The sequence below is a fragment of the Streptomyces sp. NPDC058001 genome, assembly GCF_042886315.1.
In the GTDB taxonomy this organism is placed as follows: Bacteria; Actinomycetota; Actinomycetes; order Streptomycetales; family Streptomycetaceae; genus Streptomyces.
The window spans coordinates 113,124-170,623 of record NZ_JBHVQT010000013.1; the positions used below are offsets into that span (position 1 = coordinate 113,124).

The 57,500-nt window shown below is 71.8% G+C and carries 47 protein-coding genes (1 of these 47 only partly in view); 18 read left to right on the top strand and 29 right to left on the bottom strand.

What is annotated here, in order from left to right; translation table 11 throughout:
- Positions 1-150: 150 nt before the first annotated feature.
- The 4 genes from ACFVT5_RS30590 to ACFVT5_RS30605 all read left to right on the top strand — a co-directional run bounded on the left by ACFVT5_RS30590 (position 151) and on the right by ACFVT5_RS30605 (position 3,703).
- Complete coding sequence (locus tag ACFVT5_RS30590; RefSeq protein ID WP_389894659.1) at positions 151-768, top strand: molybdopterin-dependent oxidoreductase; 618 nt, start codon at positions 151-153, stop codon at positions 766-768.
- 292 nt (positions 769-1,060) lie between these two features.
- Complete coding sequence (locus ACFVT5_RS30595) at positions 1,061-2,248, top strand: cytochrome P450 (protein WP_389894661.1); 1,188 nt, start codon at positions 1,061-1,063, stop codon at positions 2,246-2,248.
- Between the two features lie 24 nt (positions 2,249-2,272).
- A complete protein-coding gene (locus tag ACFVT5_RS30600; RefSeq protein WP_389894663.1) occupies positions 2,273-2,467 on the top strand; it encodes a ferredoxin in 195 nt (64 codons plus the stop codon).
- A gap of 54 nt (positions 2,468-2,521) precedes the next feature.
- The gene (locus tag ACFVT5_RS30605) at positions 2,522-3,703 is read left to right on the top strand and encodes an epoxide hydrolase family protein (protein WP_389894665.1); all 1,182 of its coding nucleotides are present in this window, start codon (positions 2,522-2,524) and stop codon (positions 3,701-3,703) included.
- Between the two features lie 12 nt (positions 3,704-3,715).
- Here the strand turns inward: ACFVT5_RS30605 and ACFVT5_RS30610 are convergent, their stop codons facing one another.
- A complete protein-coding gene (locus ACFVT5_RS30610; protein WP_389894667.1) occupies positions 3,716-4,531 on the bottom strand; it encodes an NAD(P)H-binding protein in 816 nt (271 codons plus the stop codon).
- 125 nt (positions 4,532-4,656) lie between these two features.
- Between ACFVT5_RS30610 and ACFVT5_RS30615 the strand changes: the two genes are divergently transcribed.
- The gene (locus ACFVT5_RS30615) at positions 4,657-5,493 is read left to right on the top strand and encodes an AraC family transcriptional regulator (protein ID WP_389895036.1); all 837 of its coding nucleotides are present in this window, start codon (positions 4,657-4,659) and stop codon (positions 5,491-5,493) included.
- A 39-nt stretch (positions 5,494-5,532) separates the two neighbouring features.
- On the opposite strand, the gene ACFVT5_RS30620 is transcribed toward ACFVT5_RS30615, so the two are convergent.
- The 13 genes from ACFVT5_RS30620 to ACFVT5_RS30680 all read right to left on the bottom strand — a co-directional run bounded on the left by ACFVT5_RS30620 (position 5,533) and on the right by ACFVT5_RS30680 (position 23,029).
- Entirely contained in the window at positions 5,533-6,351 is an 819-nt protein-coding gene (locus ACFVT5_RS30620) for a phosphate ABC transporter ATP-binding protein (RefSeq protein ID WP_389895037.1), read from the bottom strand.
- A 90-nt stretch (positions 6,352-6,441) separates the two neighbouring features.
- Positions 6,442-7,359, bottom strand: coding sequence for a sortase (locus tag ACFVT5_RS30625; protein WP_389894669.1), 918 nt, complete (start codon positions 7,357-7,359; stop codon positions 6,442-6,444).
- A gap of 2 nt (positions 7,360-7,361) precedes the next feature.
- Entirely contained in the window at positions 7,362-8,696 is a 1,335-nt protein-coding gene (locus tag ACFVT5_RS30630; protein WP_389894671.1) for an Ig-like domain repeat protein, read from the bottom strand.
- Positions 8,693-10,633 carry a WxL protein peptidoglycan domain-containing protein gene (locus tag ACFVT5_RS30635; protein WP_389894673.1) on the bottom strand — a complete coding sequence of 647 codons (1,941 nt, stop codon included), beginning with the start codon at positions 10,631-10,633 and terminating at the stop codon, positions 8,693-8,695. The genes ACFVT5_RS30630 and ACFVT5_RS30635 overlap by 4 nt, the downstream gene beginning before the upstream one ends.
- A gap of 91 nt (positions 10,634-10,724) precedes the next feature.
- Positions 10,725-12,296, bottom strand: a complete 1,572-nt coding sequence (locus tag ACFVT5_RS30640; protein ID WP_389894675.1) for an Ig-like domain repeat protein — start codon at positions 12,294-12,296, stop codon at positions 10,725-10,727.
- Between the two features lie 42 nt (positions 12,297-12,338).
- The gene (locus tag ACFVT5_RS30645; RefSeq protein WP_389894677.1) at positions 12,339-13,322 is read right to left on the bottom strand and encodes a hypothetical protein; all 984 of its coding nucleotides are present in this window, start codon (positions 13,320-13,322) and stop codon (positions 12,339-12,341) included.
- Positions 13,323-13,458: 136 nt separating this feature from the next.
- Positions 13,459-15,999, bottom strand: coding sequence for a hypothetical protein (locus ACFVT5_RS30650; RefSeq protein WP_389894679.1), 2,541 nt, complete (start codon positions 15,997-15,999; stop codon positions 13,459-13,461).
- Positions 15,996-17,777 (bottom strand): phosphate ABC transporter substrate-binding protein PstS, encoded by a 1,782-nt coding sequence (locus ACFVT5_RS30655; protein ID WP_389894681.1) that lies wholly within the window; start codon positions 17,775-17,777, stop codon positions 15,996-15,998. Before ACFVT5_RS30655 ends, ACFVT5_RS30650 begins: the two co-directional genes overlap by 4 nt.
- Before the next feature lie 51 nt (positions 17,778-17,828).
- Positions 17,829-19,223 (bottom strand): phosphate ABC transporter permease PstA, encoded by a 1,395-nt coding sequence (gene pstA, locus ACFVT5_RS30660; RefSeq protein WP_389894683.1) that lies wholly within the window; start codon positions 19,221-19,223, stop codon positions 17,829-17,831.
- A gap of 1 nt (position 19,224) precedes the next feature.
- A complete protein-coding gene (gene pstC, locus ACFVT5_RS30665) occupies positions 19,225-20,247 on the bottom strand; it encodes a phosphate ABC transporter permease subunit PstC (RefSeq protein WP_389894685.1) in 1,023 nt (340 codons plus the stop codon).
- Complete coding sequence (locus ACFVT5_RS30670; protein ID WP_389894687.1) at positions 20,244-20,768, bottom strand: hypothetical protein; 525 nt, start codon at positions 20,766-20,768, stop codon at positions 20,244-20,246. The genes pstC and ACFVT5_RS30670 overlap by 4 nt, the downstream gene beginning before the upstream one ends.
- 368 nt (positions 20,769-21,136) lie before the next feature.
- Entirely contained in the window at positions 21,137-21,571 is a 435-nt protein-coding gene (locus ACFVT5_RS30675) for a hypothetical protein (protein ID WP_389894689.1), read from the bottom strand.
- A 165-nt stretch (positions 21,572-21,736) separates the two neighbouring features.
- On the bottom strand, positions 21,737-23,029 hold the full coding sequence (locus ACFVT5_RS30680; RefSeq protein ID WP_389894691.1) for an amidohydrolase: 1,293 nt from the start codon (positions 23,027-23,029) through the stop codon (positions 21,737-21,739).
- A gap of 205 nt (positions 23,030-23,234) precedes the next feature.
- Here ACFVT5_RS30680 and ACFVT5_RS30685 point away from each other — a divergent pair, with 205 nt between their 5' ends.
- Entirely contained in the window at positions 23,235-23,411 is a 177-nt protein-coding gene (locus ACFVT5_RS30685) for a thiazolylpeptide-type bacteriocin (RefSeq protein WP_365816541.1), read from the top strand.
- A 72-nt stretch (positions 23,412-23,483) separates the two neighbouring features.
- Here the strand turns inward: ACFVT5_RS30685 and ACFVT5_RS30690 are convergent, their stop codons facing one another.
- From ACFVT5_RS30690 to ACFVT5_RS30745, 12 genes are all read right to left on the bottom strand, one after another.
- The gene (locus tag ACFVT5_RS30690; protein ID WP_389894693.1) at positions 23,484-25,487 is read right to left on the bottom strand and encodes a TOMM precursor leader peptide-binding protein; all 2,004 of its coding nucleotides are present in this window, start codon (positions 25,485-25,487) and stop codon (positions 23,484-23,486) included.
- Positions 25,484-26,239, bottom strand: a complete 756-nt coding sequence (locus tag ACFVT5_RS30695) for an ABC transporter permease (RefSeq protein WP_389894695.1) — start codon at positions 26,237-26,239, stop codon at positions 25,484-25,486. Before ACFVT5_RS30695 ends, ACFVT5_RS30690 begins: the two co-directional genes overlap by 4 nt.
- Entirely contained in the window at positions 26,236-27,222 is a 987-nt protein-coding gene (locus tag ACFVT5_RS30700; RefSeq protein ID WP_389894697.1) for an ABC transporter ATP-binding protein, read from the bottom strand. Before ACFVT5_RS30700 ends, ACFVT5_RS30695 begins: the two co-directional genes overlap by 4 nt.
- Before the next feature lie 70 nt (positions 27,223-27,292).
- Complete coding sequence (locus ACFVT5_RS30705; protein WP_389894699.1) at positions 27,293-28,462, bottom strand: peptidase M50; 1,170 nt, start codon at positions 28,460-28,462, stop codon at positions 27,293-27,295.
- Positions 28,459-29,535 (bottom strand): lantibiotic dehydratase C-terminal domain-containing protein, encoded by a 1,077-nt coding sequence (locus tag ACFVT5_RS30710; protein WP_389894701.1) that lies wholly within the window; start codon positions 29,533-29,535, stop codon positions 28,459-28,461. Before ACFVT5_RS30710 ends, ACFVT5_RS30705 begins: the two co-directional genes overlap by 4 nt.
- Complete coding sequence (locus ACFVT5_RS30715; protein ID WP_389894703.1) at positions 29,523-32,360, bottom strand: lantibiotic dehydratase; 2,838 nt, start codon at positions 32,358-32,360, stop codon at positions 29,523-29,525. The genes ACFVT5_RS30710 and ACFVT5_RS30715 overlap by 13 nt, the downstream gene beginning before the upstream one ends.
- Before the next feature lie 20 nt (positions 32,361-32,380).
- A complete protein-coding gene (locus tag ACFVT5_RS30720) occupies positions 32,381-34,081 on the bottom strand; it encodes a nitroreductase family protein (RefSeq protein ID WP_389894705.1) in 1,701 nt (566 codons plus the stop codon).
- Between the two features lie 43 nt (positions 34,082-34,124).
- Entirely contained in the window at positions 34,125-36,089 is a 1,965-nt protein-coding gene (locus ACFVT5_RS30725; protein WP_389894707.1) for a TOMM precursor leader peptide-binding protein, read from the bottom strand.
- Positions 36,079-38,424, bottom strand: coding sequence for a TOMM precursor leader peptide-binding protein (locus tag ACFVT5_RS30730; protein ID WP_389894709.1), 2,346 nt, complete (start codon positions 38,422-38,424; stop codon positions 36,079-36,081). The genes ACFVT5_RS30725 and ACFVT5_RS30730 overlap by 11 nt, the downstream gene beginning before the upstream one ends.
- 123 nt (positions 38,425-38,547) lie before the next feature.
- Positions 38,548-40,350 carry a BTAD domain-containing putative transcriptional regulator gene (locus ACFVT5_RS30735; protein ID WP_389894710.1) on the bottom strand — a complete coding sequence of 601 codons (1,803 nt, stop codon included), beginning with the start codon at positions 40,348-40,350 and terminating at the stop codon, positions 38,548-38,550.
- Positions 40,351-40,934: 584 nt separating this feature from the next.
- Complete coding sequence (locus ACFVT5_RS30740; RefSeq protein WP_389894712.1) at positions 40,935-41,717, bottom strand: cache domain-containing protein; 783 nt, start codon at positions 41,715-41,717, stop codon at positions 40,935-40,937.
- Between the two features lie 107 nt (positions 41,718-41,824).
- A complete protein-coding gene (locus ACFVT5_RS30745; RefSeq protein ID WP_389894714.1) occupies positions 41,825-42,556 on the bottom strand; it encodes a FadR/GntR family transcriptional regulator in 732 nt (243 codons plus the stop codon).
- Between the two features lie 113 nt (positions 42,557-42,669).
- On the opposite strand from ACFVT5_RS30745, the gene ACFVT5_RS30750 reads away from it, so the two are divergent.
- The 4 genes from ACFVT5_RS30750 to ACFVT5_RS30765 all read left to right on the top strand — a co-directional run bounded on the left by ACFVT5_RS30750 (position 42,670) and on the right by ACFVT5_RS30765 (position 46,825).
- Positions 42,670-43,734: an ABC transporter ATP-binding protein gene (locus tag ACFVT5_RS30750; RefSeq protein ID WP_389894716.1), complete on the top strand. Its 1,065-nt coding sequence runs from the start codon at positions 42,670-42,672 to the stop codon at positions 43,732-43,734.
- Between the two features lie 84 nt (positions 43,735-43,818).
- Positions 43,819-45,021 (top strand): ABC transporter substrate-binding protein, encoded by a 1,203-nt coding sequence (locus tag ACFVT5_RS30755; RefSeq protein ID WP_389894718.1) that lies wholly within the window; start codon positions 43,819-43,821, stop codon positions 45,019-45,021.
- Between the two features lie 7 nt (positions 45,022-45,028).
- Positions 45,029-45,973 carry an ABC transporter permease gene (locus ACFVT5_RS30760; RefSeq protein ID WP_389894720.1) on the top strand — a complete coding sequence of 315 codons (945 nt, stop codon included), beginning with the start codon at positions 45,029-45,031 and terminating at the stop codon, positions 45,971-45,973.
- Between the two features lie 36 nt (positions 45,974-46,009).
- Complete coding sequence (locus ACFVT5_RS30765; RefSeq protein ID WP_389894722.1) at positions 46,010-46,825, top strand: ABC transporter permease; 816 nt, start codon at positions 46,010-46,012, stop codon at positions 46,823-46,825.
- 38 nt (positions 46,826-46,863) lie between these two features.
- Here ACFVT5_RS30765 and ACFVT5_RS30770 read toward each other — a convergent pair whose 3' ends face one another.
- Positions 46,864-48,054 carry a hypothetical protein gene (locus ACFVT5_RS30770; protein ID WP_389894724.1) on the bottom strand — a complete coding sequence of 397 codons (1,191 nt, stop codon included), beginning with the start codon at positions 48,052-48,054 and terminating at the stop codon, positions 46,864-46,866.
- A gap of 82 nt (positions 48,055-48,136) precedes the next feature.
- On the opposite strand from ACFVT5_RS30770, the gene ACFVT5_RS30775 reads away from it, so the two are divergent.
- Positions 48,137-49,381 carry a damage-control phosphatase ARMT1 family protein gene (locus tag ACFVT5_RS30775; RefSeq protein ID WP_389894726.1) on the top strand — a complete coding sequence of 415 codons (1,245 nt, stop codon included), beginning with the start codon at positions 48,137-48,139 and terminating at the stop codon, positions 49,379-49,381.
- Positions 49,382-49,443: 62 nt separating this feature from the next.
- Here ACFVT5_RS30775 and ACFVT5_RS30780 read toward each other — a convergent pair whose 3' ends face one another.
- A complete protein-coding gene (locus tag ACFVT5_RS30780) occupies positions 49,444-50,433 on the bottom strand; it encodes a Ku protein (protein WP_389894728.1) in 990 nt (329 codons plus the stop codon).
- Between the two features lie 82 nt (positions 50,434-50,515).
- On the opposite strand from ACFVT5_RS30780, the gene ligD reads away from it, so the two are divergent.
- From ligD to ACFVT5_RS30795, 3 genes are read left to right on the top strand one after another with little or no spacing between them, the layout of a single operon-like run.
- Positions 50,516-51,397, top strand: a complete 882-nt coding sequence (ligD, locus tag ACFVT5_RS30785; protein WP_389894730.1) for a non-homologous end-joining DNA ligase — start codon at positions 50,516-50,518, stop codon at positions 51,395-51,397.
- A 59-nt stretch (positions 51,398-51,456) separates the two neighbouring features.
- A complete protein-coding gene (locus ACFVT5_RS30790; protein ID WP_389894732.1) occupies positions 51,457-51,777 on the top strand; it encodes a hypothetical protein in 321 nt (106 codons plus the stop codon).
- The gene (locus tag ACFVT5_RS30795) at positions 51,777-52,442 is read left to right on the top strand and encodes a nucleotidyl transferase AbiEii/AbiGii toxin family protein (protein WP_389894734.1); all 666 of its coding nucleotides are present in this window, start codon (positions 51,777-51,779) and stop codon (positions 52,440-52,442) included. Before ACFVT5_RS30790 ends, ACFVT5_RS30795 begins: the two co-directional genes overlap by 1 nt.
- A gap of 75 nt (positions 52,443-52,517) precedes the next feature.
- Here the strand turns inward: ACFVT5_RS30795 and ACFVT5_RS30800 are convergent, their stop codons facing one another.
- Positions 52,518-53,327 (bottom strand): NERD domain-containing protein, encoded by an 810-nt coding sequence (locus tag ACFVT5_RS30800; RefSeq protein WP_389894735.1) that lies wholly within the window; start codon positions 53,325-53,327, stop codon positions 52,518-52,520.
- 228 nt (positions 53,328-53,555) lie between these two features.
- Between ACFVT5_RS30800 and ACFVT5_RS30805 the strand changes: the two genes are divergently transcribed.
- From ACFVT5_RS30805 to ACFVT5_RS30820, 4 genes are all read left to right on the top strand, one after another.
- Entirely contained in the window at positions 53,556-54,332 is a 777-nt protein-coding gene (locus tag ACFVT5_RS30805) for a hypothetical protein (protein ID WP_389894737.1), read from the top strand.
- Entirely contained in the window at positions 54,329-55,603 is a 1,275-nt protein-coding gene (locus tag ACFVT5_RS30810) for an ATP-binding protein (RefSeq protein WP_389894739.1), read from the top strand. The genes ACFVT5_RS30805 and ACFVT5_RS30810 overlap by 4 nt, the downstream gene beginning before the upstream one ends.
- Positions 55,604-55,766: 163 nt before the next feature.
- Entirely contained in the window at positions 55,767-56,186 is a 420-nt protein-coding gene (locus tag ACFVT5_RS30815) for an SH3 domain-containing protein (protein WP_389894741.1), read from the top strand.
- Positions 56,187-56,286: 100 nt separating this feature from the next.
- On the top strand, positions 56,287-57,500 hold the 5' portion of the coding sequence (locus ACFVT5_RS30820) for an FtsW/RodA/SpoVE family cell cycle protein (RefSeq protein ID WP_389894743.1). 142 nt of this gene lie beyond the right edge of the window; only the first 1,214 of its 1,356 coding nucleotides appear in the window; the start codon lies at positions 56,287-56,289; the stop codon falls past the right edge of the window.

Sequence of the window (57,500 nt, forward strand, 5' to 3'; positions counted from 1 at the left end):
TCGCACGTCACACCAGAGTAAAAGGTGGGCGGGAGCTGTGTGCTGGTACAGCCACACCGGTACGGGCCTCCCGGGGCCCCGGCCTCGGCGTCACGCGCGTCGAACACCTACGCTGCCCGGGAAAAGGTCCGACCGGAGGAAGGAGCCCGCGTGGAAGGCGACCGCCTCCTTCCCCCAGGCCAGCGCCATGTGCACGGCTGGCCCGTCTCGCACTACGGGCCGGTCCCCCGGTTCCGCCCCGAGCGCTGGAACCTGCGTGTCCACGGCGCCACCGGCACCGGCGACGAGCACACCTGGACGTTCGAGGAGCTGACCGCGCTCCCCCGCGTCACGGTCGTCGCCGATCTGCACTGCGCCACCGGTCCGACCTCGACGGACCACGAGTGGTACGGGATCCCCGCCACGGCCGTCCTGGACCTGGTGCCTCCCGCATCGGACGTCACCCATGTCATGGCCTGGGCGGAGTACGGCTACGCGGCCAACCTCCGCATCGCGGACTTCATCGCGCCCGAAGTCGTCCTGGCCACCCACCACGACGGCGAGCCCCTCACCGCCGAACACGGCTTCCCGCTGCGCCTGGTCGTGCCCCACCTCTACGGCTACAAGAGCCCGAAATGGCTGCGCGCCATCGAGTACCTGACCGAGGACCGCCGCGGCTTCTGGGAGGAACGCGGCTACCACAACATCGGCGACCCCTGGCAGGAGCAGCGCTACTCCCACCAGGAAAAACCGGGCGAGGGACCACCTCCGCACGCTCCGGCGGGGTGAGCGCCCGCGGCGGCTGAAGTGCCGGTGGGGCGATCATGGCGAGTGCCGGGGACGTCGGGTGGTCGCGCCCCGGCGCGTGCACCCGGTCGGCGAGTGGCTCCGCCGAGATCGGCTGACCGGCACCGGAGTGGAGTCCGGTGGGTGGAGGCACTATGGGGGTAGAGGGATAGCAGTGGTGCATATCGGTTGAATGTTTCGTTCGGTCGGTGTGGCCGGGTTTGGCGTGAGCCTTTGGGTGCCTTAGGCATCTAAAGGGCGCGGTGAGCCCATGTCCTCATCTGCGAGGTGCTCGATGACAGAACCCGTGACCTTCCCCCAGGACCGTACGTGTCCCTACCAGCCGCCCCCCGGCTATCAGCCGTTGCGCGCGACCCGGCCCCTGACCAGGGTCTCCCTCTATGACGGCCGGGAAGTATGGGTCGTCACCGGGCTCGCCGCCGCGCGTGAGCTGCTGGCCGACCCCCGGCTGTCCAGCGACCGCGAGCGCGAGGGCTTCCCGATGCCGAACCCGCGTTTCGCCGTCCTGCGCAACCGCCGCCCCGCTCTCCTCGGCGTGGACGACCCCGTACACAACGCACAGCGGCGCATGCTCATCCCGAGCTTCACCGTCAAACGGACCGAGGCGCTGCGCCCGCGTATCCAGGAGATCGTCGACCGGCGGCTCGACGCCATGGAGGCGCAGGGACCTCCGGCCGACCTGGTGAGCGCCTTCGCGCTGCCCGTACCGTCCATGGTGATCTGCGCGCTGCTCGGCGTCCCGTACGCCGACCACGACTTCTTCGAGGAGCAGGCACGGCGGCTGCTACGGGGACCCGGACCGGCCGACACGGAGGAGGCCCGGCGCCGACTGGACGCCTATCTGGGCGAGTTGATCGACCGTAAGCAGACGGAGCCGGGCGACGGGCTGCTGGACGAGCTGATCCAGCGGCGACTCGCGGAGGGCGCCCTCGACAGCGAGGAACTGATCGCGCTCTCCACGATCCTGCTGATCGCCGGGCACGAGACCACCTCGAACATGATCTCGCTCGGCACCTTCACGCTGCTGCGCCACCCGGAGCAACTGGCCGAACTCCGCTCCGAGGACTCCCTGATGTCCGCCGCCGTCGAGGAACTGCTGCGGTATCTGTCGATCGCCGAAGGGCTGCTGCGACTGGCCACCGAGGACATCGAGGTGGCCGGGGTCACGATCCGCAAGGGTGAGGGCGTCGTCTTCTCGACCTCCGTCATCAACCGCGACACCGACGCCTTCCCGGAACCGGACACCCTGGACTGGCACCGCGGGAACCGTCACCACGTCGCCTTCGGCTTCGGCGTCCACCAGTGCCTGGGCCAGAACCTGGCCCGCGCCGAGATGGACATCGCGCTGCGCACGCTCTTCACACGGCTGCCGGGGCTGCGCCTCGCGGCACCCGCCGACGAGATCCCCTTCAAGCCGGGCGACACCATCCAGGGCATGCTCGAACTGCCGGTGACCTGGTAGGACCTCACGACGAAAGGCGGAACCGTGCACATCGAGATCGACAAGGGAAAGTGCATCGGCGCGGGACAGTGCGCCCTGACGGCGCCGGACGTCTTCACCCAGGACGACGACGGATTCAGCGAGTTGCTGCCCGGCAAGGAGGACGGCGGGGGCAATCCGCTGGTGCGGGAGGCGGAGCGGGTCTGTCCGGTGCAGGCCATCACGGTGACGTCCGACTGAGCCTCCGACTGAAACAGCGCGCCTCCCGTCCCGCGGCCCGTTAGCATGCCCGGCATGTCCGATGCCCCGCCCCGGCCCGAGTCGTTCGCCCCGCAGACCGCTCCGACTGAGTTGGAGGATCTTCTCAGGCGGTTGCGGGCGACGCGGTGGCCGGACTCGCCCGAGGACGCCGGGTGGGCGATGGGGACCGATCTCGGCTATCTGCGTGAGCTGGTCGCCTACTGGGCGGACGAGTTCGACTGGCCCGCGCGGGAGGCCGCGCTCGGGCGGCTGTCCCGGTTCCGGGTGCCGATCGGCGGGCTCGGGATTCACTTCGTCCATGTACGGGCCGTCGCACCGACCGGTCCCGTCCTGCCGCTCGTGCTCAGTCACGGGTGGCCGGACTCCTTCTGGCGATACACGAAGGTCGTCCCGCTGCTCACCGACCCCGGCGCGCACGGCGCCGACCCCGCCGACGCGTTCGACGTGGTCGTGCCCGACATGCCCGGCTACGGGTACTCCGACCCGCCCACAGGGCCGCCCCTCGACTCCATCGCCGTCGCCGGGCTGTGGGCCCGGCTCATGAGCGTCCTCGGGTACGAGCGGTTCGGCGCCGCGGGCGGGGACATCGGCAGTCATGTCAGCCGCTACCTCGGGCTCGACCACCCCGACCGGGTCGTGGCCGTGCACCGTATGGACGCCGGTGTGCCCGTCTTCTCCGGCGACCCGGCCGACCTCGCGCCCGAGGAGCGGGCCTGGCTGGCGGACGCGGCGGCCTGGGGCGGGACCGAGGGCGCGTACGCCGCGATGCACCGCACCAAGCCGCAGACCGCCGCCGTCGGGCTGACCGACTCACCGGCCGGGCTCGCCGCGTGGATCGTCGAGAAGCTCCGGGCGTGGAGCGACTGCGACGGCGACATCGAGCGGTCCTTCACGAAGGACGAGATCCTCACGAACCTCACGCTCTACTGGCTCACCGGGACGATCGGCTCCTCGATGCGGATGTACCGCGCGAACGCCGCGATCCCGCCCGCCCAGCTCGCCCGCCGGGTCGAGGTGCCGTCCGGTTTCTCGCTCTTCCCCGGCGACATCGTCCGCCCGCCCCGGGCCTGGCTCGACCGCACGGCGAACGTCGTCCGCGTCACCGAACCCGCGCGCGGCGGCCACTTCGCACCGTTCGAGGAGCCGGAGCTGTACGCGGAGGAACTGCGCGCGCTCTTCCGCCCTTTCCGGACCGCCGCAGCCACAGCCGTGTAGAACCGGTCCCCCTCACCCCCACACCCGTGCCGCGTACACCTCGAAATCCGTCGCCTCGCGCCCGAGTACGCGCCGGACACCGTCCGCCGGTTCGGCGGTGAGTCCGGCCCTGTGCAGGGCGAACATGCCGGCCAGCCCGGCCACCGCCTCGTCCGGCAGGCCCTGCGCGCGCAGTTCGCTCCGGTACGCCGCGTCCGAGATGTCCTCGTACGCGATCTCGCGTCCCGCCGCCCGCGCGATGGTCCCGATCGCGTCGGCCCAGGTCAGCGAGCGGGGCCCGGACAGGTCGTAGACCCGGCCGCCGTGTCCGTCCTCGGTCAGCAGGGCGGCGACCACCTCGGCCACGTCCTCGACATCGACGAAGGGCTCGGGCACCCCGGCGGTCGGCAGGGCGATCCGGCCGGCCAACAGGGGCGCCCGCCAGATGTCCTCGTCGAAGTTCTGGTCGAAGTTGTTGGGCCGGACGACGGACCAGTCCGCGCCGGATTCACGTACCGCGCGCTCGGCGGTGACCATGCCCTGCCCGAACTCGCTGCCGGGGCCGTACTCGCCGGCGCCCCGTCCGGACAGCACCACGAAGCGGCCGGCACCCGCGCCGACGGCCTGCCGTACGAAGCGGTCCACCGGTGCCGGATCGTCGGGGGCGACCAGGTACACGGCCCCGGCCCCGGTCACCGCCGCGTCCCACGACTCCGGCTCGTTCCAGTCGAACCGCACCTCCGAGGAGCGCGAGGCCGCCCGCACGCTCCGCCCGGCCTCCCTCAGCCGCCGTACCACCCGCCGGCCGGTCTTGCCGGTCGCACCCAGAATCAAGATGTCGTCTGCCATGTCCGCCAGCCTCGCCGAGAAACGGCCTCGGTCCCATGCGCGACCGTCCGCGAAGGATGTCCGACCGTACGCGGGCAACCCGTACGCCGACGGACCGTGGGCCGGACTTCCGTACGCTGGCCGGTATGGACCCCTTCGACGATCTCCTGCTCGGTGTACGCGCCGAGGGCGCCCTGTTCGACCGCTCCGTGACGGCGGTGCCGGACGCGCCGCTGCGGTTCGCGGAGGGGGCGGCGCTCACACTGTGTGTGCCGCTGCACGGCGGCGGCACCCTCAGGGGAGGCTCGGAGGAACGGCCGCTGCGGGTCGCCGAGACGGCGATCGTGCGCGGCCCTGACGCGTTCACGTTCAGCGGGAACGCGGTCCTGCTGGTCGGCACGTACCACATCCGGCGCGAGGTGCCGCGCCGGCTGCTACGGGTCCTGCCGCCGCTGCTCGTCGTGCCGGACGGCGACGCGTGCGACGCGATGCGTGTCTACCTGGAGGCTCAGCTCGCCGAGGCGCGCAGGCCGGGCCGGCAGATCGTCCTGGACCGGCTGCTCGACTGGCTCCTGGTCTGCACGCTGCGGGACTGGTTCGACCAGCCGGAGGCGGCGCCGCCCGCGTGGTACCGCGCCCTGGCCGACGAGGTGGCGGGCCCGGCGCTACGCGCCATCCATGCGTCCCCCGACCGGCCGTGGACGCTCGTGTCGCTGGCCCGCGAGGCCGGGGTGTCCCGTACGACGCTGGCCAAGCGCTTCGCCGAGGTGGTCGGCGAGTCGCCGCTCGCCTACCTCACCCAGTGGCGTATGACGCTCGCCGCCGACCTGCTGGCGGACGCGCCGTCCACGACGGTGGCGACGGTGGCCCGCCGGGTCGGTTACGCCGACGCGTTCGGCTTCAGCGCGGCGTTCAAGCGGGTGCGGGGGGTGAGCCCGAGCGAGCACCGCAGGGCGGACGCCGAGCGGGTCGACCAGCCCTGACGGGCACCCCCTTCTCCGAGCCGCCCTGTCCGAACCGCCTTATCCGAAGCGCCCGTTGACATAGTCCGCCGTGCGCTGGTCCTTCGGGTCGTGGAACATCGCGTGCGTGTCGCCGTGTTCCACGATGCCGCCGGGGGTGCCCTGTTCCGCGAGGAAGAAGGCGCAGCGGTCCGAGACGCGCGCCGCCTGTTGCATGTTGTGCGTGACGATGACGACGGTGACCTCGCCGGCCAGTTCGCCGATCGTCTCCTCCACGCGCCGCGTGGACGTCGGGTCCAGGGCCGAGCAGGGTTCGTCCATCAGCAGGACCCGCGGCCGGACCGCCAACGAGCGGGCGATGCACAGCCGTTGCTGCTGGCCACCGGAGAGCGCGCCGCCGGGCTGGCGCAGCCGGTCCCGTACCTCGTTCCACAGGCCCGCCTTGGTCAGGCAGTACCGGACGAGTTCGTCCCTGTCGTCCCGGCCCATCCGGACGCCGGTGAGCTTCAGGCCCGCGGTGACGTTGTCGTAGACGGACATCGCCGGGAACGGGTTCGGCTTCTGGAAGACCATGCCGATCTGCTTACGGGCGTCGGTCAGGCGGCGTTCGGGCGCGTAGACGTCGTCGCCGGCCAGCAGCACCTCCCCGGCGAGCGCGGCCGAGGGGATCAGCTCGTGCATCCGGTTGAGGATCCGCAGGAACGTCGACTTGCCGCAGCCGGACGGGCCGATCAGCGCCGTGACCCGGCCGGCCGGCATCGTCAGCGACACCCGGTCGAGGACCTTGTGGTCGCCGAACCAGGCCGAGACCCGGCGGGCCTCCAGTTCGGCGGCGACGCCCTCGGCGGCCGGCGCGGAAGGGGGCGCCGCGGCGGGCAGCGGGACGGTGTCGGAGGGGGACGCGGTCACGTGATGTCCTTCGTGGGAAGTCGCGGGGTACGCGGGCTCGGGGTCACAACTGGCAGGGATTCACAGCAGGTTCGGGAGGAGTTGCGCCGCCTGGTCCGCCGTGACGAAGGCGAGCGCGCCCAGGACCGGGACACCGACCACCCATGCCTCGCGGCGGCCCGACCTGGCCCGGATCCACGTGAGCGCGGCGGCGGCGAGCGCGAGTGCCTGGCCCCACAGGACAAGACCCAGCCAGGCCCCGTTCTGGACGGCCATCGGCTTCTCGTCCTCGGGCAGCGACGCGGGACCGTAGAGGGGTGCCGCGCCCGGCTGTGCGGCGGAGACCAGGTCGGCGTCCACGCGGAGCAGCCCGGCGGGCAGGAACGCGGTGCCGTCGCCGGTGATCAGCGTGAGCCGGCCCTTCCCGGCCGCCGGGAGCGGCGGTTGGGGGTCCCCGGCGCGGCGGACCGCGAGCACCCGGTAGGTGTGCCGGCCCTGCCCGGTGGTGACGGTGAAGGTCTCGCCCGCGCGGAGCTGGTCGATGTGGGCGAACGGGCCGCCGTACGCGGCCTGTCGGCCCATCACGACGCTGACGCCCGGCTGGCCGGGCAGCACGGTGTCGCGGCGGTGCCCGGGTGCGGCGGCGAGCACCTCGGACGTGGTGCCCTCCTCGACGACCTGCCGCAGCCCGAGCTGCCGGATCTCCAGGAGCGCCACGGGGGTGCCGATCGGCAGCGGGCGGCCCTGCGGGTCGCGCGGTCCGACGGGCGCGGTGGCGTTGGCCAGTTGGCCGCGCAGCTCGGAGTGCGCCACCTTCTGGTCGCGGCCGTGGCGCAGATCGCCGAGCGGCCCCAGGTTGGCGATGAAGAGCAGGAGCAGTACGGCCAGGATGCTCAGCGCGGTGCCGGTGGCGCGCAGGGCCTGGCCGGCCGGGCGCACGTCGTGCGCCCGGCCGGCCGGTGGGGCGCCGACCGCGCGCTCCAGGGTGTCCTGGGTCACCGTCACCTCACCCGCACGGACTTGGTCGTGGTGGTGCCGTTGGCGTGGCCCGCCCGCTTCGCGGTGACCGTGACGGTGAGGAGATGGCCCTTGTCGGCCCTGACCGTCTTGTACGTGGTCTTGGTCGCGCCGCTGATGGTCCGTCCGTCGCGCTTCCACACATAGCTGTACGAGGTGGCGGCCGGCGTCCAGGTGCCGGACTTGACGGTGAGCGTCTTGCCGACGGTCGGGGTGCCGGTGATGGTCGGGGCGGTGACCACCTTGAGCGCGACGCCGGTGGCCACGGTCACGGCCGGGCTGGTCACCGGGGTGCTGCCGCTGCTGTTCTTGCCGGTGGCCCGGCACGCGATCTTGTGCGTACGGTCGGTGGAGGTCAGGACCCGGGTCGAAGCGGTCGCGCCACTGATCGACGTACCGTCACGCAGCCACTGGTACGCGATGGAGGTGTCGCCGTCGAACGCCACCGCGCAGGTGACCTTGGAGCCGACCCGGGCGGTGCCGGTGACCTTCGGCGGCGAGGTGACCTTGGGCAGCGGCACCGTGACGGTGAGCGCGACCCCGGCGGAGAGGGAGCCCTTGTAGCCGGCCGGGTCGGCCGGGAGGAACTGCGCCCTCAGCATGTGCGTACTGACCTTCAGCGTGCTGGTGGTCAGGGACGCCGATCCGGCGGCGACGGTGACGGGTGCGCCGAGTGCGGCCGAGCCGTCGAGGAACTGCACGGTGCCGGGCGCCGTCGCGGGGGTGATCTTCGCGGTGAGCTTGACCGCCGTGCCGTGCGGAACGGAACCGCCGGGGGTCACGGTCAGCGCCGTCGAAGTCGCCTGCGCCGGGGCGGTGTTCTGGTACGTCGTGTCCGAGGTGAACCAGACGGACCCCTTGAAGTCGCCGTACGTGGCGGTGCCGAACGCCTTGCGGCAGGTCAGCGTGAACTCGTACCGGCCGTCCAGCGTGGTGAACCCGGCCAGGCTCGCGTAGTCCCGCATGGTCGAGGTCAGGGGCACCTCGTAGCCCGCGCCGGAGACCGGGTACAGCTCGACCGGTGAGGTGCCGATGACGTTCTGGCCTTCGGCGGGGAAGCCCTTGCCGGTGACCTTGACGATCACGTGGTCGGCCTCGGCGGGGCAGGCGCCGGACGTCGTGAGGGACATGGACGTGGTGTCGGTACCGGTGGCCGGGTTCGCGGTGAGCGTCCCCAGCGTGGCGGCCCGCGCCACCGGCGCGCCCGCGCCGAGCAGCACCACCGCGCCCACGGCGGCGGACAGCAGGGCGGCGAGGGTTCTGCGGGGCGCCGCCGGGATCGGTCCGCGGGGAGCCGTCAGGGTCGGGGCGAATCTCATCGGTTGCCTCCGTTCGGGAAGGTCAGCAGGCCGCGGCGGCGGGCCCAGCGGACGGCGAGCGCGCCGAGGCCGATCAGCGTCAGCGAGGCGAGGGAGAGCGCGGTCGCCTGGGCGCCGGTGTTGGCGAGGACGCCGCCGCCACCGCCCTTGACGTCGGTGGAGACATCGGTCGAACCGCCCGTTGAACCGTCGGAGCCGGCCGACGTGCCGCCGTCCGTGCCCGTACCGCCGTCGGTGGTCCCCGGGTCGGTGGTCTCGGTCGGGAGGGCCGTGTCGGTGGGCTCGCCGGTGTCACTCGGCTCGGGCGACGCCGACGGGGACTCGGACTCGGCGGGCGGCGTGGACTCGCCGGGCGACGAGGGGGTGGGGCTGCCGGAGTCGGAGGGGCCGGGTCCCGCGGGGTCGGTGTCGCGGTACTCGGTGGGCGAGGTGAACCAGATCGAGCCCTTGAAGTCCCCGAAGGTGGCCTCGCCGAACGCCTTGCGGCAGGTGACGGTGAACTCGTACTTGCCCTCAAGGGTCTTGAAGCCCGCGACGCTGGCGTAGTCCCGCATCGTCGACGTCAGCGGCACCTCGTAGCCCGCGCCCGCGACCGGGTACATCGCGGTGGGCGAGGTGCCCACGACGTTCTGGCCGCCGGCCGGGAAGCCCTTGCCGGCGACCGAGACGATCAGGTGGTCGCCCGTGGCGGGGCAGGCGCCGGACGTGGTCAGGGTCATCGGGCTGTCGTCGGCGCCGGTGGCCGGGGTCACGGAGACCTTGCCCAGGGTCTCGGCGTACGCCGGGGGCGCGCCGAGCAGCACGACGCCACCCGTGGCGGCGAGCAGGGAAGCGGCGGCGACGAGCGCCGGCCGCGAGGAACGCTTGGTGAGCATGGAGATCTTCTCTTTCTTGACCTGAGAGGGAAGGGGAACGGGAGACGCGGCCCCGGCGGCGCGGCGGGCGCGGCGGCGGCGCCGCAGCAGCCATGCCGTCACCCCCGCGACGATCAGGAGAAGCAGCGCGAGCAGCGCCCAGGGCACGGTCCAGAAGTCGGTGGAGCGCGTGGTGCCCGGCAGCGCGGGATCGATGTCGCCGCCGACCGGGACGGGGTCGACGGTGACGGTCGCGGTCGACCGCAGCGCCGGGAACACGTCATGTACGGACGCGGTGACCTTGACGGAGCCGCCGGGCAGCAACTGCTTGACGGCGGGCACCTTGTCGGCGGTACGCGGGCCGCTGACGGCGTTGCTCACACGTACCGTCTGCCGTGCCCCGAGGCGGACGTTGCCGGTGTTGCGCACGGTGTACGTGACCGTGGCCGAGCCGCCGCCGAAGGGGTTGGCGGTGCCGTGGTAGGTGGCGTGCAGGTCCTCCACCGTGAGCTGGGGCTTGAGTTCCCCGGCCACCCTGATGTGGACGCGCGCCCCGACCCGCTGCTCCACGGCGACCCGATCACCCTTGGCGCCGGTACGGGTCGACACGAGCGCGGCGACGATGCCCGCCGCGTGATCGCCGGGCGCCGCCTTCGCCGGGACGGTGAGGGTGAACGGCACGACGGCGCGGGAGCGTGCGGGCACGGTCACCTTGCGTTTGGTCGGCGTGACCCAGGTGCCGGCGTCCTTCGACTTACGGCCTCGGGCGAGCAGGTCGAACCCGCCGTCCTCGGTGGTGAACGCGTCGCTCGCGTACACCGAGAGGGTGAGCGGCCGGGTGCTGTGGTTGAGGACCGCGATGTGGTCCCGGACCGCCGCGCCGGGCGTCGCGCTGTACGAGAAGTCGCTGCGCCGGTCCGGCTTCTTCGGCCCCGACGGCTGGACACCGAAGGTGGCCCGGCCGTCCCCGGTCTCGGTACGGGCGGACGCCACGGCACCGGGAGCCGGGAGGAGGACGAGCAGGCAGGCGAGGAGCACGGTGCCGAGGGCGACGGCACGGGCGGCCATGGGGGTGCTGGTCATGTCAGGCGTCCGATCGGGGCGGGGCGCGTCAGGACGGGCGGTACGGGCAGGAACCCGTACCGCCCGCCTCACGCTCGGGCGTGACGCGCGATCAGATCGCGGTCAGGGTGAGGGTGGCCGTGTAGGTGCCGGCCACCGTGGACGTGGGAACGGTCAGGCTGAGGTCGGCGCCCAGGTGCGCGGTGCCGAGACCGGTGCCGCCCGCGAGGGTGCGGGAGGACTTCAGACCGGCCGTACCGGTGTCGCCGGGGGCGAGCGCCGCGGCCGGGCCGACCTTCGCGCCGGCGTTGACCTGCTGCGCCGAGACGTTGTCGAGGACCTTGGGGGTCCAGCCGAGGTTCTGGCCGTTGATGGCGTGCGTGGCGCCGTCGGAGAAGTCGGTCACCTGGCCACTGACGGTCCAGCCGGGGTTACCGGCGCGGGTGTCGGTGAGGGTGACCGGGTTGATCGCGCCCGCCGTGGTGAGCATCTCGCCGTTCGCCTCCAACTGGGGCGAGGGCAGGACGACATGCGGGTCCTGGACGGAGATCACCAGGGCGCCCGCCTCGACGGTCGTGGTGATGTCCTGGGACGTGGAGACGCCCGCGAACGCACCGACCTTGAAGGGGATGTTGCCGGAGTCCGACGCGGCGTACGTGCCGTCACCCGGCACGAAGCTCGCGGTGAACGAGTGGTCACCGGGCGCCAGGGCGCTGGTGGTGAGCGCGGCCTGACCGTCCGTCACCTTCACGGTGCCGAGGGTCGTGGTCGTGCCACCCACGGTGTCGGTGAACTTCACCGAGCCGTTCGCGCCGGCCGGCGTGACGGTGGCGGTGAGGGAGACCGGGGTGTACTGCGCCGCGGTGTCCGCCGGGGACACGACGAGCGCGGTGGTGGTGGGCTTCGCGGCGACGGCCTTCACCTGGTGGGTGACGGCGGCGGACGCGGAGGCGTTATAGCCGGAGCCGGACGGGGTGAACTCGGCGGTGAGGGAGTGGCTGCCCACCGTCAGGTTGCTGGTCGTCAGCGCGGCAGTGCCGGAGGTGACGGCGACCGGGCTGCCCAGGGCGGTGGCGCCGTCACGGAACTGGACGGTGCCGGTGGCGCCCGCGGGCGAGACCGTGGCGGTCAGGGTGACCGCGTCGCCCTGGTCCGTGCTGCCGGACGGGGAGACCGCGAGGGCGGTCGTGGTGTCCACCTTCACGGCCGGGTCGTTCGCCTGGTACGCCGTGTTGGACGTGAACCAGATCGCACCGGTGAAGTCACCGAGGCTGGTCCCGTTGAACGCCGTACGGCAGGTGACGGTGAAGTCGTACTTGCCCTGGAGGGTGCTGAAGCCCGCGATGTTGGCGTAGTCCCGCATCGTCGACGTCAGGGGGATGTTCATCCCCCCGTCCGCCGTGGTGTTGAACGTCTCGATCGGCGCGTTGCCGACCACGTTCTGGCCCTCGGCGGGGAAGCCGGAGCCCTTCACCGAGACGATGACGTTGGACGCCGTGTCGGGGCAGGCGCCCGACGTGCTGAAGTCGATGCCCGAGTCGTCGGTACCGGTCTTCGGGTTGATGGAGATGGTGCCGATCTCGGCCGCCTGGGCGGACGGGGCGACGACCAGGCCGGCGCCCAGCGCGGCGACGACGGTCACGACACCGGCCGAGAGGGTCCGCAGGGGTCTCTTGGGAAACACGCTCAAAGCTCCTTCTTCCGGATCAGGAAAAGCGCGTCGGGGTTACGGGGTCTGCTTGCTGGTGTCGCCGCAGTTCGGGTTGGTCGCGAAGCCGTAGTTGTTGATGACGTCGGCCTGCTTGCAGATCAGCGAGCCCGAACCGGTGAAGACGGTGCTCCACGGAGCGGTGCCGATCTTGCTGGTCGGGATCACGTTGTAGACCTCGCGCTTGATGCCGAAGTCGCTGTTGAGGACCGTGGCCGACTTGCCGTCGATGGTGCCGAGGATGGCGCGGCCCCGGACGTCGGCGACGGTCGCGCCCTGCGCGATGTACTGGGCGGTGGAGAAGGGCACGATCGACTTGTCGTCCAGGACGCGGCCGTCGTGCTCCTGGATGGGCGTGGAGCCCTTCTTGTCCTTGACACAGGGGTAGACACCGGCCGTGACGTCGGCCTCGGTGATGCCGACCTGGGACATCCAGTAGCTGCGGGTACCCGAACCGGCCTGCGGGAGCAGGGCGTTGACGCTGAAGTTCGGGCCGGTCCCGACGTAGTTCGGGTCGCAGTGGTAGATCGCCTTGAGGTCGGCGAGGGTGAGCTTGCGCGGCAGCACGCTGGACGGCGTGATGGCGTACGTCACCGAGTCGACGCCGAACGGGACGTAGGTGAGCCCGGGGGACGCGGCGGCCAGGTTCAGGCTGGACGAGCGCGCGAAGTCCAGGCAACCGTCGCCCGCCTGGAGCGAGTTGACCAGGGCGGTGCGGCCGGCGCCCGAGCCGTTCGGGCGGGCGATGGCGCACTTGTTGTTGACCGCGGGGTCCTTGGTCGTGATCGTGGGCGCGCCCACGGCGTTGTAGGAACCGAGGACCTTGGTGCCGTTGATGGTGACGGCCTGGGAGAGACCGTTCATCACGTCCTGGGTGGTGTCCGATCCGACGCCGGCGAGCTGGCGGTAGGTCGGCGTACCGGTCGGCTCTGCGTTGGCCGTGCTGCCGACGGTGACGGCGATGAGCGCCGCACCTGTCGCGGCCATCGCGATCTTCTTCATCTTCACCTTTGCGTTACCCCTCAGCTAGGCTCGTGCTGGTGTTGAGATCCGCGATCGCTCGCGGGTCGCCGGGTTCCGGCCTTTCCGGAACATCCGGCACCGGTCGGGGGTGGTGCCTCCGCCCCCGACCGGTCGCTCAGGTGCCGTCGTCGCGCCGCAGATCCCGCAGCCGGGCCGCGAGCAAGGGCGCCACTCTGGGCAGGAGCGGGCCGCCGACGGCCGCCGCGACTCCGGTGATCAGGACGATCAGGACGACATAGCGCACCGCTCCGAGCACCCAGGGCGGCGTCAGTGAGGACTCCGCCTCGGCCGCCGCCTTCTGCGGTGGCGTCGAGGCCGTCGCGCCGGGCGCCGGGGAACCGGACGGGGACGCGCTCGCGTCGCCGGAGGGCGTGCCGCCCGGAGTACCGCCGGGTCCACCGCCCGTACCGGCGCCGTCGCCACCCGCGCCGCCGGTGCCACCGCCTGTGCCGGCGCCACTCGTGCCGCCGCCCGAACTTCCGTCGCCCGGCGACTCCTTGCCCGCCTGCGCGGCGATGGTGGCCGCCGCCCGGACGGTCTGGTCGCGCAGCGTGGTGGGCAGCGGCGCGTATCCCTCGGGCAGGGTGCCCGCGGCGACACCGGGCCGCTGTCCGTCGCCCGCCGCGTACCGCAGGAACTCGGCGTAGTCCTTGCCCTCGGCGGCGGTCAGCCGGGACGGCACGGTGGCCGCGTAGGTGAGCGACGTGAGCGGGTACGCCTTCTTCGCCGTGGTGTTCCCGGGCACCGGTTCGAGCACGTCCCGTACCGCGCCCGACTTCATCGTGGCCTGCCCGGCGACGAGACCGGCCGTGGTCGGGGCGACGTACTGCCCTGCGGCGTTACGCAGCTTGGCGGGGGTCAGTCCGTAGCGCAGGGCCGACGAGTTGTCGGCGAGGGCGAGCATGGCGCGCTGCCCCGCGGCCTGCGGCGGGTCCTTCTTGTAGCCGGGCGGGGTGGCCGTCTTGTCCCAGGTGGTCCGGGCCAGCGGGTCGCCGCGGCCCGCGGCGCGCGCGGCGCCGTGCAGGTCGGAGGTGTACGGGTGCTTGTCCTGCACGCAGAGCGGGTTGTCCGGGTGGTCGTCGAACTCCTGGCAGAACGGGTCGCTCTTCGGGAAGTGGTCCAGCGGCAGCTTGAGCTTGCTGTAGTGCGGGTTGACCGTCATCCCGGAGTTCTTGGCGTCGCCGTATCTGCCCGCGTTGTCGGGTGTCCCGTCGAGGAACTCACGGGCCGCCGGGTCCTGGTCGACCCAGTTCCACACCAGGGCCGCGGTGTCGGCGAGTGCCTCGGGGACGACGATGTCGCCGAGCTTGCCGCCGAAGTCGAGGTGCGCGTACTCCGGGTTGAGGCGGATGAACTCCGGGTCGTGGCCCAGGTTGTACGGGTTCTTCTCCGTACTCGGCGCGAACCGTGAGTTGCCGTCCTGGTACGACTCGGTGAGCAGCTTGGCCACCAGGCGCTGGCTGAGCTTGAGCCCGGTCATCCGGCGGCCGTTGCGGGCCTGGACGTCCTCGGGTGCCCAGGTCGGCGCCTGGCTCTCGATGAGAAAGCCGATGGTGATGCCGGACAGGGCCACCGGCGCGTACACCGGTGTCTGGCCCTCGGGTATCTGTCCGGCCGTCGCGGGCCGGTTCAGGAACACCATGCCCGGGGTTCCCGAGCCGAGCTTGGCGCGCGCGGTGTCGTCGGTGACCTGGGCGTACCCGAAGATCGTCTTGCCGCCGGTGCGGCAGAGCGCGGGCTGCCAGCGGCCGACGGCCTCGGCGACCATCTCGTTGCCGAGGGTGGGCCGTTCGTCGGCGCCGAGCGGGCAGAACTGGCCGAGCGGTTCGAAGTGCAGCGGGACGACAAGGCGTTCGGCCCAGTTGGTGGCGGACAGCGGGGACGATTCGAGGAAGCCGCTGGCGCGTGCCGTGTACCGGCTGCCGTCCACTTCGGTCTCGCCGCGCGGCACGACGACCAGCCAGCAGCGGCGGCCCTCGCTCTGGTTCGCGCTGCCCTCCTTGGCCTCGCCGCAGCCCAGGCCCGGTGCCTCCAGGGCGGTCTGGGTCTCGAAGTACACCTCGCCCGTACCGTCAGGGTTGGTGCGCGCGTACGGGACCTCGTTGGTGGTGCTGGCGTCGAAGAAGTCGTTGGTCGCGGTCGTGGCGGTCTCGCCGGTCACCGAGCGGAACGGGGTGTACGAGACCCCGCTGGGCGACGGCGGCGGCAGCTTCTGGTCGGGGTCGACGAGGTTCCCGCCGTAGTTGAGCTGACGGCTGTTGGTGTACGCGCCGGCGCCCTGGCCGCCGACGCCGGGGCCGAACGCCGATGAGCCGCCGAACTGGCACTGCTCCGGGCTCGGACCCTTCGCGTCGTCGCCCCAGCACTGCATGATCTGGAGGTAGTCGGCCGCGTAGGCGGTGTCCGAGACGGTCGGGGTCGCGCCCTTCCAGGAGACCTTGACGACCTGGTTGACCAGGTGCTGGGTCTGCTCGACGGTCACCTTCAGTTTGTCGAAGTCACCCGCGCCGGAGACGGTCACAGGGGACGGGCCCGCGCCGGACGCCTGCCGGACCGACGCGGCGGGAGAAGCGCTCAGGAAGGCGCCCGCGCCGAGGGTGCAACAGAGCGCGACGACGCCGGCGATCAGCGCCCGATGGACGCGGCGGGCGCTCATGACCCGGACTTCCGTGCCGTCAACAGGCGGGAGAGCAGCGGGGGTCCGACCGTGACGACCACGAGGAGCAGGGCCGCGAGGACGGTCAGCGCGAGCCGCGCCCCGCCGCCCAGGGACCCGGAGGTCGACACCGGCACGGCGAAGGCGTCGCCGCCGCCCGCGCCGGCTCCGGCCGCGTCACCGGCGCCGCCGGTGGCGAGGGGCTGGCCGGTGTCGGGGTCGACGGCCGCCCCGCCCGACGCGGACGCACCGGGGCTCGCGGTGCCGCCCTTCGCGCCGGCTCCCCCGGTCGCCGCCGCTCCCCCGGTGCCGCCCGTGGCCGCGCCGCCGGTCGATCCGCCGCCCGACGCGCCGCCGGTGCCGCCGCCCGTGCCGGAGCCCGCGCCGCCGCCCTGCGGCACGGTCGGCTTCTTGTCGCCGCCGGTACCGGTGGTGCACTGGGTGGCGCCCTGCTTGTCGCAGGCGGGCGGCATGGGAGCCGTCTTCGCGAGGGTGTTGGTGCCGTCCTCGGAGAAGGTGGGGTTGCGGCAGTTCTTGATGTTGACGTTCTCGACGTCGACGCCGGGGATCTTGCGGACCTGTTCGAGTCCGGCCTCGACCAGGTTCACCGGCAGCGGCGAGTAGCCGAGGTTGTCCACATGCTGCTGGCCCTGGCAGAGGAAGTAGTACGAGAACGCGCCGAGCGTCTTGCCCTTCTGGGCGTTGAAGTTGGACTCCAGCTTCGTCGGCACGACCATGTAGCTGTAGCTGGACAGCGGGTAGTTGCGGGCGTCGCGGCGCTGGTTGGCGTAGACGCCGTCGAGGATCTGCGTGAGGTACTGCGGTGAGGCACTGTTGTTGTTGATCCGCGCGTCGAGCAGCGACACGGCGACGTTCTGCGCGGTCGGCTCGGTGTAGTAGCCGGCCTTGTTGAGCACCTTGGCCACCGGGAAGCCGGTGGTGTACACGGCGTACGAGTACTCGACATAGGTGATCGTGCCGATGTTGCCCGCCTGGGCGACATACCCGGACACACCGTTGGAACCGGACTGGGCGACGAAGCCCTTGCCGGGCACCAGCGGGTAGTTGGAGGTCGTGCCGCAGGGCGTGGACCGCCCGGCCTTGGCGCAGTAGGAGTCCCAGACCGACCCGTGCTCCTTCGCCATCCAGGCGGTGAGCTGGGCGGTGGTGCCGGAGCCGTCGGACCGGACGACGGGAACGATTCTGCGGGCGGGCAGCGACGCGGCGAGGCCCGGGTTGTCGGCCTTGATCGCGGGGTCGTTCCAGAGCGTGATGCCCCCGGTGAAGATCTTGGCGATCACCGGCCCGGACAGCCGCAGATTGGTCACCCGCTGGTTGCCGATCCGCAGGTTGTACATGAACGAGGTGCCACCGGCCACGATCGGCATGTACGCGTACTTGCGCGAGGGCGGTGAGTCGACGACGCCCGAGTCCTTGATGCCGTACGGGATTTCGGAGACGCCGTAGTCGACGGTGCCGTTGCGGAACTGGTTACGGCCGTCCGAGGAGCCGGTGCCGTTGTAGTTGACCGTCATGCCGTACTGCTTGACGTTGGCCCGCCACTGGTCCAGCGCGTTCTGGCTCCAGGTGGAGCCCGCGCCGGAGATCGGGACATAGGACGCGGCGGCGGCCGGCTGCGCGGGCGGAAGCAGCCCGAGCAGCACCAGGGTCGCCACCGCGAAGGCCCCGAGGACAGCTCGGACGCCGCTGCGGGTGCGCTTGCTGGTACGGGGGTCTCCTGTACGGGGGCCTGGCGGCGCCGGAGGGGTTCCGGACATCGGAAAACGACTCCTGTCGGTGGGGCGGGGGCGGTTCTGGGGTGCTGCGACTCAGCCGGTGGGTTGCCCCGGGGGGCTACCGGCGGGTCCGGCGCCAGGCGGCGCGTGGTGTTGCGGGGGCGCGTTGTGTTGCGGGGCTTCGGTGTCGGGTGTGCGGCCGGCGCCGGGCACCGGTTCGCTCGCACGCATCCGTTCACCGTCCCGACGGGACGCCAGTACCCTGCGGTGGATCTGGCGCTTGGTCAGCTCGCCGGGGCCGCGTCCGCCGATGATCCGGGCCAGCACGAACAGCAGCAGCACCAGACCCATCAGCAGGGCGGCGGTGCCGAAGCCCCGGGCGATGAAGCTCGGTTGGGGCGACCGTACGAGTTCGAAGGTGGCCAGCGGCAGGGAGACCTGGGCGCCGCTGAGCGCGTTGAGGTTGAGGTCGCCGGTGGACCCGGCCGTGAGCAGCACCGGCGAGGTCTCGCCGATCCCGCGCGCGGTGCCGAGGATGACGGCGGTGGTCAGCCCGGACCGCGCGGTGGGCAGCGTCACCGTCCAGATGGTGCGCCACTGACTGGCGCCGAGTGCGAGCGACGCCTCCTTGAGGGAGCCGGGCACCAGCCGGATCACCACGTCGGACGCCCGGATGATGATCGGGAGCATCATCACCCCGAGGGCGAGCGCCGCCGCGAAGCCGGACTTCTGGTTGCCGAGCAGCAGGATGAAGGTGGCGTAGATGAACAGGCCCGCGACGATCGACGGCAGCGCGGTCATCGCCTCCACGATGGTCCGTACGAACCGGGCGTAGGCGCCCGGGACTTCGTTGAGGAACACGGCGCAGGCGAGGCCGAGCGGCACCGTGATCAGGAGCGCGATGGCGATCTGTTCCAGGGTGCCGACGATGGCGTGCAGCACACCGCCCATGCTGAGCGGCTGCATCGGGCCGGTCCGCGACATGTCCTCGGTGAAGAAGTTGAGGTGCGGCAGCGCGGACCGGCCGCGCCACAGGGTGTACGCCACCACGAACACCAGCACCGAGACGACCAGCAGCGCGAGGCTGTAGGCGACCACCGCGGCCACCCGGTCCCGTACGGCGATGGCGTCCTCCTGGAAGGAGACCAGAACGGCGTACAGGCCGATGAAGAAGACGTACCCGACGACGACGAAGCCGAGCGGCGCGTCGAACGGCGCGATCCGGGTGAACAGCAGGACCGTCAGCCCGATCGCGCCGGCCAGGGCTCCGATCAACGCGCGTATATCGCCAGGACGGAACGCGGCGGCGGTACGACGGGCCTCGGGCTTGGCGTCGGGGTCAGGGGGGCCGGGGGTGACGGTGCCCTGGGTGACGGGGGCGGGCTTGTCGAGGCCCAGGTGTGCCACGGGGCCGGTCTGCCCGCTCTGTTGGGTCTGATCGATCTGTTGGATCCGGTCGTTCTGTTGGATCTGTTCGATGTGCTGCATGTCAGACCTCCGTCCCCGCTCCGGAGCGGCTGCGGGCCACGATGGAGGACGCGATGAAGTTGACGACGAGCGTCATGAGGAAGAGGGCGAGCCCGGCGGCCATCAGCGCCGACATACCGAAGGTGCCGGCGGAGCCGTAGCGCAGGGCGATGAGTGAGGAGACGGAGTTGGTGCCGTTCTCCAGGATGTGCGGCTGGATCACGAACACCGGCGAGATGATCATGTAGACGGCGATGGTCTCGCCGAGGGCGCGGCCGAGCCCGAGCATCGTGCCGCCGATCGCGCCGCCGCGCCCGAAGGGCAGGACGACGGACCGGATCACGCCCCACCGGGTCGCGCCGAGCGCGTACGCGCCCTCGCGTTCGCCGGGCGGGGCCTGGGAGAACGTCTCGCGCATCACGGAACAGGTGATCGGCATGACCATCAGCGCCACGACGATCCCGGCGATGAACGTCGAGGAGGTGTAGACGGTCAGCGGCGCGAGCGGGTCGTCGGCCTGGGCGCCGTCCACCCGGAACAGCGGGATCCAGGAGAAGTAGGTGGCGATCCAGCGCGAGAGTCCGACGACGTGCGACTGGAAGAAGAACGCGCCCCAGAGCCCGTAGACCACGCTGGGCACCGCCGCCATCAGGTCGATGAGGCTGACCATGGTCCGGCGGATGCGGCGCGGCGCGTACTCGGTGATGAACAGCGCCGTGCCCATGGCGAGCGGTACCGCGACGGAGATCGCGACCAGGCCGATCAGCACGGTGCCGGTCAGGACGGCGGCGATACCGAAGTTCTTGGAGTCGGGCTCCCAGGCGGAGGTGGTGACGAAGGACCAGCCCGCCACCCGCAGCGCCTCCCAGGCACGGAAGGTGAGGAACGTACCGACCAGCAGCATGATGACGAGCACGATGCCGCCGCTGCCCCGGGCGAGACCCCGGAACAACTGGTCGGCGAGCCCCGCGGAGCGCTTGAGCGCGCGGGGCTCGTCGGGGGTGTCGGGCTGCGGTGCGGCGGGATTGGGCGCGGTGAGCGTCATCGCGTGCTGGCTCCGGCGGTGTCGGCGACCGGGGGGTGGGAGGTCGCCCGAGTGAGGGAGGAGGTACGGGGAGTGGCGGGCGCGCCCAGGGCGGCGGGCGTCCAGGGAGGACGGTCACCGGGCGGGTACGGGAGCCGCCGTCCGCCGAGCGCGACGAGACCGGGCGTCACCCGCGCCTCGGGCACCGCCCGCAGGAAGTTGGTGAGGCTGTACTGGCATTCGCGCTGGCGCTGGTAGGAGCGGCTGGACACGGCGACCCGGTGGCCGTCGAGTTCGAGCCGCCAGACCCAGAGGCCGGACGTCTCGGAGACGGCCAGCACCGGGCGGGTCCGTGCCACGCCTTCGCGGAGCGTCTCCACGGCGGCACGGCAGGCAGCGAGGCCCGGCTGGCTGTCCCAGCCCTGCCCGAGCCCGCGGTTGTTGGCGCCGAGCAGCCTCCATCCGACGGAGACCACCGGGGCCGCCGCGACCGTGGTCGCGGCGCCGGCTCTCGGCAGAAACAGAAAGCGCGGGTGATTCATGGCCACCCCCCCTCCGGACACACGTCGGTGTCCGGTGATATTGGCCGATTCCCATCACCGGCCGACCTGACCCTCACGGGGTCGGGCGCCCGTGCGCTCACGCGTGCATGAACACCGGACATCGGCCAACTGAACGGGGTGTGCGGCACCTTCACATACCCGGCACGAAGCACCCCTCCGCACCCCGCACCCACCCGGCACACCGCGCCAGGACGTCTACCGCACTCCGGCGGGGGGACGCCAGAGGGGTGACCGGAATCGGGCGGGGGACGATCCGCACGAAAAGGGGATCACCTGCCAAAAGGGGCCGCCCGTCGAAGCGTTCGGCTTCGACGGGCGGCCCCGGGACGGTCGGTGACCGCGCGGCGCTACGCGATACCGGTCGCCTTACCGCAGTATTCCTGCCGGTGGTTGACCGTGGTCTTGAGGCACGCCTTGATGTACACCTTCGTGCCCTCGGCGATATTCGGCAGCCATGCCTCATGGCAGCCGTTTCCGGAGCCGTCGGTGTCATGGACCGAGAAGTACTGCCACTGGCCGCGGACCTTCCACTGGGCCTCGGCGTAGACAATCTTGCGGTCGTTGCCCTGCTTGTCGCAGGCGCCCAGGCTCTCGCGTGTCCGCATCGCCGGGTTATTGGCGAGGGTGGTGTTCCCCCAGAAGATTCCGGTTCCCCCGATGGGTGCGCCGTCGGTCGTCCTGGCGGACACGGTGGTCGCCGCCGCCGCCGGAACGGTCTGGAGCCCGACAAGGCCCAGAGCGGCAACTCCGGTGAGAACTCCGGAAACTACACGCCTGTTCATCAGCAAATCCCCCCACTCGATCAGGCCCGATCACACGACATCGGGCGCGTCACCGCAAAGTTAGCATCGGCAAATGATCGGGTCAACCGCCATACGACGGGCACCAGTTGGCGGGCGCCGGACGGCGGGTCCCCTTCGGCGGGCCCCACCCCCGAGTACCCGCCGTCAGTTCCCCACCCACCCCCACACCCCGGAAACCAGCGCCCCGATCCCCGTCGGCAGGGTCGTCTTCACGTCCGGGGCGAATTCCGGGGAGTGGTTCGGGGGGAAGGCGGTGAGTTTCTCGGCGGGGGTGCCGGGGGTTTCGGACCAGGTTTTCGGGGAGATCGTGCCGAGCATCCAATACGCCAGCGGAATACCGCTCTGGCCGTGGATCGCGGTGCCGGCGTCGCCGTAGAGCGGGTAGTCCTCGGTCGCGAAGGACGGGGGCCAGAGCGAGATCCGGTGCGGGCCGTAGAGGGATTCGTGGGCGGCGCGTACTCGTCCCGTCGTCTCCGGGTCGGGGTGGGTCACCGGGGAGCGGGCGACGGTCCGCAGCTCCGGGTCCCGGGGGCAGCCCGACGCCGCGCACTCGGCGCGCACGATCCGCCGCACCGCCTCCGTCATCCGGTCGAGCGTCGACTCGGACAGGGCGCGCACGGTGACGGAGAGGTCGGCCCGGTCCGGGATCAGGTTGCCCGCAGTACCGGCGTGGAACGCGCCCACGTTCAGGGTGACGTGCTCCCCCGGGGCGCACTCGCGGGACACCGCGCCCTGGAGCCGCACCACGGCAGCCGACGCGGCGAGCACCGGGTCCACCGCCAGATGCGGGGTGCCCGCGTGGCCCCCGCGCCCGTGCACGGTGATCTCGAAGCCCGCGCTGCCGGCCAGCATCGGGCCGTATCCGTGCGCGATCATCCCCGCCGGGAGCGGCACCGCGTGCTGCGCCATCACCACGTCGGGGCGCCCGAACCGCTCGTAGAGGCCGTCCGCCAGCATCGCCCGCGCCCCGGTGAGCGTCTCCTCGGCGGGCTGGCAGACCACGACCACCGTCCCGGACCACCGGTCCCGGGTGCGGGCGAGGAGCGAGGCCGCGCCCATCGCCGCCGCCATGTGCAGATCGTGCCCGCAGGCGTGCGCGACCGGGCCCTCACTCGCGTACGGCAGTCCGGTCCGTTCGGTCAGGGGCAGCGCGTCGAGTTCGGTGCGGATCATCACGCGCGGGCCTTCGCCGTTGCGGAGCACGCCGACCACGCCATGGCCGCCGACGGACCCGGTCACCTCGTAGCCCGCGTCGCCGAGCCACTTCGCCAGCGCGCCGGCCGTGCGGCGCTCCTCGCCGGAGAGTTCCGGGTGATGGTGCAGATCCACGTACAGCGCGACGGCGGGGCGCAGCACCTCACCCAGTCCGGAGAGAACGGGGGCGAGGGCGGGGGCGACGGCGGGCCCGGGGTCCACCGCGTGCGTGCCTGCGTTCATCCGCGTCTCCATCCCCGCCATCCCCTCCGTCCCGCCGACCCCGCCATCATTCGCACCGCGGTCCGGCCCCCGCTGACATCCCGCTGACGCGCGCCGTCAGTGGAACACCTGCCGATGTGCCAGCGGCCACCGCTCCAATGGTCAGGTACGAGCACGGTTCTCCGGGAAGCCCTCGCGGGCCGTCCCCTCCCCTGAAGGAGTCACCATGGCTGACAAGAACACCCTCGCCTCGCTCGCCGACGAGATCATGGAGCTGGAGTCGGAGACCTTCGAGATCTCGGACTACTCGGACGCCAGCGAGGTCGTGCTCGCCGGTTCCACGTCGTGCAGCTCGACCTCGACGTGTTCCTCCACCACCAGCACCACCTCGTGCAGCGCCTGACCTACCGGCGCCCCGCATGACAAGGGGGCGGTACCCGCGGCCTTCCCCGCGGGTACCGCCCCTTCGGCGTGCCTACGGGAAGGGGTGCGGCACCCGCCGTATCTCCGCGTCCGTCAGCGGCGCCGTCCGCAGCCCGCCCCGGTACGCGGCGGTCCGCAGCCTCGGCAGCAGCGGCGCCCGCTGTCTCGACCAGCCGAAGTCGATCGGCAGCAGCCCGGGGACCAGTGTCGCGACGGTCCGCAGCCCCATGCGGTGCTGCTCGGGGGTGGTCTGGTCGACCACGACGACATCGTGCCCGGCGCGGACCAACTCGTCCCGTACGAAGGCCACATCGTCCCGCAGATCGCCGGTGCGCGGCCGGTCCGACGTCTCCCAGGCCGCGTAGATCTCCCGCACCGGACGCACCGACGACGGCTCCAGATAGTTGCGGACGTGCTCCGTCATCCGGGGCAGCCCGAACAACTGGGCGTGGTCCTTGAGGTGCAGGACCTTGCCGAAGTCGTCGGCCATCGCCTCCAGTTCGGCCCGCCGCTCCTCGACCTGCCGGGGCAGATGCGGGATGTACGTGAGCACTTCGGACAGGGCGCCTTCGAGCGCCGCTCCGGGGTCCAGGCTCGCGCCCGCGCCGAAGGAGTACGTACCGGGCCCGCCGTCGCGCCGCACCGCGAGACCGGTGACGACGGGAACCGCCAGATCGATCCGGTTGTCGAAGGCGTGCACGGCATAACCCTGGAGCCCGGCGCGGTCGATCATCGTGCGGACCGTCGGGTCGGTCACCGTGTCCAGGTCGATCTCGGTGAGCGGTGTGGCGCCGTACCAGGCGGCCAGGAAGGCGTCCCGCTCGATGAGTTCGAGCAGCCCGCCGAGTACCGCCTCCTCCAGACAGCCGCCGATCGCACAGCCGTTGGAGCACTCGAAGACGAAGTTGTCGGACGCGAGACCGGCGCTGTAGTGGACGAGCCGGTGCGGTACGAGGAGCGGGCGGTCGTCGCGCAGCGAGTACCCCCAGACCCAGGGGATCGGCCGGTCCGGGTCGAAGGGGCTGACCATCGGGTCGTCGCGGTAGGTCTCCGGCGCGTAGAAACCGCAGTCGGCGGGGTCGACGGCGGGCGTTCCCTCGGCGACCAGGGCGCTGTACGCGGCGGTGCGGGGCGCGGTGCCGGTGCGCCGGTGGGTGCCCGCGTACCGTTCGAGTCCCTCCAGGAAGGCGAGGTCGCGGCTGGCGTCGAAGCCGTTGGCCTGGCCGCTCCAGGTGACGTCGGTGAGGCCCGCGTACCCCCGCATGAAGACGCTGCCCGCGACGGGAGCCGTGGTCGGCGAGGTGACATTGATCCAGGTCCCGGCGCCGAGCACCCCGGACACGGGGTTCGCGAGCGCGGCGACCGGGATCGGGTACGCGGACGCCTTCCGCAGCCGGTACACGTCGGGCGCGGGCTTCGGCCGGCTCACCGGGCGCGGCACGGCACCGGCCGCGCTGTCGGCGCCGCGCGGGCCGCAGTGCGGGCAGAGCGGGTCGGCGAGCAGCGGGAAGGTCCGCACCTCCAGCGTGCCGAGGTCGAGCCGGGAGACCTGCGGAAGGTCCCCGTCCGGTGTGCCGGGCCCGGCGGGCGGCCGGGCCGCGCCGGTCAGGACGGTGGCCCGGTACAGGGCGCTGACCGCGTCGAGCGCGTACGCCGTGAGGCCGGGCCATGGGCCGGCCGCCCGGGTACGGGTCCCGGTCTCCAGGGCGTCCCGCTCGGTGCGGGTCCGCAGCCGCTGCCAGCGCATCGCCAGACACTGACCGCAGGCGGAGCCGCCGTCGCCTCCGCCCCAGGGTCCGACCAGCACGGCCTGCGCGGTGAGATGGACGGTGGCGGCGGCCCTGACGGCCGCGTAGGGGTCGGCGCCCCGGTGCCCGAGCACATCGGCGGCGCCGAGCGGCACGACGGTGGGAGCCCGGTCCGCCACCGGCGGATCCCCCGCAGTCGTATCCCCCACAGCCGCGGCCAACGCCCGCTGAAGCCGTTCCCGCGCCTCTTCCAGTGGTACGGAGCCGGCGGCCCGGACCGTCGTCGGTTCGGTGGACGTCGTCGTCATGTCCGGTTGCTCCAGCGGAAGGTCTTCAGGGCGAGGGCGCCGAAGAGGAGCGTGAAGACGGCGAGCCCTGCGCAGCCCACCGCGATGTCACCGAGTCCGCCCCGGCCCGAAAGCGCCGCCGACACCGCGTCGTTGAGGTAGCGCAGCGGCAGCACCCGGGAGACCGTCTGGAGCCAGGACGGCATCATGTCGAGCGGCAGGAACGAGCCGGACAGGAACGCCATCGGCACCATCAGGAAGTTGGCGATCGCGGCGACCGCCTCGGGGGTGTCGGCGTACGAGCCGATGACCACGCCGATGGTGAGGAACGCGGTGATGCCGAGCACCAGGACGGGCAGCGCGAGCGGCCAGCGGGCGTCCAGGGTCAGCCCGAAGACGGGCAGCATGGCGACGGCGACGAACACCACCGCCTGGACCGCGCCGACGACGAGCGCCAGGACATAGCGGGACGCCAGGACGGTGGGCAGCCGGGTCGGGGTCATCCGGATCAGCCGCAGCAGATCGTCGCGGCGCCACTGCATCAGCGTGAACGCCACGCCGAACACTGCCGCGTTGGCGACGCCCCAGGACATGACGCCCGGCGCGATGTACGAGATGTAGGGGCGCCCGGTCTCCTCGACCTCCTGGCCCCGGAAGATCAGCCCGAAGACGACCAGGAAGAGCAGCGGGAAGGCGAACGTGAAGAAAAGGGTGGCCTTGTCACGGACCTGCGCCCGGTAACCGGCGCCGGTCAGTGCCGCGTACGCGCTCATGCCTGGTGCTCCTGGTGGGATACGGGGGTGGGGGCGGCATCGGACGTGGTCGCGCCGGTGAGTTCGAGGTACACGTCTTCGAGGGTCGCGGTCCGGGTCTGCACGCCGTCCAGACCGGTGAGCGCGTCCACGGCCTGGAGGACCTTGCCGGACACCGTCGTCTCCAGGACAAGCGAACCGCCCTGCGCGGTGACTCGGTCCACACCGGGGATGGCCTCCGCGTCGGCGCGGCTCAGCCGCTCCTCGGGGATCAGCAGCCGCGTCGGCGCGGCGGCGGCGGTCACCAGGTGGTGCGGGGAGTCAAGGGCGACGACCGCGCCGTCGACGAGGATCGCGACCCGGTCGCAGAGCGCCTCGGCCTCGTCCAGGTGGTGCGTGGTGTAGACGATGGTGCGGCCCTCGCTCTTGAGGTCGCGCAACACCTGCCACAACTCCCGGCGGGCCTGCGGGTCGAGGGCGGCCGTGGGTTCGTCCAGGAAGATCAGCTCGGGTCCGTGGACGAGGGCGGAGGCGATGGCGAGCCGCTGCCGCTGGCCGCCGGACAGGTTCTCCACGAGGACGTCCCGCTGGTCGGTGAGCCCGACCGTCTCCAGCGTCCGGTCCGCGTCGGCGGGAGTGGCGCCGTACAGCGCGGCGACCGTCCGCAGGTGTTCGCGTGCCGTCTGGCGCACGAAGAACGCGGAGGTCTGGGTCTGCACGCCGAGCAGCGGCAGCAGGGCGACGTTCCGGGGCCACGGGGACCGGCCGAGGACCGTGACGGTTCCGGAGTCGGCCTGGCGCAGGCCCTCCATGATCTCGACCAAGGTCGTCTTCCCCGCGCCGTTGGGGCCGAGGAGGCCGAAGAACTCTCCTCGCTGGACAGTCAGTGACACGCCGTCGACGGCCTGGCGGTCGCCGTACCGCTTGCGGATCGCGTCGACGACGACGGCCGCATCGGTGGACGTCCGGTCCGGTACGGGCTCCATGGTGCTCGCCTCGCTCATGTGGTTGTGCGCCCCTCGGGGTCGTGGGTGGGGGTGGGGGGACAGGGGTCGTGCGGGAGAACGGGTCGGATCAGTGAACTAGCTGGACGTAGAGGCCCGTTGCGACGGCCGCGATGATCAGTGCGACAAGGACGGCGGAGCCGATCCCGTACGCGAGATAGAGGGTGCGGGCCCGGCGCGGGTAGTCGGCCGCGGCCGTGCGGTCGCGGAGGGCGAGCCGCAGATAGCGTCCGCTCTCGGGTGCGAGATGGGTGACGCGCAGGGTGTGGCTGAGCATCGTGTAGCCGTCGAGCGGGGGCAGCGGCAGCAGATTGACGAGGGCCTGGACGCTGCCGAGCAGCAGCAGGCCCGACAGGACGCGGCGGGTCGGGTCGTCGCCGGGCAGCGCTGCCCACCACCCGATGAACGGCAGCAGGAAGAGAAGGTTGGCGAAGGCGCCCGCCCCCGCGACCGCGAGCTGCGGCCAACGCCCGGGGAGGAAACGGTAGTTGTCGACCGTGCAGTACATCACGGCCATCGGCAGCCGCCAGCGCAGACCGATCTCGCCGACGGTGCCTCCGTGGTGGCGGGCGGCGATACCGTGCGCGAGTTCGTGGACGGCGGTGCTCAGCCACAGCAGGGTGAGTACGGCGACGAGCGGGGCGGGACGGTGCAGCAACCACCAGGTGTCGCGGGCGAGTTCGGGCAGCGCGACGGCGAGCAGCACCTCCATGGCGATGAGGATCGCGGCGAGCGGGAGCAGGACGGGGGCCCGGAGCGCGGGGCGCAGCAGGCGGTGCAGCCGGGTCGTGGTGGCGTTGGCGTCGGCGACGAGACGGAGGGTGCCGCGCAGCAGGGTGCCCTCGAAGGAGCCGGTGCGGGCCGGCTGCGCCGAGGGGGTCGGGGGCGGGGAGCCGGTCAGCAGGTGCCGGGTGCCGAGCAGGCCCAGGAGCCGGTGCCAGTGCGCGTCGGCGAGACGCTTGCCGAAGGTGTCGGCGTACTCGGTGCCGATCTCCCCCAGGCTGCGGTCGCCGTCCAGCCGGGAGATCAGGAAGTACTCCTTCGCCCCGACCTCGAAGGCCGCGCCGCCCGCCGGGTCCTTCAGCAGATGCACGGTGCCCGGACCGCGCAGGAGCGGCGGGCTGAGCAGGATGTCGGGGCGCAGGGCGGGCCGGTACGCGAGCAGGTCCCCGGAGACGGCTGCCGGGGCCGGGGCGGGGACGGGGGCCGGCTGGGGGTACGGCTGCGGGTCGGCGCTCATCTCGCCCCCGCAGACGCCGCGTCCGCCGGCGAATCCGCGCCGCCGGGGCTCTCGCGCAGTACCCGCCCCAGCACATGGGAGAGATACGCCTCGTCGCGGATCGTCACATGCAGCCGGTTGTTGGTCATGTGCATATACGGGGAGAGCAGCAGCGGAAGGGCGACGGCCGGGTCGGTGACGTGCTCGTCGCGGGTGCCGTCCCAGGAGCGGAACACCAGCTCGCCCCGCTCGGCCAACTCGAATGCCCGGTTCCGCAGCTCGGTGCAGTGCTCGGCCCAGCCGCGCAGGAACACGGGCAGCCTGGCGAGGTCCCCGTCCTGGACCGCCGCGCGGACGGCCGCGAAACGGCGACCGAGCCCGGGAGCCGTCTCGGCGTAGTTCTTGTCGTACTCCTTCGAGCCGATGAACCCGGTGCCGGGGAACGCCTGGTGCCAGAACTCGTAGTAGCGGTCGAGATAGTCGCCCAACTCCTTGCGGTCGGACAGGAAACAGCTCGCCATCACCATCATCAGCTGGGCCGAGGTGCCGAGCAGCACGGTCCGCAGATGGAGGTTCATGGTGCGGAAGGCGTCCATGACCAGATCGCTGGAGTGCGCGAAGTGCCATTCGGCGAGGGCGACACCGGCCGGACCGCCGTACTTGCCGAACTCCGGCTCGTAGGGCTCGTACGAGAAGGAGTTGTTGGGCCGCAGGTTCATCCGCCCGTCGGTGTCCATGAACGCGGCGCGGTCGCCCTCGGGGAACTCGATCTCGAAGAGGGTGTTGTAGAACTCGTTGAGGAACCCGGAGTCGACCTCGTAGAGCGCGGGCCGGGTCCGCAGGAACCGGCCGATCGCCTCCTCGGCGCGCCGCCGCACCTCCTCGGTGGCGGCGGCGTCCACCGGCTTGAGCCGCAGTCGGACATGCGGCCCCTCCAGCCAGTAGTTGATGAAGAAATACCCGTCGAGCAGCCCCTCGTCGCTCAACTCGGCGATCAGCGGCCGGACACACTGCACCAGCATGGGCTGCGGGTTGGCCGCGTAGAAGATGTGGATGGCCTGCCACTCACCGGCTACGGGGGTCAGTTCTGGCATGTCGAGGGGGCCTCTTCTGTGGGGGTGGTGAAGGTTTCCACGGCGAGTTCGGCGACGTGGGTGCCACGGGGAGAGCGGACGTGGACGCCGGATGCGGACGGCAGCATCTCCCTCAGGACGACCCGGTCGTCCGGATGCGTGGGCAGCGCTTCCAGGGCGGTGAGGGAGAGCGCGCTGCGGAAGTCCACGTACTGCGGTTTGGCGCCCGCGCCGCCCCGGGGGCCGCCGGACACGGTCGCGAAGACCTGTTCGGGCAGCCGGTGCGCGCGCCGCCAGCGCCGCCAGCCGAGGAACCACTCCTGGTCGTCGGTGCCGGGCGCGCGTACGGGCAGGGCGCCGGCCGTGGTGGTCCAGCTGCGCCGGCTGAGGACCACCTCGCCGTACCGCACCCGGGGCCTGACCGTCACCCCGTCGGTGGCCTCGCCCGCCGGGACACCGCCCCATACGTCGAGGGGTGCCATGGAGGTCGGGGACATCAGGAGCAGGGTGCGCGGGATCTCGGGCAGCGCGAGCGGCACCAGATAGCCGAGGTAGACGGGGACGACCTCCCGGCCGAGCCGCGCGGACCGCAGCACCAGCCGGTCGGTGTCGGCGTCGTGGTGCACGGACAGATCGTCCAGGTGGATCCGCCGCTCCTCGGGCACGGTGCTGGACTCGCCGGGGCAGACGATCTGGTACGCGGTGAGCGGGCTGTGCAGGTTGAGGTTGCTGGTGACGGCGCCGCCGGTGATCTCGGCGAGTACCGCTCCGCCGGGCGTGACGGCGTCGGCGTTCGCGCGCAGCTCGTCGGAGAAGGCGCCGCCGTCCGCCGATGTGTCGTACACATGCGTGAACCGGCTGAAGGGGAAGGACAGCCCACCGTAGGAACGGTTGAGGACGATCAGCGGTTCGCCGTCCTCGCGAGCCAGTTGGATGTGGTGCGACTGGGGGACGAACTCGCCCGCGACGGGCGCGAGTTCGGCGGCGACCGCGTCGAGGTCCGCGTCCCCGAGCCGTATCCCGTCGCCGTCCTCTCCCTCACCCTCCTGCGTCCAGGCCGCCCACGCGCCCCGCATCCGGTCGATGAACGTCCGCCGCGCCGCGTCGATCGCCCGGACCCCGGGCAGCCCGAGCCAGTTCTCCTCCGCCACGTAGTCGCCGCGCTCGTCGAACGGCTTCCGACGGCCCGCGAAGGACAGGTACTGGTCGAAGAAGTCCTCGTGGAAGTCGTGGACGAGTCCGAGGAGGTCGTCGCACCGGCCGCCCCGGCCATAGCGGGCGAGGAAGAAGCCCTTGAACGTGACGCGCTGAGGCAACGTCAGATCGAAGGCGGGCAGGACGCTTTCGACGGATCGCAGCGCGCCGCCGTCCCGTCCGGTCCAGGCACCCAGACCGCAGGTCAGGTCGCGGCCCGCGCTGACATCCTCGTAGAGCAGTGTCTGCGGCAGGGTGGCGTCGGTGTCGCCGAGGTGGGCCTGCGCGGCGCGCAGTCCGGTCCGCAACTCCCGTAGCAGCTCGGCCCGTTCGGTACGCCCCGCCGCCGGGTATTGGTCGACCACGGAGACGGGTCCGTCGAGCGTGTCCGCGAGTCCGTCGGCCCAGGGGCGGCCGAGTCCGCGCAGGGCGGACTGGAAGGAGTGCAGCGGGTCCGGGCTGTGCACATCGGTGTCCAGACAGGGCACCCGCACCATGCCGAGCTGGAGCAGCGCGGCGACATAGGTCTCGCACTGCTCGGGCGCCGCGTCGTGCTCGGTGCGCAGCCAGTCGGTCAAGTCGCCGTAGCGCAGGGCGCTTTCGCCGTCATTGCCTCCGCTGTCACTGCCCCCGCCGCTGTCGCCGTCGCCGTCGAAGAGGGCGAGCAGTCGGTCCAGGGTGCCGCTGCGGCGCAGGAAGAACAGCCGGTCCTTGACCGCGTCGAAAGTGACGGCGGCCGAGTCGTCGCCGGTACTGATCCACTGGCGTACATAGCGGATCCGGTCGTCGTCCCGCTCCCAGCCGGAGGCCAGGCGTACGGGCAGGTCGGCGCGGCGCGCGGGGTCGGCGAGTATCAGTTCGGCGAGCCGCCCGAGGACGACGACGTTGAGCCGCACATGGCTGGTCCATACGTCGTCCACCCGCAGGGACGCCGTGTCCCCCTTGTCGTCGAAGAGTCCGGTCGCCACCCCTGTAAACGTGCTGAACGGGCTGGTCTTGCACGCCGTCCGGTAGAGGTACGACAGCACGGACCGCTCGATCTTCCGCATCCGCTTGTCGTACGGCGCCCCGGATCGGCCCTGGGCGACGAAGGCGTCGAGCCGGCTCTCCAGGGTCGGCGAGGCGAGCAGCAGCCCGCAGCGCAGCCGGTCCTCGGCGAGCAGGTCGCGCAGGGCGGCCCGGGTCCGGTCCAGGTCGGCGGCGAGCAACGGCGCGCCCTCGGCCCGCAGCTTCTCCAGGTGCCGCCGGTCGCGTACCCACCCCTCGGTCAGATCGGCCGTCCGCAGGTCGAACTGCCCGGCCAGCCGGACGGCTTCCTCCGGGTCGGGCGGCAACTGGTTGTTGAAGATCCGGCGGCGCAGCGCGAGCAGGGCACGGCGCTGATGGCCGCCCTGCCCGCCCGGTGCGGTGTCGGTGGCGCCGATCGCGTGGTGCAGCAGATCGCTGAGTTCGGCGGCGCGGGCCCGAAGCCGGTCCTCGGCTGCGAGCAGCTCGTCGGCCCAACGACCGCTGTCCTCGCAGCGCAGCGCGTGCACGGTCTCGATGGGCAGCCCGGCGACCCGCAGCATGAAGCGGCGCCCCGGCCGCCAGTCGGTGCGCGCCACGCGCGCGTCCTGCGGTACGGGTGTGATGGTGACGGTGTCCGGTGTCATGGCGATGTCCCCTGTCCCGGTCAGGCGATCTCGTAGCGGAAGTCGGCCGGGTGGGGCCGTTCATGGCCGAGCAGCATGATCAGCAGCGGGTTCTCGCCGGTGCGTTCGAGGTCGAGTTCCTCGATGTAGGAGATGTTGTCGAAGCCGAGGGCCACACCGGCGCCGAGGCCGAGTGCGGAGGCCGCCGTGTAGAAGGTCTGAGCGACGGCGCCGACCGTGCCGTTGACCAGCCGGTAGCCCCGGTCGCCCACCGCGTCCAGGACGGCGCCGGTCCGCACGGTCGGGACGAGGACGGCGCCCGTCTGCTCCAGGTTGTAGTTGGACAGGAAGTAGTTGCGCTGGAGGAATCCTCCGGGCGGTCCCGGCACCACCAGGCGCAGGGTGTGCGCGGCGGGGTCGTAGGCGTAGGCGCCGGGCTCGATCCCGTCGACGTGGTTGACGAACGCGTACAGGGTGACCAGGCCCGGCAGCGCGAGCAGATCCCGACCGGGGTCCTTCGGTGAGTCGGGGCCCTCCGGTGCCTGCTTGTCCCGACCTGGGTCCTCCTGCGTTACGGGGATCTCGGCGTCGCTGCCCAGCGACGTGGCGGCGCACGCGGCGAGGGTCGCGGCGAGCTGTACGGCGGTGACGGGACGGGTCGCGTCGAACCGGCCGAAGCTGCTGCGGCGCTCCCGCAGCGCGGTCCGTACGTCCACGGGCGGCAGTTCGGCAGGGGGCAGCGGCACCGGCGCCCCGATGCCTTCGGGAAGCGGGGTGCGGGCCGGTTCGAGGGCGCCGGGTGCGGGGCGTTCGGTGGCGGCGTCGGCGGTCGCGGTGTGAATGCGCTGAAGGGTGTCGAAGTGCAGGACCGTGCGGGAGCGTTCGGAGTCGCGGTGCGGGATCGCCGGGGGTGTGGCACGGGCGGGCGCGGTGGGGCGCGCGCCCTCCCAGGTCAGCGGTATGACGGCGAACACGCCCTCCTCGTCCGGGTCCACGCCCAGGACACGGCCGACGCGCGACTCGTCGAACCAGAGCGCGGGTGCGACGGTCAGGCCCCGGCCGCGGGCCCAGATGCGCCAGGTCTGGAGGATCGCGCCGAGGTCCATGCTGACGGCGTGGAAGGAGAAGCTGTTGTACTTGAAGGCGTTCTGCCAGTACTTGATGCCGAGGACGAGGAACTGGTCGCACCCGGATCCGGCGCCCCCGCCGCCGGGGTGGTCCGCACCGAGGGCGGCCCGTAGGTCACCCGTCGCGTCCCCGGCGACCAGCCGCTGCATCGCGTGCCGGGGCGCCGAGTAGTAGTGGACGCCCGGTGGGTGCGGGCCGCTGGGGCCGGACACCCAGTACACGCTGACGGGGTAGAGGCCGCCGCCGGACGCGGTACCGCGTGACCAGTTGGCCTGGGCGTAGTGCGGGAGCGCTGCGAGGTCGGTGTTGGCCTGGACGCCGAGGCGGCGGCCGGTCAGCCCGTACGAGTCGCGGAGCATACCGGCGAGCGCGTCCAGGGTGAACGCCCCTTCCCCGGCGGCGAGTTCACGTTCTCCGGAACTCCCGGGCAGGCACCCCGCCGTCACGGTCGCGCCGGCCGGGAACGCCGGGTCCGGCAGCGGGAATGTCTCGACGCCGGGGTAGTACTTCGCCTTCCTGGGACGGTCCGCCCAGTCGGGGACGAAATCGGCGGGCTCCATCGGGATCCGGCCGCGCTGCATGATCGCTGCCGCATAGTCATGGGCGTAACCCACGGGACCCTCCTCTCTGCTGGTCTGGTCGACCGCTGGACGGTGGTTACGGAAAGGGATGGGGCGCCGGATTCAGGTCGTCCGGTGTCAGATCGTGGTCGCGTCGCCCGGCGGCGCGCGGGGCGGTACGCAGCCGGGGCATGGTGCGGGCCCGCTGCCGGGACCAGCCGAAGTCGATGGGCAGCAGTCCGGGGACGAGCACGCTCACCGTGTGCAGGCCGAGCGTGCGCTGTTCGGGCAGGGTCTGGTCGACCACGACGACGTCGAACCCGGCCGCCGTCACGGCGTTCACACAACGCAGCAGGTCCTCGCGCAGATCCGTCGCCGCCGGGGCGCCGGACGCGTCGGGCCACCGCAGATCGGCGACCGCGCGCGGGGGTGCGCCGGTGCGGTCGCCCCGGAGCAGGAAGTCGGCGTGGACGCCCATCTCCGGCACGCCGTAGACCAGCGGATGGTCATGCAGGGCGGTCACCTGGTCGAAGTCCCCCGCCATGGCGCGCAGTCGGGACTCGTCGCGCTCGCTGCGCCCCTGGAGGTTCACGGCGTCGGTGGCGATCTCGCACAGCGCCGAGTCGAGCGCCGACTCGGGGTCGAGCCCGGCCCCCGCGCCGAAGCACATCCGGCCGAGGCCACCGTCGTACCGCTCGGCGACGGCGGTGACGACCGGCACCGGGAAGGTGATCCGGGTGTCGAAGAAGCGGGCCCGGTACCCGTACATCGCGAGCCGGTCGACCATGTGACGGGTGCTCGCGCGGGTACTGGTGGCCGGATCGATCTCGGGCAGCGACTGACGCCCGTACCAGGTGAGCAGGAAGGCGTCGCGCTCGATGACCTCCATGAGACCGAAGTAGACGGCCTCCTCCAGACAGCCGCCGGAAGCACAGCCGTTGGAACTCTCCTGCACGAACCGGTTCTCCAGACCGGGCGCGTGATAGTACGTCAGCACTTCCGGCACCAGGCGTGGCCGGTCGTCACGCAGCGAGTAGCCCCACACCCACGGGATCTCACGGTCCGGCGCGAAGGGCCGTACGTGCGGGTTGGCCCGGTAGAACTCCGGTGCGTACAGGCCGACTTCGCGTGGGTCGACGGCGTCCGTGCCGAAGTCTTCGAGGGTGCCGGTGACACTGGTGGTCCGGGAGCGCGCCCGCATCCCCGCGTACCGTTCCATGCCTTCGAGTACGCCGATGCGGTTGCTGTGCCCGAAGGTGTCGGCGTGCCCGCCCCAGAAGGTCTCGCGCAGATACTCCCCCGAGCGCATCGAGAAGCAGCCGATGGTCGCCGAGGTGGACGTGGACGAGACGTCCTGCACCAGCGAGGGCCCGAGCGCCCCGCACACCGGGTTGGCGAACGCGGCCACCTCGACCGCGTACGCCTCGACGGGCCGCACCCGGAAGGCCCCGGGCCGGTACTTGGGCGCCGGACGCAGGGTGATCCGGGCATCGTCGGCGGTGTCGGTACGGGGTGTGGCGCAGCGCGGACACTCGGGGTCGGGCACCAGCGGGTACGAGCGGACGGTGAGGGTCCGCAGGTCGACCAGGCGGACCAGCGGGAACGGGCCCTCGCCACCTGGGAGTTGGTCCCCCTGGTCCCGGAGTCCGGTGACCAGTGCGGCGAGCGTGTCCGCCACGAACGGTGTCGCGTACGGCCACTCCCCGGCAGCGCGGGTCGGACCGCCGAGTTCCAGGGCGTCCCGCAGCGCCACCGACCGTACGGCCTGCCAGCGCCGGGCCAGACAGTGGGCACAGCCGGTACCGGCGGCACCTCCGTCGGGCGCGGGCAGCGGTCCGACGACGACATGCCCGCCGTACACCCGGACCGGAACAGTGGTCCGGGACACCTCGTCACCGGTCTGACCGGCCGCGAAGGCGTTACGGGTGCCCAGCGCGCCGACCGTCACCTCCGGCCCGCCGAGCCGCGCGAGGGCACGGTCGAGGAGGTCCTGGAGGGGGTGGCGTTCGGGGGCGGGCGAGTCGGGTACCGGCGGGCGGGCGGCGAGGGTGCTAGGCGCCACGGGCTTCCTCCGCGGTGAGCAGGACGCGGACGGTTCTGATGCCGGCCGTGGCCAGATCGGCGGAGCCGGTGGGGACGACGAGGGCGTCCCGTCCTGCGGCCCTGAGCCGGTCGAGGACGTCGGCCCAGACGGTCACGGCCTCGGCGCCCGACACACGCGGAGCGTCGGTGCCGTCCGTCGCGTCGGCCGTCACGTCGATCGTCGCCGCGTCGAGGTCCCGCAGCAGCGGATCCCCGGTGTCGAACGCGACCGCCGTCTCCTCGCCCGCGAGTTGCACCTGCCCGAGCAGATCCCGTACGGCGGCCACGGCCGCGCCCAGTCGGTCGGTCTCACTGCCGATGGCCCAGGTACCGGCGCCCCGGGCGAGCAGGACATGGACGCCGGTACGGTCGCTCTCGCCCAGGTCGAGCAGGTCGAGATCGACGCCGAGCACGGCCGCCGAGCGGACGAGGAAGGTGAGTTCGGCGTCGGCGCCCGGCGCCTCGTCGGAGGTCTCCGGCACGGTGAGTGGCACCCGGCGTACCGGGCCGTCGCCGCGCAGGGCGCGCAGCAGCGCGTCGTGCGCGAGGGCCGAAAGGAGACCGTCCGCCGCCGCGTCCGCGAGGGTCGCTCCGGCGCCGGTCCCGGCCCGGGTCGCCTCGAAGAGCCGGTCGGCGTTGTGAGGGCCGAAGGTCCGTACGGCGGCGGCCGGCACGAGCACCTGTTCCTTGGTGAGGAGCGAGGTGGCGGGACGCCAGGCGGTGAGCGGCGCGGAGTCGGCGGAGAGGCCGAGCGCGGTGGTCAGGGTGCCGGGCTCCAGGAGACGGGTACCGGCGGCCCGCGCGGCAGTGAGCTGATCCTCCGTCAAGATCCCGGTGTCGGGGACGACATGGTCGGCGTACACCTCGGCCGCCGCGTCGAGCGCGCGCAGTCGGGCCCCGGCGACATGGTGCACGTCGAAGGCGGCGACCCGGCGGGACACGCCGTGTCCGGTGCCGAACTCGACGAGGGTCGCCTTGAGCGGGATCTGGGTGAGGGGTTCGTCGGCGAACCGGGTGAAGACCCCGGCGCGCGGCCGGACCAGGACGGAGCGGCGGTTCAACTCCTCGACCAGGGCGTCGGCTTCACGGGCGGTGGCGAGGGTCGGCAGGGGCAGGGACTCGGTTCCGGCGGTGGTGAGGTCGACCACCGGGACGACCACCGGCGTCTCCTGACCAGCGGACGCGCACACCGTGCAGCGCGGGTGGGGGAGCAGCGGTTCGGTGCTGACGTCGAGGGACCGCATGTCCTGGACGACGAGGTTCCCGGCGGTCTCGGCGGGCAGCGCGCCGGTGGTGAGGCGGAACACCTCGTAGCCGAGGAGGTTGCCGAGCATCGCGGACTGCGGCTGGTTCGGCCGCTCGCCGACAGGCTCCGCGCCCGGCACGGCGACCGTGTGCCAGAGGTCGGCCGCCGCCGCTGCCGCGTCCTGGACCTCTCGCGGGTCCAGGGAGCCACGGGAGCCGACGCGCAGCACCGCGCACGCCCAGCAGCCGGTGGACGCGGAGGTCGTCAGCGGTCCCACGACGGCCTGGCCGCCGTATGACCAGGCGGGCAGGAGCGTACGGCCTTCCGGCACCCCGGCGCTGAGCAGCGGGAACAGCCTGCGGGGCGCCGCGGCGCCGCCGGTCACCACGACGACGTCGTACCCGTCGAGATCCGCCCAGCCGAGCGGTGTGCCAGGGACATCGGCCGGGAGAATCGGCAGGTCGACCGGGCAGCCGTCGGCAGCGGCCTCGGCGGCCTCGGCCTGGACCGCGTCGCGGGACGCGGCGTCGAGCCCCGGTGAAGTCCCCACGGTGGCACAGCCGTTGCGGATCAGGCCGAGCGCGCACCAGCGGGCGACCAGGTCGTCCCCGAGGACGGCGACCCGTGCGGTACGGAAGCGCCGGAAGCGGGCCTCGGCGTCGTCGGCGTAGTGCTCGGCGTAGGCGATCTGCGGGGCGTAACGGCGGGCGACGGCGGCCTCGGTGCTGAGGGCGTCCGCGCTTCCGGGGCCTTCGGCGACCGGGGTCTCGTCTGCGGGTTCCGGGCGCTCGACCGGGCGGGCGAAGTCCCGTTCGTAGAGGTTCTTCACCAGTTCTCCGACCATCGCCCGCTGCCCGTCGCCGAGGCCCTCGCAGAGGTCGGAGACCGAGTGGTCGCCGGTGAGGTGAGGAACGATCAGGGTGGCGAACCGGTAGGCCGATTTGGCGGTCAGCTGGAATCCGCCGTCGGCGTTGTGGAACAGCACTCCTTCCGCGATCTCGGTGAACAGGACATCCCTGCGGATACGCGGCCGGGTCGCGGCGACGGCTTCGTAGGTGGCTGAGCCCATGTGGATGACACCCCTGGATACGTGGTCAAGTGGAAACGTGGTCAAGGTGGCCGGATCGTGCGAGGTCGGGCGGGATCGATCAAGGTCGGGCGGGATCGTGCGAGGTCGGGCGGGGTTCGCAGATCAGCGGAGCGTGGGGGCGGCGGGGGCGATGGGGTTCTTCCCGGCCGCGTATGCCTGCTGACGCGCGTAGATTTTGAGCAAAAAATGAATGCGGTACGGGCCCGGCGGGCCTTCCTCCAGTAACCCGGCGTCCGCCAGCCGTTCCAACGCCTCCTCGGCGTCGGCGAAGTCACCGAGCGCCGACGAGGAGAACAACAGCCCGTCCTGGGTGCCGAGTTGGCGGAACGCCTCCTGCCAGCGCGGCTCCAGACCGTGCAGGGCGCTGGCGAAGACGCGGGGGACGGACATGCCGGGCTCGTCCGCGAGGGCTAGTCGGGCGGGCAGGTTCTCGGCCAGCCAGGCGACGCAGTCCGCGATCCGCAGTCCGGGGCGGGTGAGCAGCCGGGCCCCGGCGATCCGCAGGCCGAGCGGGAAGTGGCCGCAGATATGGGCGAGTTCATCGGCGGCGGCCGGTTCGGCGCCGACGCGTTCGGGCCCGAGGGTCGCGGCGAGCAACTGCCGTGAGTCGGCGGGCTCCAGCGCGTCCAGCCGGTGCACGCTGCCGCCGTGGGTGGCGACGAGTCCGGCGAGGCCGCGCCTGCTGGTGACGATCGCGGCGCCCCCGGCGGCGGCCGGCAGCAGCCGGCGCACCTGGTCGGCGCTGGAGACACCGTCGATGACGAGGAGCGGGCGGCCGTGCGGGGCGCCGGGCGCGGGCAGGTCGGCCAGGACGTCGTCATGGGTGCGCGGGGTGCCGTCGGACCGGTTCATGGGGAGCACGAACACCCCGCCGGGGAAGGCGTGTTGGGCGTCGTACGCGGCCTGGAGCGCGAGGGCGGTCTTGCCGATGCCGGGGGCGCCCGAGATGAGGACGACCGTGGTGTCGCGGGTGCCGGGGGTCTGGGCGGTGAGGCGCCCGGTGATGGCGGCCCGCTCGACGGCACGTCCGGTGAAGGACGGCACGGGCTGGAGCGGCGGCGGAACCGGTACGGCCGGCACGGAGGGCATGGCCGGGAGCGGCGACGGCGGTACGGGGCGGTCGGCGCCGGGGTCGCCGGGGCCGAGGGCGAGGGCGGCACCGGAGATGGCGGTACCGGCGACGAGGGCGCCGGACATCGGGGCGCCGGATGTGGGCGCGGCGGTGAGGGCGGACACAGGGCGCTCCACGAGCTGGATCCGCTGGTCGGCGGTGGTGGGGCCGAGGTCGTCACCCCGCAGGATCGCGAGTTCGAGCCGCTGGAGTGCGGGGCCGGGGTCGATGCCCAGCTCTTCCTTGAGGCGCCGCTTCACGGCCCGGTACTCCGAGAGGGCCTCGGTCTGGCGGCCGGTGCGGTAGAGGGCTTCGATGAGTTGCTCGGAGAACCGCTCACGGCCGGGGTGTCTTCGTGCCGGTTCCCAGACGTCGACCAGGACCTGACGACATCGGCCCAGGGCGAGTTCGATGTCGCAGGCCCGTTCCAGGGTGCGCAGCCGTTCCTCGGTGAGCGCGGGGACCTCGTCGCGGTGCAGCATCAGGGACGGCACATTGGCCAGGAGGGAGCCCTGCCAGAGGGTGAGGGCCTCCTTGAGCCGGTAAAGCCTGCTCTCGGCGTCCGGCGCGTCGTCGGCGGCCCGCACGAGCAGCCGGAACCGTACGAGGTCGAGGGTGCCCGCGTCGGCGTGCATGCGGTAGCCGCCGGGCACCGTCTCGATGGCATTGCCGGTGATCCCGTATTTGCTGAAGATGCGGCGCAGCCTCAGCACACAGCTCTGGAGCGCGGCCCGCGCGGTGGTGGGTTGATTTTCGTCCCAGAGCGCGCGCAGCAAATAGTCGGTCGAAACCACGGAACCCGGATGAATGAGGAGAGCCGCCAGCAAACTCGCCGGTTTTGAAGGTTTAAGAACGACAACTTCATGTCCCTCGGCAATACCCAAGGGACCCAAAAGCTGGAAACGATACACTCCCGCCCCTATATCAGCATTCGTATCCGCGACGTGCGAAAGTGCGGAAATTCGGGCACATCACGACGTCGCGTACATCACGACGGAGAAACACGCGTAGATAAGGGCGTAAACAGGGGCTGATCGGGCGGTGGATCGATCGTTAAGACACGCGCTGAACTGGTACAGACCTCTGGCAGGCGCACTGGTTCCCCACTTCCCCGTAACAAAGTGCTGCCACCCAACAGCGGACCTTTACCGGCAGCGTCCGTCAAGGTTCAACAAAGCAACTGCCAAGAACTCGTTGGGCATCCTAGTAACTCGTCCAAGGAAAGTCGACCCTGCGACCGAACCGCATTCACACACCACCTGGGGCACACAGCGGGCGGAACGCGAGACGGAGCGGAACTTAATTCCCCGTGAAGTGCCGGGCGCCCCATCTGCGGTACGGTCGCACCTTTTCCGCCGGAAAAGGGAGGTGCCGAGGGTCAGTCAGGGGTGTGGCCGGTCGTCACCAGTGCCAGCGGAATGTCCCCGGGCACGGGCCGGAGGTCGTGTCCCTTGAGGAGCGACCCGGCCAGATGGCGCGCGTCCGTGGACACCGCGATCCGGCCGCGCGCGTTCACCAGGACGGCGGGGTCCGGGAGTCGCCGCATCAGCGGGAGTACCGCCGCCTCGAAGTGCGGCAGATAGACATCGGCCGCCGCGACCCCCGCGAAGTGGCCGCCGACCGCGACCGGGACGGACAGGGTGAGGCTGTACTCGTCGGAGCAGAGGTAGTCGACATAGGGACCCGCGACCGCGCGCCGGCCGGTGTCGCGGGCCAGCGCGTACCAGTCCCAGTGGGTGTAGTCGGAGTACGCCGAGTGCTCCGGGTCGAGATCGAGCAGCAGCCGGTTCACCTCGCCGTCCGTACTGATCTGCCACCACTCCAGCCACGCCGGTACGTCGGCCAGCAGACCGGGGGCCGCGATGAAGCCCATGCCCGACGCGAGGTCGAACCGGCGCAACCGGGTGTGCAGGGCGGGCCGGAGCGCGGCGAGGTCGGCCGTGGTGGGGCGGCGCCCGGCGGCGGTGACCGAGGCGAGGAGCGCCCCGGTGTCCTCACGGGTCGCGGCGACGGCGCCGAACACACCTTCCAGGGTGCCTTTTACGCGGACCGCGACATCGGCGGGCGTAGGGGTGCCGGTGCCAAGAGCCTTGTCGGTGGCGGGAGTTGTACCGTCGAGGGTGACCGGTCCGCCGCCTGCGGTACGGGGAGTTGTGTCCACGGGTGTCCTCCGTGTCCTGCCGGGAGTGGGGGGACGCGCCGGTCATCCCGGCGGAGCGACCGCGCCGTGACGACGGGTTCCGGGCGATGGGTTCCGGGCGATGGGTTCTAGGCGATCCGGAGTTCGATCAAGCGCGTCACCGACATCAGCACACACCCCTCGGCCGCGGTCCTCGCCTTGTCGTCGGCCCCATCCTGCACGGCGGAGATTACGTTGCGGTGACGTTCGCACAGGTCCTTGTGCGCGTCCGCGTCCGCGAGCACGAGCCCGAGCAGCGCGCCCGCCTCGCGCTGGATGCCGACCTCCTCGCGGGTGAGCCGCGCGGACTGGGCCGCCGCCGCCAGTTCGACATGCAGCCGCCCATGGATCCGGCTGCGCGCCGCCGGGCCGTCGGCGACCGTCAACCCGTCCAGGGTCCGCCACAGTTGGACCAGGTCCCCCGGTTCGGTGCGCTGTGCGGCGAGCCGGGCCGCGGCGCCGGACACGGCGGCCCAGTGGTCCCCGAGGTCCCGCAGTTCCTCGGTACTCCAGTCGGCGAGCCGGGTGTGCAGCCGGCCGTGCGCGGGGCCCTCCGGCAGCGTGACGAAGCTGCCGCCGCCCCGGCCCCTGCGGGTGGTCACGAACCCCTGCTGGCGCAGCGCCATGAGCGCCTCGCGCAAGGTCACGGTGGAGACGCCGAGCCGTCCCGCCAGGTCGGCCTCGCCGGGCAGTTGCTCCCCCTCGACCAGGAGACCCAGCTCTATGGCGTCACCGAGCCGCCGCACCACGGCGTCCACGCGGGCCTGCGTGTCGACGGGCGTGAAGACGGCACTGCGGGCACCGGCCTGGTCTGACTTCACGGCTACCACCTTGTTCGTTGACTCAGGCTTTACCTTAAGGGGGTCTTGAAGTTAGAGATATGACTTCATATCTTTACGGCCAACGTCTGACACCGCCAGAAAGGTTCCCGCCCATGGAGCCCGTACCGGGCAAGGCCATCCGGCTGACGAACCTGCGGAAGTCGTTCGGCGGGACACGGGCCGTGGCCGGAGTCGATCTGGAGATAGCCGACGGCGAGTTCTTCTCGCTCCTCGGCCCGTCCGGCTCGGGCAAGACGACGGTGCTCCGGATGATCGCCGGGTTCGAACCGCCCTCCGCCGGCACCATCGAGCTGGCCGGACGGGACGTCACCCGGCTCGCGCCCTTCGAGCGGGACGTCCACACCGTGTTCCAGGACTACGCCCTGTTCCCGCACATGACCGTGGAGCAGAACGTCGCCTACGGCCTCAAGATCCGCAAGGTTCCCCGGGCCGAACGGCTGCGGCAGGCCAGGGAAGCGCTCGCGGGCGTACGGCTCGCGGACCTCGCCTCCCGCCGCCCCGCCCAGCTCTCCGGCGGTCAGCGCCAGCGCGTGGCGCTCGCCCGAGCCCTGGTCAACCGGCCCCGGGTCCTGCTGCTCGACGAACCGCTCGGCGCCCTCGACCTCAAACTCCGCGAGCAGATGCAGGTCGAACTCAAGGCGCTCCAGCGGGAGGTGGGCATCACCTTCGTCTTCGTCACGCACGACCAGGAGGAGGCGCTGACGATGAGCGACCGTATCGCCGTCTTCCACGAGGGCCGGATCGAACAGGTCGGCACCCCGGCCGAGATCTACGAGCGGCCAGCCACCGCCTTCGTCGCCGGATTCGTCGGTACGTCGAACCTGCTGACCGGTACCGCCGCCGAACAGGTCGTCGGGCGGGTCGGTACGTACAGCGTGCGGCCCGAGAAGATCCGTGTGCTGAGCGATACGGCCGGGGACGGACCGCCGGACCCCTCCTGCCCGCCGGACCACTCCACCACCACCGGGACCGTCACCGAGGTCGTCTACCTCGGCGACACGACCCGCTTCCTGGTCAGCCTCGACGCGGGCGGGCGCCTCACCGCGCTCCAGCAGAACCTGGAGACCTCGTCCGAGGACGTCGCCGCGCTGCGCGGCTCCCGGGTCACGCTCCAGTGGCACGACCGCCACACCTTCCGCGTACCGGAAGCGAATTGACCCCCGGCCCCTCCGCCTCCCGCCTCCCGATCCTCCGCTGTTCCGTCCCCCCACGTTGTCCCGTCCCCCTCCCCTGGAGTCCCCGTGCGACTGAACCGAACCTCCCGTGTCGTGGCCGCCGCCGGAGTGCTGCTGCTCGCCGCCGCCTGCGGCTCGTCCGACACCACCTCGCCGGCCCCGGGCGGCAGCGGCTTCGAACCGCCGAAGATGAGCGCGCGCAAGTCCCTCGGCGCGACGGAGGGGAAGGTGAACCTGATCGCCTGGGCCGGATACGCCGAGGACGGCTCCAACGACCCCAAGGTCGACTGGGTGACCCCGTTCGAGAAGAAGACCGGCTGCCAGGTCAGCACCAAGACGGCCGGCACGTCCGACGAGATGGTCAGCCTGATGAAGACCGGCGAGTACGACGCCGTGTCCGCGTCCGGCGACGCGGCCCTGCGCCTGATCGCCTCCGGTGACGCGGCCCCGGTCAACACCGACCTGGTGCCCAACTACGCCGATGTCTTCGCCGGGTTGAAGAACCAGCAGTGGAACACCGTCAAGGGTGTCTCGTACGGCATCCCGCACGGCCGGGGCGCCAATCTGCTGATGTACAACACCGAGAAGGTCACCCCGGCGCCCACCTCCTGGTCGGCCGTCTTCGACAAGGCGTCGGCGTACAAGGGCAAGGTCACCGCGTACGACTCGCCGATCTACCTCGCGGACGCCGCGCTCTATCTGATGAAGAGCGAGCCGTCGCTCGGGATCAAGAACCCGTACGCCCTGGACCAGAAGCAGTTCGACGCGGCCGTCGCGCTGCTGAAGGACCAGCACGGCAACATCGGGGAGTACTGGAGCGACTATCTCAAGGAGGTCTCCGCGTTCAAGAGCGGTGACTCCGTGATCGGCACCACCTGGCAGGTCATCCTCAACACCGCGCAGGCCGAGAAGGTGCCCGTCAAGGCGGTGCTGCCCAGCGAGGGGGCGACCGGCTGGTCCGACACCTGGATGCTCGCCGCCAAGGCCAAGAACCCCAACTGCGCGTACAAGTGGATGGACTGGATCATCTCGCCCGAGGCCAACGCGCAGGTCGCCGAGTACTTCGGTGAGGCGCCGTCCAACGCCAAGGCGTGCGAGGTCACTTCGGACAAGAACCACTGCGCCACCTACCACGCGGCCGAGGAAGAGTACTGGAAGCAGGTCCACTTCTGGACCACGCCCATCGCCCAGTGCGTCGACGGCCGCACCGACACCACCTGTGTGCCGTACGCGAAGTGGGTACAGGCGTGGACCGAGATCAAGGGCTGACCTGTCGATGACGCCCAGCACCAAGGCCGGCACCCAGGCCACCGCGCAGCCCGCCGCCGAGGCCACCGCGCGGGTCTCCGCCCCGGCCGCCGGACCCGTCCGGCGGCTCGCCGGGACCCTGCACCGGCGGCCCCGGCTGCGTCTGTCGCTGCTGCTCACGGCGCCCCTGGCCTGGCTGGTCCTGGCCTATCTCGGGTCGCTCACCGTGCTGTTCCTGTCCGCGTTCTGGGCGACGGACTCCTTCACGTCGAACGTGGTGCGGATCTGGAACACGGACAACTTCACCGCGCTGTTCACCACCGACGTCTACCGTCAAGTCGCCCTGCGCAGCATGGGCGTGGCCCTCGCGGTCACCGCACTGTGTGTGCTGATCGCCTTCCCGATCGCCCTGTACACGGCCAGGATCGCGGCGCCCCGATGGCGCCCGCTGCTCGTCGTCGCGATCCTCACACCGCTGTGGGCGAGCTATCTGGTGAAGGCGTACGCGTGGCGGCTGATCCTCGCGCAGGGGGGCCTGCTCGACTGGGCGCTCGGACCGCTGGGCCTGTCCTCACCGGGGTACGGGCTGGCCGGGACCGTTATCGTCCTGACGTATCTCTGGCTGCCGTACATGATCCTGCCGATCCACGCGGGACTCGAACAGGTGCCGTCCAATCTGCTCGACGCGTCCGCCGACCTCGGGGCGGGGACCGGGCGGACGCTGTGGTCCGTGGTGCTGCCGATGATCCTGCCGTCGGTGGCGGCGGGTTCCGTGTTCACGTTCTCGCTGAGCCTCGGGGACTACATCGCCGTGCAGATCGTCGGCGGCAAGACCCAGTTGATCGGCAATCTCATCTACTCCAACATCACGCTCGATCTGCCGCTGGCCGCAGCGCTCGGCACGGTACCGGTGGTGATCATCGTGTTGTATCTGCTCGCGGTGCGCCGCACCGGAGCCCTCAGCAGCCTGTGACGCCCCCCGCCCCTGCCGCCTACCCCGGGGTCCCCGATGAATCTCTCCCGTACCGCGCGGGTCCTGTTGCGGGTCGCCGCCGGGCTCGGCTTCGCCGTGATCTACGTACCGCTGCTGCTCGTCCTGGTGAACTCCCTCAATCCCGACCGCAGTTCGGGCTGGCCGCCGCCCGGCCTCACCTTCGACTGGTGGCGGGCCGCCTGGCACAGTTCGGGCGCCCGTGACGCACTGTGGACTTCGGTCAAGGCCGGGCTGGGCGCGACGGCGATCGCGCTGGTGCTCGGCACGCTGATCGCGTTCGCGGTCGCGCGGTACCGGTTCTTCGGGCGTGAGGCGCTCTCGTTCGTGGTGGTGCTGCCGATCGCGCTGCCCGGCATCGTCACGGGCGTCGCGCTGAACACCGCGTTCCGTACGGTCCTTGAGCCGCTCGGCGTGGGGCTCGGGATGTTCACGGTCGTCGTCGGACACGCCACGTTCTGCGTCGTGGTCGTCTTCAACAATGTCGTGGCCCGGCTGCGCCGGATGAACGGGTCGCTGGAGGAGGCGGCGATGGATCTGGGCGCGCACAGTTTCCGGGCGTTCATGGATGTCACGTTCCCGCTGGTGCGGTCGGCGCTGGTGGCGGGCGGGCTGCTCGCCTTCGCCCTGTCGTTCGACGAGATCGTGGTGACGACGTTCACGGCGGGTCCCGGTGTCCAGACGCTGCCGATCTGGATCTTCTCCAACATGGCCCGGCCCCAACAGGCCCCGGTCGTCAATGTGGTCGCCGCCGTGCTGGTGCTGCTTTCGGTGATCCCGATCTATTTCGCGCAGCGCCTGTCGTCGGACACGGCGTCCGGCGGCCGACTCTGACGTCCCGTCATTCTCGTGCATCGCTGACGGGTCGTCCGTCAGGGCCCGTCAGGGTCCATCAGGGCTCCGAGGACCCACGGAGTGTCGCCCTTCTCCGTGACGACGAGTACCGGAAGGTCACCGTCCCGGCACTCGACCACCTGGACTCCGCGCCGCCGGGCCCCGGCCGGATCGGTCCGGTACGGCGGGCGGACGCGTTCGGCGACCAGGGTGCGGGGTACGACCCGGCGGGCGATCCGGCCGGACGGGTCCGGGGTCGCGGCGAGCAGCCCGGGACCGACCACCAGATGGTCGAACCCGTCAACGCTGTAAGGAACTTGGCCGTGGACGGTGCCGGGAAAGCACCGCTCGTCGGCGGGGATACGCGGCACGACCACGAGGGTGTCTGTGCCGGCGCCGGTGGTCCCGCGCCGGTGCCGTGCGGCCCGCCACACCGCCAGACCGATCACGGGGAGGTTTCCGACAGCGGTGACGAGCAGGGCGCCGGGCACTCCAGCGGTGAGATGGGCGGCGGCGAGCCCGACGCCGCCGGCGGCCAGGGCGGCGGCGAAGGGGACGGTGATCTGCCAGGGCTCCAGTGCGGGCTCCCCGGCGGACCGGAAGGCCGTCCACCAGGCCGCCTGGAGAAACCCGGCGCCGACCCCGAGCAGCCCGAGCCCGAAGCCGAGGGGCATGCGATAGGTGTCGACGGGGGCGGTGGCCGTGTACTGCCGGGCGCCCTGGAACTCGACGGCGCGGACGCCACCGCGCCAGGAGGTGAGGCGTACCCGGTCCCCCGCCTCGACGGCGGCGAAGACGGGGGACCGCCCGTCCATCTCCACGCGCCGCCCGGCCCTGTCACCACCGCTGTCCCTGTCACCACCGCTGCCCGTGTCACCACCGCTTCCGGTGCCGCTTCCGCTGTCGCTGAGCAGCACCCAGTAGCGGGCGGTCCGATTCCCGCTCTCGGTCTCGGTCCCGCGCACGGTGGCCATGGTGTCGCTCAGACACGCGTCCCCGTACGTACCGGCCGGGCAGACGGGCGCGGCGGCGAAGTCCCGCTGCGCTTGGAGCGCCCCGGGCACCAGCACGCCGAGCAGCCACCCGGCCACCAGCACGAGCCCGGCTCCGATGACGGCGGGCCCGTACACCGCCCACCCGCGCACCCGCACGCCCTCACGCGCCCCCGAGTCCACCCGCACCACACCCCACAGCCGCCGACCGAGCCCCCGGCCCCTGACCTCGCCCATTGTCCCCGGCTCGTAGAGTCTCAGTCTCAGCAGCCGCCCCGCCGCCCCGGGGGCGACACCGCACACGAGGAGTCCACACCGTATGGACCACCGTATGGGCCACCGCTCGGGCCATCACACGGGCCGCCACCCGGGTCCCGCCCCCTCCGCTCCCGTGATCCTCGGCAACGACCCCGGATCCTTCGCCTGGAGCGTGCAGCACGAGCGGCACCCGGCGCTGATCGAACGGGTCCGGCGCGGCACCCCGTATCCGCCCGCCGTACACCGCGCCCTGGACGCGCTGCTCGCCGAGATCGGCGAGGGCGGTGTGATGCGCGGCCTCGGCGACGGCGAGGCGGACGCGGCGACCTGGTGGAGCTGGGGCGCGTCCGAGCACGTCGGCCGCCGCTGGGCGGACGCCCCCTTCCTGTGGGCGGAAAGCTACTTCTACCGCCGTCTGCTCGGCGCCCTGGGGTATTTCGGTACGGGCCCCTGGCGCGCCGTCGACCCCTTCGCGCCCTTCAAGTCGGCCGAGCTGCGCGGCGCGGGAGTCGACAGCGAACTGGCGTCCCTGGACCAGGCGTCCCGGTCACCCGGCACCCGCGACGAACGCGACGCGGCACTCCTCCAGTCCTCCCTCTGGGGCAACCGCGCCGACCTCGGTTTCCGGATCTCCGCAGGCGACGGTGGCGTGGGTGAGCGGGTGCACCGGCTGGTGCACGACGACAGCGCGGCCTTCTGGGACGTACTCGACCGGGCCACCGCCCCCGGCACGGTCTGCCTGGTCGCCGACAACGCCGGGCCCGAACTGCTCCCCGACCTCGTCCTCGCCGACCACCTCCTCGGCACGGGCCGGGCCAGTGCCGTCGTCCTGCACGTCAAGCCGCACCCGTACTACGTCTCCGACGCGACCACGGACGACGTACTCGCCTGTCTACGGCGCCTGACCGAGGCGGAGGGCGGCGCGGCGGAGACGGGCCACCGCCTCGGGGAGTTCATCGCACGCGGAACCGTGATCCTGCGCGCCCATCCGTTCTCCTGCGCGCCCCTCCCCTACGCGGACATGCCCGACGACCTCCGCGAGGACTTCGCGTCGGCGTCCGTCACCGTGATGAAGGGCGACCTCAACTACCGCCGTCTGGTGGGTGACCGGCTCTGGCCGCCCACGACACCGTTCGCCGAGGCCACCGGCTACTTCCCGGGCCCGGTGGCCGCGCTGCGGACCCTGAAGTCGGACGTGATCACGGGACTGTCGGGCGAGAGGGTCGCGGAACTGGACGCGGAGGGGGAGGGCGGGGGCGGTTGGCGTACGAGCGGTCGGTACGGCTTGATCCAGGTGAGCGCGTAGAGGCGTAGGGGCGCTGGGACGTTGGGGCCGCCCGGCCGAGGTCGGACGGGGTCGGGCGGGTCTCAGGCGGACCGGCGCTTGCGCGGAGCCGCCTTCTTGGCCGGGGCCTTCGCGGCGGCCGTCTTCTTGGCGGCGGCGGTCTTGGCGGGAGCCTTCTTGGCCGTGGTCTTCTTTTCGCCGGTCATCTTTTCGGTGGTCTTCTTCGCGGCGGCCTTCTTAGATGTCGCCTTCCGACCGCCGCCGCTCGTCTTGGGGGAAGCGCCCCCGGAGCCCTTGCCGGCCGCCGCCGCCGCGTCTACGGACTGCTGGAGGATCGCGACCAGGTCGATGACCTTGCCGCCCGAGGGTTCGGCCGCCGCCGGGTGTTCCACCAGGGTGCCCGCGAGCTTCGCGGCGATCAGCTCTTCCAGCGCCGCGCGGTAGTCGTCGTGGAGCGTGGACAGGTCGACCTCGCCGAGAGTGTTCATCAGGGCGTCGGCCAGGTCCAGTTCGGCGTCCCGTACCTTCACCTTGGCGTCGGGCGCCGCGCTCTGCGGGACCCGGATCTCGTCCGGCCACAGCAGCGCGTGCATGGCGATCACGTCATCGACCACGCGGAGCATGCCGAGCCGCTCGCGGCCCCGGAGCGCGAACTTGGCGATGGCGACACGGTCGCTGCGCTTCAGTGCCTCACGTAGGAGGGTGTACGGCTTCGTCGCGGAGACACCGTTCGACGCCAGGTAGTAGGCGGCGTCCATCTGGAGCGGGTCGATCCGGTCGGCCGGGACGATCGCGACGACCTCGATGGTCTTGGCCGTGTGCAGCGGGAGCGACGCCAGGTCCTCGTCCGTGATCGGGATGATCGTGCCGTCCGGGCTCTGATAGCCACGGCCGGTCTCGGCCGCGGTGACTTCGACGTCCTCCAGCTCGCACACCTTCCGGTAACGGACCCGGCCACCGTCCTCGATATGGATCTGCCGGAAGGACACGGCGTGGTTATCAGTGGCGCTCATGAGCTTGACGGGGATGTTGACCAGACCGAAGGCGATGGAGCCGTTCCAGATGGATCGCACGTTCGTTCCCTGCCTTCGCGGTAGGCGCCCGTCACCAGGTGCTGAATATCCCAAAAATCCCCTTTCATGGGATTCTCATCGTATGTCGCCTCTGATCGAGGTGGAGGGGCGGCGGCTGGCGCTCAGCAATCTCGACAAGGTGCTGTATCCCGGTACCGGCTTCACCAAGGGCGAGATGCTGCACCACTACGCGACCACCGCCGACCCGCTCCTCGCCCATCTGAAGGACCGTCCCGTCTCGTTCCTCCGCTTCCCGGACGGGGTCGAGGGGCAGCGCTTCATCACCAAGAACCCGCCGCCCGGCACACCCGACTGGGTCCGCACGGCCGAGGTACCGCACTCCGAAGGTGGCCAGATGCAAGTGGTCATCCAGGATCTGGCCACTTTGATGTGGGCGGCCAACCTGGTGACCGAGTTCCACACGCCCCAGTGGCGGGACGGCTCCGCCGGGCAGGCCGACCGGCTCGTCCTGGACCTGGATCCGGGGGCGCCGGCGACCGTCGTGGACTGCTGCGAGGTCGCGCTCTGGCTGCGGGAGCGCTTGGCGGACGACGGCCTGGACGCCTACGTGAAGTCATCCGGCGCGAAGGGACTGCATCTGCTGGTGGCGCTGCGGCCGACACCGTCCGCCGAGGTCACGGCATACGCGAAGCGGCTCGCCATCGCCGCCGAACGGGCACTGCCGCGACGGGTCACGCACCGGATGACCCGGAGCCTGCGTCCCGGCAAGGTCTTCGTCGACTTCAGCCAGAACGCCGCCGCGAAGACGACGGCGACCCCGTACACCCTCCGCGCCCAGCCGACACCGACGGTCTCGGCCCCCCTGACCTGGGACGAGATCACATCATGCACAAACCCGTCCGACCTCACGACCGAGGCCGAGGACCTGACCTCCCGCCTGGAACGCTACGGAGACCTACTGGCCCCCCTACTCGACCAGGACCAGGCGGGAACGGTCCCGTAGGTCCGCCCCCGGTTCACGCCTCAGTACCGTGGTCGGACAGCTTGCGGCATGCTGGGTCCATGAGCAGGTACGCCGCAGCCAGGATCTACGCGCTGCCGGAGTCGCTCGACGAACTCGTCGGGCCGACATCCGGTGCCGTGACGCTGCCCCGCCACATCGACTGGGGCCCGCACTACGTGTACGACCTGACCGACGAGGCCGACCTGCTGCTCATGTACGAGCGCGTCATCCGGGAAGCCCAGGCACCAGCCGATCTGTGGACGCACCTCAACGCCACGCTGCTGCGCCGACACTGGACGGACCTGTTCCTGCCCTCCCCCGTCCGTACGGCCTGGCAGGCCCGGTTCCCCGAACTCTCAGCGACGGCGGCCGCCGCGTAGTGGACGAACTGCACCGCCGCCTGATCCACATCGGGCTCGACGCACTGGCCGACGACTTCGGCTACGCCCTCGCGGGCGGCTACGCCGTCCAGGCGCACCGGATCGTGAATCGCGTCAGCGACGACGTAGACCTCTTCGCCCCGTTCGACCGGGCCGCCGCGGAAATGCCCGCGGCCACCGAACGGGTCGTCGCCGCCTACGAAGCCGCGGGCTTCGCCGTCGAACTCGCGCACCAGAATTCCGAGCACACGTATACGAGGCTCAACGTGACGGATCCGGCGAGCGGGATCCAGAACAAAGTGGAACTCGTCGCCGAGTTCCTGCACCACCCGCCGGTGACGTCCGAACTCGGTCCCGTACTGCACCCCGACGATGTCGCCGCCGGAAAGATCGCCGCACTGGACGGCCGGGCGGAAGTCCGCGACGCGATCGACGTCGACGGGCTCCTCAAGGCCGGGTTCACCCGTGAGCGCCTGGTGGAGCTGGCGAAGCAGAACGACGACGGCTTCGACCCTCACATGTTCGCCGACTCACTCGCCCGCGTACGGCGCTACACCGACAAGCAGTTCGCCGCATACGGCCTCCACCCGGCAGAGGCCGCCGCCATCCGAACCCAATTCGCCGACTGGCAGCGCCAACTGAACTCGCCCGAAACCGAGAACTAGGCAGCCGCGAAGCGAGCCCGAGCAGCACCCCTGGCTGATCAGGGTGGGTGGGAATGCCGGTGCGGAAAGGTCCGGTTACAGGCGGAGCCAAGTGTTGCGGTCTCTTGCCAGCCCGAACACCGCCTCCACGTCTGCCGACTTCAGCACGCCCCCCTCCCGGCCAAGCTCCCCGAGGTCGACGTCCCGTACCACCCGTACATCCCGTACCCCCGGCGCCACCGCGACCTCGCTCGCACCGACGACGGCGAGCACGGGGCGTACATCGGCGGTGAGTGCGTACGAGGCCCGGTCGGCGATGCTCCGGACCGTGCGGACCAGCGGTGCCGCCGTCCGGCCCGCCCTGACCACGGGGTCCCCCACCCGTACCCGCCGGCGCCGTGCGTACAGGGCGTACAGCGCGAAGAGCCCGCCGGGTCCGATCAGCAGATGCGGGATCCGGTCGCCCCCGGGCAGCGGCACGGAGTGCAGGGTGCGCCACCCGCCGCCCTCGAAGCCGTCCAGCGCCCCGCCGACCGTCTCCTCCGCCGCCAGGGCGAGCCGCCGGGGATCGGTGCGCAGGAAGCGGCCACCGGCGGCCCGCCCTGGCTCGCGTTCGATGGCGATCCGCAGGGCCTCGCCGGGCCGGTTCGGGGCGAGGTCGTCGTCGGGGTGGAGGCTGAGCCGGGCCAGTTCGGCGGAGGTCGGTACGGGCGGCGGTCCCACGGTGACCTGCCCGCTCAGGAAGGGCGCGAGCACGTCCAGTACCCGCTCACCGTACGGTCGGCTCAGTACGTTGACGCGGGCCGCGTCACGGTCGTACCAGGCGACGTTTCTCCCGTCGGGCAGACAGACGTAGAGCCGTTCCCTGCCGTTCCGCCAGGTCGGTATGACGCGCAGTCCGGTCATGCACCATCACCCCATGACCATGGGAACAGCCCGCCTGCCCGAGGGCAAGCAGAAGAGCCGAAGTCGCCCGGCCCGACAGCGGCCCCACCACCGGGCCCCACCACCGGGCGAACAAAAAGGAAATCCTTACTAATAAGGTGTACGGGGTCCAACCCCCGCTTCCGGCCCCAGCCCCCTACCCGCACCCCCTACCCCTTACCCCCTACCCCTTACCCCCACAGGAGCCCCGTGTCCCCCCGCCGCCCCGCCCGCCGCACGGCGACCGTCACCGCCCTGCTCCTGGCCGTGTGCGGCGGCGCACTCCTGACCGGGTGCGGTGACCCCGGCGGTCTGGAGGGCGCGGGCGCCACCCCGACGGCCGTCGGCCCGGCCCGGCTCTGGCCGGACCTGACACCGGCGTCGACCCCCGCGTACGACTACGACGAGGCGAACACCGAGACGGTCAAGGGCCTCACCGCCCCGGGTGACGACATCCACAAGCTGGACCCGCTGACGGTCCTGCGTACCCAGGCCAAGGAGCACCCGGACACCTTCACCGGCCCGAACGCGCTGGACAAGGACACGGCCCGGAAGATCACCGAGTGCGCCGGCGAGGGCGGGAGCTGCCCGGTGCTCAAGGCGTACTACCGGGACCTCACGGGCGACGGCAAGGACGACCTGGTGGTCGGGATCCGTAGGCACGACGGTCAGCTCGCCCTCCGCGTCTACGCCTTCGAGCAGCACACGCTGACGCAGATCATGGCCACGTCGGACGCGGTGATCGGCGTGGAGCTGGCCGGCCGCGACCTGGTGATCAGGGCGGTGTCGGGGATCGCCGGGTACGAGTACCGGACGGTGTGGGCCTGGGACCGGCATCAGCACGCGATGCTGCCGACGAAGGACGAGATCCTGCGGGTCGGCGGCGCCTCCGCGAAGCCGGCCCGCCCCCGCCCGACCCCGACGACATCCCCCACCGTGTCCCCCGCCGCCTCCCCGACCGCCCCCACGACGCCGAGCACCCCATGAGAAACCCCCTCCCCGGCCTGCCCTCCCGCCTCCGTTCCTGGACCGCGACCCTGAACTGGAAGGCGGCGGCCTTCATCACCGTGATGTGCTGCGCGCTCGCCGCGCTGCTCGGCGTGCTCGTGCACGCCTCGGTGACCAACCAGACGGTGAGCCAGGCCCGCGACCGTGCGCTGACCCGGCTCACCGAGGCCACGCAGGCGTTCGAGGACGGGGACCGGCTCGGCCCCGGCGCGAGCCTGGACCCGGCGGGGCTGCCCGGCTCGCTCCGTGACCTGGCCCTCGCCGGGCATCGCGGCACGATGGTCGGCGGCTCCCCGCACCCCACGATGTGGGCGGCGGGACCGGTGGACGGCCACCGCGTACTGGCCGTGCAGGTCGACTACGCGCAGGGTGTCCGCACCATCGAAGGGCTCGACCGGGCCATCCTCGGCTCATCGGCGCTGGCGATCGGGGCGACGCTCCTGGTGGGCGCGTTCGCGGTGACCCGGGTGACCCGGCGGCTGCACGCGACGGCCCTGGTGGCACGGCGGATCAGCGCGGGCGACCTGGACGCGCGGGTGGACGATCCCCGGACGAAGGACCCGGCGCGCCCGCAGGACGAGGTGGCGGCGGTGGCGGGGGCGCTGGACTCCATGGCGTCGTCGCTCCAGCGCAAGTTGCTGAGCGAGCAGCGGTTCACGGCGGACGTGGCGCACGAACTGCGCACCCCGCTGACGGGGCTGCACGCGGCGGCCGAACTGCTCCCGCCGGGCCGCCCGACCGAGCTGGTACGGGACCGGGTCGCCACGCTCCGTACGCTCACCGAGGACCTCCTGGAGATCTCCCGGCTCGACGCGCGCAGCGAACGCGTCGACCTGGACGCGCACCGGCTGGGACCGCTGGCGGAGCGGGTGGTGCGCGGGTCGGGGGCCCCGGCCGAGGTACGGATCGGGCAGGACGTGTGCGTCGAGACGGACCGGCGCCGGCTCGAACGGGTCCTCGCCAACCTGGTGGCGAACGCGCACAAGCACGGACGGGCGCCGGTGGAGGTCTCCGTGGACGGCCCGGTGGTGACGGTCCGCGACTACGGCGACGGATATCCGGAGTACCTGGTGGAGCACGGTCCGCAGCGGTTCCGTACCGAGGGCGGCGCGCGGGGGCACGGTCTGGGGCTGACGATCGCGGTGGGGCAGGCCGAGGTGCTGGGCGCCGGGCTGACCTTCGCGAACGCGCCGGACGGCGGCGCGGTGGCGACGCTGACCCTGCCGTACCGGCCGGACGGATCTCCGTAACCCCTCGCGACCCGAGGGCGCGACGCCCCGGCGACCTCCTATGGCGCAGTGCGAGGGGCGCGACACCGACCCCCCTCTTAGGGTGAAACCCGGGCGTAAACACCCTTTCCCTCAGGGCCTGTTCGCGCCCGCTGTCCTTCACCCCCCTCCCCGAGGAGACTTCATGGTCCCGCGCTCCCTCCGTACCCTCACCGCCCGGCTCGGCATAGTCGCGGCCGGTGGCGCGCTCGCCGCGCTCTCCGTGCTCTCCGGTGCCGGTGGCGCGACGGCCGCCACGCCGGGCGCCGGAGCCGACAACGACCACGGGCAGGGCTACGGGAACGCGGGCCGCGACCACGACCGGTACCCGATCTACAAGGGCCGCGTGACGGCGAACGGCGGGCTCATCCTCCGGGACCGCCCCGACCGGGGCGGCCGGATCATCCGGGTCGAGCCGAGGGGCGCGATCGTGTCGATCTTCTGCAAGACGAAGGGCGAGCGCGTCGAGGACACCCGCCTCTGGTACCTCCTGACGGACGGCACCTGGGCGTGGGGTTCGGCCCGCTACGTCGACAACATCGGCAAGGTCCCGCGCTGGTGCTGAGACTCCCGCACCGGCTCTGCACTGACAGGCCGATTATCTCGACATAACGGGACATCAGGCATCCTCCTTGCTACGTTCCCGGAATGACCGGAACGACGGCATGACCGGAACAACGGCGAAGGCGGCGGCACCGTCCGCCCCCGCCGTGCGCGACCCCCGGCGCCGTGGCACCGAGCTGACCCTGATCGTGCTCGCCGTTCTGCTCGCCGTCTTCGGCTACTGCGCGGTGGGCATCGGCAGGAGCGGTTCCCTACCGCCCGACGCCGCCGGTTACGGCGCCGGGCTCGGGGTGCTCGCGCTGGTCGCGCACGGCGCGGTCCGCTTCCGTGCCCCGTACGCCGATCCGCTGCTGCTGCCGATCGCGGTTCTGCTGAACGGTGTCGGGCTCGTCCTGATCTACCGGCTCGACCTGGAGACACCGCGCGACCCGGCCGCGCCGGCCCAACTGATCTGGTCGACGCTGGGCGTGGGCCTGTTCATCGGGGTCATCGTCCTGTTGCGGGACCACCGGGTGCTCCAGCGGTACGCGTATCTGTCGGTGGTCGCCGCGCTGGTGCTGATGATCGTGCCGATCTTCTTCCCGGCGGTGAACGGCGCCCGGATCTGGATCCGGTTCGGCGGATTCTCCCTCCAGCCGGGCGAGTTCGCGAAGGTGCTGCTCGCGGTGTTCTTCGCCAGCTATCTCGCGGCGAACCGCAACGCCCTCGCGTACACGGGCCGCCGGATCTGGCGGCTCCAGTTGCCGACGGGCCGGGTGCTCGGTCCGATCGTGGCGATCTGGCTGCTGAGCGTCGTCGTCCTCGTCCTGGAACGGGACCTCGGCACCTCGCTGCTGTTCTTCGGCCTGTTCGTGATCCTGCTGTACGTGGCGACCGGGCGGACCGGCTGGATCGCGGTGGGCCTGCTGCTCGCGGCGGTGGGCGCGTTCGCGGTGGGCTGGCTCGAACCGCATGTGCACGGCCGGGTGCAGGACTGGTGGCATCCCTTCGCGTCGATCGACGCGGGGCAGGGGCCGAACCAGATCGCGCAGTCGCTGTTCGCGTTCGCGGCGGGCGGCATGTTCGGCACCGGTCTCGGTCTCGGGCACTCGACCCTGATCGGCTTCGCGGCCAAGTCGGACTTCATCCTGGCCACGGCGGGCGAGGAGTTGGGGCTCGCGGGACTGTCCGCGCTGTTCCTGCTGTACGGGCTGCTCGTGGAGCGGGGGTTCCGGGCCGGCCTCACACTGCGGGACCCGTTCGGACGGCTCCTCGCGATCGGGCTCGCGTCGATCGTGGCGCTCCAGGAGTTCGTGATCGCGGGCGGGGTGACCGG

Excerpts from the sequence above, each read along its gene's own strand:
- ACFVT5_RS30790 (WP_389894732.1), top strand. The coding sequence starts at position 51,457 with ATGAGCAGGTACGCCGCAGCCAGGATCTACGCGCTGCCGGAGTCGCTC.
- pstC (WP_389894685.1), bottom strand. The coding sequence starts at position 20,247 with ATGACGCTCACCGCGCCCAATCCCGCCGCACCGCAGCCCGACACCCCC.
- ACFVT5_RS30700 (WP_389894697.1), bottom strand. The coding sequence starts at position 27,222 with ATGAGCGAGGCGAGCACCATGGAGCCCGTACCGGACCGGACGTCCACC.
- ACFVT5_RS30690 (WP_389894693.1), bottom strand. The coding sequence starts at position 25,487 with ATGACGACGACGTCCACCGAACCGACGACGGTCCGGGCCGCCGGCTCC.
- ACFVT5_RS30715 (WP_389894703.1), bottom strand. The coding sequence starts at position 32,360 with ATGACACCGGACACCGTCACCATCACACCCGTACCGCAGGACGCGCGC.
- ACFVT5_RS30645 (WP_389894677.1), bottom strand. The coding sequence starts at position 13,322 with ATGAAGAAGATCGCGATGGCCGCGACAGGTGCGGCGCTCATCGCCGTC.
- ACFVT5_RS30605 (WP_389894665.1), top strand. The coding sequence starts at position 2,522 with ATGTCCGATGCCCCGCCCCGGCCCGAGTCGTTCGCCCCGCAGACCGCT.
- ACFVT5_RS30800 (WP_389894735.1), bottom strand. The coding sequence starts at position 53,327 with ATGACCGGACTGCGCGTCATACCGACCTGGCGGAACGGCAGGGAACGG.
- ACFVT5_RS30630 (WP_389894671.1), bottom strand. The coding sequence starts at position 8,696 with ATGAGATTCGCCCCGACCCTGACGGCTCCCCGCGGACCGATCCCGGCG.
- ACFVT5_RS30680 (WP_389894691.1), bottom strand. The coding sequence starts at position 23,029 with ATGAACGCAGGCACGCACGCGGTGGACCCCGGGCCCGCCGTCGCCCCC.
- ligD (WP_389894730.1), top strand. The coding sequence starts at position 50,516 with ATGTCGCCTCTGATCGAGGTGGAGGGGCGGCGGCTGGCGCTCAGCAAT.
- ACFVT5_RS30760 (WP_389894720.1), top strand. The coding sequence starts at position 45,029 with ATGACGCCCAGCACCAAGGCCGGCACCCAGGCCACCGCGCAGCCCGCC.
- ACFVT5_RS30650 (WP_389894679.1), bottom strand. The coding sequence starts at position 15,999 with ATGAGCGCCCGCCGCGTCCATCGGGCGCTGATCGCCGGCGTCGTCGCG.
- ACFVT5_RS30765 (WP_389894722.1), top strand. The coding sequence starts at position 46,010 with ATGAATCTCTCCCGTACCGCGCGGGTCCTGTTGCGGGTCGCCGCCGGG.
- ACFVT5_RS30595 (WP_389894661.1), top strand. The coding sequence starts at position 1,061 with ATGACAGAACCCGTGACCTTCCCCCAGGACCGTACGTGTCCCTACCAG.
- ACFVT5_RS30710 (WP_389894701.1), bottom strand. The coding sequence starts at position 29,535 with ATGCCAGAACTGACCCCCGTAGCCGGTGAGTGGCAGGCCATCCACATC.
- ACFVT5_RS30815 (WP_389894741.1), top strand. The coding sequence starts at position 55,767 with ATGGTCCCGCGCTCCCTCCGTACCCTCACCGCCCGGCTCGGCATAGTC.
- ACFVT5_RS30810 (WP_389894739.1), top strand. The coding sequence starts at position 54,329 with ATGAGAAACCCCCTCCCCGGCCTGCCCTCCCGCCTCCGTTCCTGGACC.
- ACFVT5_RS30670 (WP_389894687.1), bottom strand. The coding sequence starts at position 20,768 with ATGAATCACCCGCGCTTTCTGTTTCTGCCGAGAGCCGGCGCCGCGACC.
- ACFVT5_RS30635 (WP_389894673.1), bottom strand. The coding sequence starts at position 10,633 with ATGACCAGCACCCCCATGGCCGCCCGTGCCGTCGCCCTCGGCACCGTG.
- ACFVT5_RS30770 (WP_389894724.1), bottom strand. The coding sequence starts at position 48,054 with ATGGGCGAGGTCAGGGGCCGGGGGCTCGGTCGGCGGCTGTGGGGTGTG.
- ACFVT5_RS30655 (WP_389894681.1), bottom strand. The coding sequence starts at position 17,777 with ATGTCCGGAACCCCTCCGGCGCCGCCAGGCCCCCGTACAGGAGACCCC.
- ACFVT5_RS30675 (WP_389894689.1), bottom strand. The coding sequence starts at position 21,571 with ATGAACAGGCGTGTAGTTTCCGGAGTTCTCACCGGAGTTGCCGCTCTG.
- ACFVT5_RS30685 (WP_365816541.1), top strand. The coding sequence starts at position 23,235 with ATGGCTGACAAGAACACCCTCGCCTCGCTCGCCGACGAGATCATGGAG.
- ACFVT5_RS30750 (WP_389894716.1), top strand. The coding sequence starts at position 42,670 with ATGGAGCCCGTACCGGGCAAGGCCATCCGGCTGACGAACCTGCGGAAG.
- ACFVT5_RS30730 (WP_389894709.1), bottom strand. The coding sequence starts at position 38,424 with ATGGGCTCAGCCACCTACGAAGCCGTCGCCGCGACCCGGCCGCGTATC.
- ACFVT5_RS30705 (WP_389894699.1), bottom strand. The coding sequence starts at position 28,462 with ATGAGCGCCGACCCGCAGCCGTACCCCCAGCCGGCCCCCGTCCCCGCC.
- ACFVT5_RS30610 (WP_389894667.1), bottom strand. The coding sequence starts at position 4,531 with ATGGCAGACGACATCTTGATTCTGGGTGCGACCGGCAAGACCGGCCGG.
- pstA (WP_389894683.1), bottom strand. The coding sequence starts at position 19,223 with ATGCAGCACATCGAACAGATCCAACAGAACGACCGGATCCAACAGATC.
- ACFVT5_RS30695 (WP_389894695.1), bottom strand. The coding sequence starts at position 26,239 with ATGAGCGCGTACGCGGCACTGACCGGCGCCGGTTACCGGGCGCAGGTC.
- ACFVT5_RS30615 (WP_389895036.1), top strand. The coding sequence starts at position 4,657 with ATGGACCCCTTCGACGATCTCCTGCTCGGTGTACGCGCCGAGGGCGCC.
- ACFVT5_RS30775 (WP_389894726.1), top strand. The coding sequence starts at position 48,137 with ATGGACCACCGTATGGGCCACCGCTCGGGCCATCACACGGGCCGCCAC.